The 57,671-nt window shown below is 44.2% G+C and carries 50 protein-coding genes and 2 tRNA genes (2 of these 52 cut by a window edge); 36 read left to right on the forward strand and 16 right to left on the reverse strand.

The window, feature by feature from the left end; translation table 11 throughout:
* A protein-coding gene (locus D1614_RS18095; protein WP_119439389.1) for an AAA family ATPase crosses the window boundary here: on the forward strand, positions 1-1,925 show its 3' portion. 172 nt of this gene lie to the left of the window's left edge; only the last 1,925 of its 2,097 coding nucleotides appear in the window; its start codon lies beyond the left edge, outside the window; it ends in the stop codon at positions 1,923-1,925.
* A 1,068-nt stretch (positions 1,926-2,993) separates the two neighbouring features.
* Here the strand turns inward: D1614_RS18095 and D1614_RS18105 are convergent.
* The 4 genes from D1614_RS18105 to D1614_RS18120 form a co-directional block, all read right to left on the reverse strand.
* Positions 2,994-3,236, reverse strand: a complete 243-nt coding sequence (locus D1614_RS18105) for a cupin domain-containing protein (protein WP_162304556.1) — start codon at positions 3,234-3,236, stop codon at positions 2,994-2,996.
* On the reverse strand, positions 3,187-3,498 hold the full coding sequence (locus tag D1614_RS18110; RefSeq protein ID WP_119439392.1) for a cupin domain-containing protein: 312 nt from the start codon (positions 3,496-3,498) through the stop codon (positions 3,187-3,189). Before D1614_RS18110 ends, D1614_RS18105 begins: the two co-directional genes overlap by 50 nt.
* An 11-nt stretch (positions 3,499-3,509) precedes the next feature.
* A complete protein-coding gene (locus D1614_RS18115) occupies positions 3,510-3,884 on the reverse strand; it encodes a nuclear transport factor 2 family protein (protein WP_194086714.1) in 375 nt (124 codons plus the stop codon).
* 114 nt (positions 3,885-3,998) lie between these two features.
* Entirely contained in the window at positions 3,999-4,577 is a 579-nt protein-coding gene (locus D1614_RS18120) for an NAD(P)H-dependent oxidoreductase (RefSeq protein ID WP_119439465.1), read from the reverse strand.
* A gap of 131 nt (positions 4,578-4,708) precedes the next feature.
* Between D1614_RS18120 and D1614_RS18125 the strand changes: the two genes are divergently transcribed.
* Positions 4,709-5,533 (forward strand): sigma factor-like helix-turn-helix DNA-binding protein, encoded by an 825-nt coding sequence (locus D1614_RS18125; RefSeq protein WP_119439394.1) that lies wholly within the window; start codon positions 4,709-4,711, stop codon positions 5,531-5,533.
* Between the two features lie 144 nt (positions 5,534-5,677).
* Here D1614_RS18125 and D1614_RS18130 read toward each other — a convergent pair whose 3' ends face one another.
* Together D1614_RS18130 and D1614_RS18135 are read right to left on the reverse strand one after the other, a co-directional pair.
* Positions 5,678-5,911, reverse strand: a complete 234-nt coding sequence (locus tag D1614_RS18130; RefSeq protein WP_119439395.1) for a hypothetical protein — start codon at positions 5,909-5,911, stop codon at positions 5,678-5,680.
* Between the two features lie 31 nt (positions 5,912-5,942).
* Positions 5,943-6,296, reverse strand: a complete 354-nt coding sequence (locus tag D1614_RS18135) for an RDD family protein (protein WP_206610070.1) — start codon at positions 6,294-6,296, stop codon at positions 5,943-5,945.
* A gap of 41 nt (positions 6,297-6,337) precedes the next feature.
* Between D1614_RS18135 and D1614_RS18140 the strand changes: the two genes are divergently transcribed.
* The 19 genes from D1614_RS18140 to D1614_RS18240 all read left to right on the forward strand — a co-directional run bounded on the left by D1614_RS18140 (position 6,338) and on the right by D1614_RS18240 (position 24,391).
* Entirely contained in the window at positions 6,338-6,550 is a 213-nt protein-coding gene (locus D1614_RS18140; protein WP_119439397.1) for a hypothetical protein, read from the forward strand.
* 41 nt (positions 6,551-6,591) lie between these two features.
* Positions 6,592-7,422: an AraC family transcriptional regulator gene (locus D1614_RS18145; RefSeq protein ID WP_119439398.1), complete on the forward strand. Its 831-nt coding sequence runs from the start codon at positions 6,592-6,594 to the stop codon at positions 7,420-7,422.
* Positions 7,423-7,685: 263 nt separating this feature from the next.
* Positions 7,686-8,222, forward strand: a complete 537-nt coding sequence (locus D1614_RS18155; protein ID WP_119439466.1) for a YceI family protein — start codon at positions 7,686-7,688, stop codon at positions 8,220-8,222.
* A gap of 12 nt (positions 8,223-8,234) precedes the next feature.
* The gene (gene ygiD / locus D1614_RS18160) at positions 8,235-9,125 is read left to right on the forward strand and encodes a 4,5-DOPA-extradiol-dioxygenase (protein WP_206610071.1); all 891 of its coding nucleotides are present in this window, start codon (positions 8,235-8,237) and stop codon (positions 9,123-9,125) included.
* Positions 9,126-9,292: 167 nt separating this feature from the next.
* A complete protein-coding gene (locus tag D1614_RS18165; protein WP_119439400.1) occupies positions 9,293-9,709 on the forward strand; it encodes a PaaI family thioesterase in 417 nt (138 codons plus the stop codon).
* On the forward strand, positions 9,710-10,840 hold the full coding sequence (locus D1614_RS18170; RefSeq protein ID WP_119439401.1) for a chorismate-binding protein: 1,131 nt from the start codon (positions 9,710-9,712) through the stop codon (positions 10,838-10,840). It abuts the gene before it with no gap.
* A complete protein-coding gene (gene menD, locus D1614_RS18175) occupies positions 10,841-12,505 on the forward strand; it encodes a 2-succinyl-5-enolpyruvyl-6-hydroxy-3-cyclohexene-1-carboxylic-acid synthase (protein WP_119439402.1) in 1,665 nt (554 codons plus the stop codon).
* Between the two features lie 15 nt (positions 12,506-12,520).
* Complete coding sequence (gene menB, locus D1614_RS18180) at positions 12,521-13,342, forward strand: 1,4-dihydroxy-2-naphthoyl-CoA synthase (protein ID WP_119439403.1); 822 nt, start codon at positions 12,521-12,523, stop codon at positions 13,340-13,342.
* A gap of 5 nt (positions 13,343-13,347) precedes the next feature.
* Positions 13,348-14,241 carry a 1,4-dihydroxy-2-naphthoate polyprenyltransferase gene (locus D1614_RS18185; RefSeq protein WP_119439404.1) on the forward strand — a complete coding sequence of 298 codons (894 nt, stop codon included), beginning with the start codon at positions 13,348-13,350 and terminating at the stop codon, positions 14,239-14,241.
* Positions 14,241-15,311 carry an o-succinylbenzoate synthase gene (locus D1614_RS18190; RefSeq protein WP_119439405.1) on the forward strand — a complete coding sequence of 357 codons (1,071 nt, stop codon included), beginning with the start codon at positions 14,241-14,243 and terminating at the stop codon, positions 15,309-15,311. The genes D1614_RS18185 and D1614_RS18190 overlap by 1 nt, the downstream gene beginning before the upstream one ends.
* A gap of 187 nt (positions 15,312-15,498) precedes the next feature.
* Positions 15,499-16,569, forward strand: coding sequence for an AMP-binding protein (locus D1614_RS18195; RefSeq protein ID WP_162304557.1), 1,071 nt, complete (start codon positions 15,499-15,501; stop codon positions 16,567-16,569).
* A 653-nt stretch (positions 16,570-17,222) separates the two neighbouring features.
* Positions 17,223-17,873 carry a 3-keto-disaccharide hydrolase gene (locus tag D1614_RS18200; protein WP_119439407.1) on the forward strand — a complete coding sequence of 217 codons (651 nt, stop codon included), beginning with the start codon at positions 17,223-17,225 and terminating at the stop codon, positions 17,871-17,873.
* A gap of 390 nt (positions 17,874-18,263) precedes the next feature.
* Entirely contained in the window at positions 18,264-19,166 is a 903-nt protein-coding gene (locus D1614_RS18210; RefSeq protein ID WP_119439409.1) for an EamA family transporter, read from the forward strand.
* 130 nt (positions 19,167-19,296) lie between these two features.
* Complete coding sequence (locus D1614_RS18215) at positions 19,297-20,604, forward strand: alpha-L-fucosidase (RefSeq protein WP_119439410.1); 1,308 nt, start codon at positions 19,297-19,299, stop codon at positions 20,602-20,604.
* Between the two features lie 152 nt (positions 20,605-20,756).
* A complete protein-coding gene (locus D1614_RS18220; RefSeq protein WP_119439411.1) occupies positions 20,757-21,359 on the forward strand; it encodes a GFO_1088 family ECF-type sigma factor in 603 nt (200 codons plus the stop codon).
* Between the two features lie 26 nt (positions 21,360-21,385).
* Positions 21,386-21,916 (forward strand): anti-sigma factor family protein, encoded by a 531-nt coding sequence (locus tag D1614_RS18225; protein ID WP_119439412.1) that lies wholly within the window; start codon positions 21,386-21,388, stop codon positions 21,914-21,916.
* A gap of 85 nt (positions 21,917-22,001) precedes the next feature.
* Positions 22,002-22,505: a DUF4252 domain-containing protein gene (locus D1614_RS18230; RefSeq protein ID WP_119439413.1), complete on the forward strand. Its 504-nt coding sequence runs from the start codon at positions 22,002-22,004 to the stop codon at positions 22,503-22,505.
* A gap of 105 nt (positions 22,506-22,610) precedes the next feature.
* Positions 22,611-23,381: a DUF432 domain-containing protein gene (locus D1614_RS18235; protein ID WP_119439414.1), complete on the forward strand. Its 771-nt coding sequence runs from the start codon at positions 22,611-22,613 to the stop codon at positions 23,379-23,381.
* 164 nt (positions 23,382-23,545) lie between these two features.
* Positions 23,546-24,391 carry a mechanosensitive ion channel family protein gene (locus D1614_RS18240; RefSeq protein ID WP_119439415.1) on the forward strand — a complete coding sequence of 282 codons (846 nt, stop codon included), beginning with the start codon at positions 23,546-23,548 and terminating at the stop codon, positions 24,389-24,391.
* 1,538 nt (positions 24,392-25,929) lie between these two features.
* Here the strand turns inward: D1614_RS18240 and D1614_RS18250 are convergent.
* Positions 25,930-28,053: a M3 family metallopeptidase gene (locus D1614_RS18250; RefSeq protein WP_119439417.1), complete on the reverse strand. Its 2,124-nt coding sequence runs from the start codon at positions 28,051-28,053 to the stop codon at positions 25,930-25,932.
* 176 nt (positions 28,054-28,229) lie between these two features.
* Here D1614_RS18250 and pheT point away from each other — a divergent pair, with 176 nt between their 5' ends.
* From pheT to D1614_RS18325, 14 genes are all read left to right on the forward strand, one after another.
* A complete protein-coding gene (gene pheT / locus D1614_RS18255; RefSeq protein ID WP_368077845.1) occupies positions 28,230-30,716 on the forward strand; it encodes a phenylalanine--tRNA ligase subunit beta in 2,487 nt (828 codons plus the stop codon).
* A 29-nt stretch (positions 30,717-30,745) separates the two neighbouring features.
* Positions 30,746-30,976: a hypothetical protein gene (locus D1614_RS18260; RefSeq protein ID WP_119439418.1), complete on the forward strand. Its 231-nt coding sequence runs from the start codon at positions 30,746-30,748 to the stop codon at positions 30,974-30,976.
* Between the two features lie 46 nt (positions 30,977-31,022).
* Positions 31,023-31,343: a type II toxin-antitoxin system PemK/MazF family toxin gene (locus D1614_RS18265; RefSeq protein WP_119439419.1), complete on the forward strand. Its 321-nt coding sequence runs from the start codon at positions 31,023-31,025 to the stop codon at positions 31,341-31,343.
* Positions 31,344-31,345: 2 nt separating this feature from the next.
* Positions 31,346-32,284 (forward strand): DMT family transporter, encoded by a 939-nt coding sequence (locus D1614_RS18270; RefSeq protein WP_119439420.1) that lies wholly within the window; start codon positions 31,346-31,348, stop codon positions 32,282-32,284.
* Positions 32,285-32,587: 303 nt separating this feature from the next.
* Positions 32,588-33,160 carry an RNA polymerase sigma-70 factor gene (locus D1614_RS18275; protein ID WP_162304558.1) on the forward strand — a complete coding sequence of 191 codons (573 nt, stop codon included), beginning with the start codon at positions 32,588-32,590 and terminating at the stop codon, positions 33,158-33,160.
* 138 nt (positions 33,161-33,298) lie between these two features.
* Positions 33,299-34,279 carry a FecR domain-containing protein gene (locus tag D1614_RS18280; RefSeq protein WP_119439422.1) on the forward strand — a complete coding sequence of 327 codons (981 nt, stop codon included), beginning with the start codon at positions 33,299-33,301 and terminating at the stop codon, positions 34,277-34,279.
* 236 nt (positions 34,280-34,515) lie between these two features.
* Positions 34,516-37,842, forward strand: a complete 3,327-nt coding sequence (locus D1614_RS18285; RefSeq protein ID WP_162304559.1) for a TonB-dependent receptor — start codon at positions 34,516-34,518, stop codon at positions 37,840-37,842.
* A gap of 18 nt (positions 37,843-37,860) precedes the next feature.
* Complete coding sequence (locus tag D1614_RS18290; RefSeq protein WP_119439424.1) at positions 37,861-39,468, forward strand: RagB/SusD family nutrient uptake outer membrane protein; 1,608 nt, start codon at positions 37,861-37,863, stop codon at positions 39,466-39,468.
* 244 nt (positions 39,469-39,712) lie between these two features.
* Complete coding sequence (locus D1614_RS18295; RefSeq protein ID WP_162304560.1) at positions 39,713-41,314, forward strand: CBM96 family carbohydrate-binding protein; 1,602 nt, start codon at positions 39,713-39,715, stop codon at positions 41,312-41,314.
* A gap of 141 nt (positions 41,315-41,455) precedes the next feature.
* Complete coding sequence (locus tag D1614_RS18300) at positions 41,456-43,375, forward strand: heparinase II/III domain-containing protein (RefSeq protein ID WP_119439426.1); 1,920 nt, start codon at positions 41,456-41,458, stop codon at positions 43,373-43,375.
* A gap of 12 nt (positions 43,376-43,387) precedes the next feature.
* Positions 43,388-44,620 carry a glycoside hydrolase family 88 protein gene (locus D1614_RS18305; RefSeq protein WP_119439427.1) on the forward strand — a complete coding sequence of 411 codons (1,233 nt, stop codon included), beginning with the start codon at positions 43,388-43,390 and terminating at the stop codon, positions 44,618-44,620.
* Positions 44,607-46,061 carry a sulfatase gene (locus tag D1614_RS18310; protein WP_206610072.1) on the forward strand — a complete coding sequence of 485 codons (1,455 nt, stop codon included), beginning with the start codon at positions 44,607-44,609 and terminating at the stop codon, positions 46,059-46,061. Before D1614_RS18305 ends, D1614_RS18310 begins: the two co-directional genes overlap by 14 nt.
* 9 nt (positions 46,062-46,070) lie before the next feature.
* Complete coding sequence (locus tag D1614_RS18315) at positions 46,071-47,525, forward strand: sulfatase family protein (RefSeq protein ID WP_119439429.1); 1,455 nt, start codon at positions 46,071-46,073, stop codon at positions 47,523-47,525.
* A gap of 557 nt (positions 47,526-48,082) precedes the next feature.
* Positions 48,083-49,093 (forward strand): phosphotriesterase family protein, encoded by a 1,011-nt coding sequence (locus D1614_RS18325; RefSeq protein ID WP_119439431.1) that lies wholly within the window; start codon positions 48,083-48,085, stop codon positions 49,091-49,093.
* A 203-nt stretch (positions 49,094-49,296) separates the two neighbouring features.
* On the opposite strand, the gene D1614_RS18330 is transcribed toward D1614_RS18325, so the two are convergent.
* The 9 genes from D1614_RS18330 to D1614_RS18370 all read right to left on the reverse strand — a co-directional run bounded on the left by D1614_RS18330 (position 49,297) and on the right by D1614_RS18370 (position 57,206).
* Positions 49,297-49,548 carry a GIY-YIG nuclease family protein gene (locus D1614_RS18330; protein WP_119439432.1) on the reverse strand — a complete coding sequence of 84 codons (252 nt, stop codon included), beginning with the start codon at positions 49,546-49,548 and terminating at the stop codon, positions 49,297-49,299.
* A gap of 75 nt (positions 49,549-49,623) precedes the next feature.
* Entirely contained in the window at positions 49,624-49,875 is a 252-nt protein-coding gene (locus D1614_RS18335) for a GIY-YIG nuclease family protein (protein ID WP_119439433.1), read from the reverse strand.
* A gap of 39 nt (positions 49,876-49,914) precedes the next feature.
* Positions 49,915-49,988: transfer RNA gene (locus D1614_RS18340), tRNA-Asp, on the reverse strand.
* Positions 49,989-50,018: 30 nt separating this feature from the next.
* Positions 50,019-50,092: transfer RNA gene (locus D1614_RS18345), tRNA-Asp, on the reverse strand.
* A 140-nt stretch (positions 50,093-50,232) separates the two neighbouring features.
* Complete coding sequence (locus D1614_RS18350) at positions 50,233-51,153, reverse strand: metallophosphoesterase (protein WP_119439434.1); 921 nt, start codon at positions 51,151-51,153, stop codon at positions 50,233-50,235.
* 90 nt (positions 51,154-51,243) lie between these two features.
* Positions 51,244-52,905, reverse strand: coding sequence for a sodium:solute symporter (locus tag D1614_RS18355; RefSeq protein WP_119439435.1), 1,662 nt, complete (start codon positions 52,903-52,905; stop codon positions 51,244-51,246).
* Between the two features lie 244 nt (positions 52,906-53,149).
* A complete protein-coding gene (locus D1614_RS18360; protein ID WP_119439436.1) occupies positions 53,150-54,439 on the reverse strand; it encodes an MFS transporter in 1,290 nt (429 codons plus the stop codon).
* A 404-nt stretch (positions 54,440-54,843) separates the two neighbouring features.
* Positions 54,844-56,133, reverse strand: a complete 1,290-nt coding sequence (locus tag D1614_RS18365; protein WP_119439437.1) for a galactokinase — start codon at positions 56,131-56,133, stop codon at positions 54,844-54,846.
* A gap of 65 nt (positions 56,134-56,198) precedes the next feature.
* Entirely contained in the window at positions 56,199-57,206 is a 1,008-nt protein-coding gene (locus D1614_RS18370) for a GntR family transcriptional regulator (protein WP_119439438.1), read from the reverse strand.
* 162 nt (positions 57,207-57,368) lie between these two features.
* Here D1614_RS18370 and D1614_RS18375 point away from each other — a divergent pair, with 162 nt between their 5' ends.
* On the forward strand, positions 57,369-57,671 hold the start of the coding sequence (locus D1614_RS18375; RefSeq protein ID WP_206610073.1) for an aldose epimerase family protein. It continues 738 nt past the right edge of the window; the window shows 303 of its 1,041 coding nt (coding positions 1-303); the start codon lies at positions 57,369-57,371; the stop codon falls past the right edge of the window.

The following is a 57,671-nucleotide window of genomic DNA, read 5'->3' on the forward strand; positions in this document are numbered from 1 at the left end:
AGTATAGAAATGCTGAGAATGAAATTACTCCACAAATAATTCCATCAGAGGAAATTAATAGTATTTTGATTTTTAATGAGGAATATTTAAATCAGTTTCTATTTAGAGAGGATGAATTGATTTCTAATAGCTATGAAATATTTATTAAAACTCCAGAATATCAGCAGTTAACCGTACAAATTGAACAACTTTTATCTGATATTAAAAGAGTATTCTCAGAAAATGAAGAACTTGAAATGATAATTTCAGATTTTGAAAGTTTATCTAAAAGTTTTACGACAACTCAAACAGGACTATCAAAAACTTCTGCTTTATACAAAGGTCTAAAGGAAGGAAACAAAATTGCTCATGTCCCTGAAGTATTGAAGGGATATTCCAAATTAATAAAAAATAAAGATTGCGTTAGTTGGTTGGAATGGCAGAGTAAAGGAGAGCAATTTCTAGAAATATCAGATGATTGCCCATATTGTACGTCTGCAACAATTGATAAAAAGGAAGCAATTAAATCAGTATCTACATATTATAATAAAACTGTCGTTAAAAACTTTAATGTAATAATTGATGCACTAAAGAATTTAGGTGAATATTTTTCTGCTGATGCAAATGCAACTTTAAAAACAATAACCGAAAAACAAACTGGACTTGACGATTCAGAGATGAATTATATCGTTGTTGTAAAACAACAAATTGATGACTTGTTGACAAAACTTAGGTCTTTAAAAAATATCTCTCCAATTACATTTAGTTCTGACGAAAAGGTAGAACAGAAATTGAAAGATTTGATAATAAATATTGAGTTGTTTGATAGATTAAAAGCAGATAAAACAGTTGAAATTATTAAATCACTAAACCAATCATTAAATACAGTACTTGAAAAAGTTGGCATCTTGCAAGGTGAGGTTAGCAAACAAAAAAATCTTATTAAAAAACTTATTGAAAAACATCAAAAGAGTATAAATTCATTTCTTTCAAATGCTGGCTATAAATACACTGTTGAAATTATTAACAACAATACAAATGATTATAAACTTTTATTAAAGCACATTGATTCTACTGAAACTATTAATGGAGGAAACCAATTTTTAAGCTTTGGTGAAAGGAATGCTTTCTCGTTAGTGCTTTTCATGTATGAAGCATTGCATAAAAAACCTGAATTAATTGTACTTGATGACCCAATATCATCCTTTGATAAAAACAAAAAATATGCGATTATGCATATGCTTTTTAGAGGAAAAAGTGCTGATTGTTTTCTTAATAAAACAGTATTGATGTTGACACATGACCTTGACCCAGTAATTGATACTGTTAAAGTTCTTAAGGAATTTAATAATTTATCAGTTGCCAGTTTTATTTCAACTTCAAATGGTGTGTTAGAAGAAAGAGAAATTAGAAAAAGTAATTTATTATCATTTGCACAAATATGTAAAAAGACATTAGAATCGGACATCCCTGATATTATTAAATTAATTTATTTACGAAGACATTTTGAAATAATTGATGACCTAGGTGATGAATACGAGGTACTCTCTAATCTATTTCATAAAAGAGAAAAAGAAAATTGTAAAGACCAACGAAAAGAAATTGGAAACGATGCAATGAGTGAACTTGATTTCAATAATGGAATTACTAAAATCAAACAGCAGATTCTTCATTTCGACTATGATTCGATGCTGGCAAGTATTAAGGATGTCGTTTATTTAAAAGAAATATATGCAAGAGCATCGAATAACTACACGAAACTAAATATTTTTCGTTTGATTTATGATGCAAATCTAAATCAGTTACCTAATGTTCTTAGAAAATTCATCAATGAGACATATCACATTGAAAATGAACTAATTTGTCAATTAGACCCAAATGATTACAATTTGATTCCTGATTTTATAATTGATGATTGTGATAAATATATTATAGAAAGTAATTAGGACATAATCAAATACAGGCTATAACACGCGGTCATAAGTAATGCCGGACGATGTCCAGCTCGTTCCGATTTGCAATCGGAGCACAACTCACAAAAGTTGATGCGCCAATGCCGATTTACAACCGCACCAAAACAGTCTTCTAAAACAGCGCCACCCACTAAAGCCTTGAAAAAACAACAAACGGTACCTTTCCCCACATTCCTGAATCCGAAGGATTCACAGGTCGATAGACAATCGATGAACAGAAAAAATACGACTCCGGCCGGAGTCGAACCACTGTATGCTTTCCCCAGACTACAAACATGTGATACCTCCGGTATCGAAAACCATTTTGGAAATACGACCGCACTGCCCTCCCCGCTTGCGCCTTCCATAACTATCGGGAAGCAATCGGTAATCCGGAAGGATTGAAACAGGAAGCCAGCAAGTAACCTTTTCGGCCATTAAATTTATATCGCTGCGCTGCAGCTCGGCTGTTTTTCGTATCTCTTTTTTCTATAAATATATTGCTGCGCTGCAGCCACTTTTTTAAGCAACAGCGTTGCGGTAATATGTATAGGAAATTCCAGGCAAGAGATAATAAGCCCCAGCGGGGCGAAACATTCCGGAACACCACTGCTGGAAAGATATACTCCCCGCTCGCGCCTACCATAACTATCGGGAAGCACCCGGTGCACCATCCCTAAGGATGGATAAATACAGTTTTCAATCGTTGGCTGAGGCATGGATTACACCCGGTGCGCAACCCCCAAGAGTTGATGCGCCAATGCAGATTTACAACCACACCAAAACAGTCTTCTAAAACCGCACACCCACTAAAGCCTTGAAAAAACAACAAACGCTACATTTCCCCACAATCCTGAATCCGGAGGATTCACAGGTCGATAGACAATACGATGATCAGAAAAGATACGACTCCGGCAGGAGTCGAACCATTGCATTTCTTTCCTGGCTACAAACATGTGATACCTCCGGTATCGAAAATCATTTTGGAAATCCGACCGCACCAACCGCCACTTGCAATAAAACCGGCACGTTTCTTCCCGTGCAGGCTGTTTTGTTTTCAGGCTATCGAGGCTTTTCCTGAATCATTTCATTCGAATCTACGGGGTAGCTATCGAATTTCTGGTAAAGCTTTAAAAACTCCTGCGGATTAACCGGATTTGAGCCAAGCACCTGTTGCAAGCCTTTGAAAAAACCTTCGCGCTTTTCGGCCGGGTTAAACAGCAACATGACACGGGCCGGCGTGCTTTGCTTATTTTTAAAAGCATGAGGTGTAAAACGGGGAATGTAAACAATCGTTCCGGGCACGGCATCCACTTTTTTTTGTACCTGCCTGCAGGCTTACAATCCCTTCCTCCACAATAAAAGTTTCATCCATAAAACGATGATAATGCAACTTAGCCCCTTCTGCCCCGCCGTCAAGCGTAATCTGGTAAATTCCAAACCGGTCGTTGGTATCTTCGCTGGTTAAGCGCAGCACCACCGACGAATTTCCAAAAGCAATCCATTCTCCTTCATCGGGCAGAATCACCTTTGCTTCGTTCTCCAACTGATCATTTAAATAGTCCATAAGTACTCGCGTTAGGGCTGTTCAATCAATTCTATTTTGGGGAAATTTCCGATCACCTTCCACTCATCCTGCTCTAAAACAAGCGAGATATAGGAATCGAAATTCAGGTACTGATGCGAAAGAAAAACATGCACCATCGCCATATCACCATTCACATCAACCGACAGAAATTCGACAGATCGTTTTATTCCTCCAAATTTGCCTTTTGCCACATGTTCGAGGTACGATGCGCGATTGATTAGGCGCACCCCGGATTCCCCGAAATAACCATTTTGCACATTGCTAAACTTTTCGTGTAAGGCAGTTGCCAGGCGTTCGAGGTCCTGCTCATCAGCCCCCTCGATAAAGTCGTTACACACACGAATAATTTGTTCTTTGTTGTTCATAGATTCTGTTTGTTTTACTTGATTTTGATTGACGAAAGAAAAGGATGCCAACATTGAAACGGCCAGCAAACTCAAGATAATTCTTCGCATAAAGGGTATTTTTAATCGTATCAGTTAATTTGCATGCAGGCCCAGCGTCTCTACTTGCTGAAGCCATTTCGTTCGGCTCTCATGGGTTGAACTTCGTACCGGCGAGAAAATGGTGGTTTTCACCGGAGCGATCCCGCAATAATTCAGAAGCCCCTGTTTCATGGCCCGTATTCCAAAGCTTTGGTAAAAAAGGCTGTAAAACCATTTGGGCGTGTCCATCGTGACCACCAAACGAGCGGTCTTTCCGCGAAGCAGCTTAATCAGTTTCTTCTGCTCCGGATCGTGCTTATAGGCAAAACCCGAAAGAAACACCCGGTCGATAAAGCCTTTTAGCAACGCGGGATAGGCACCCCACCAAATGGGAAAGACAAATACCAGGTGATCGGCCTTTCTGATTTTCTCCTGTGCTTTCAGAATGTCCGGCTCCAATTGTCCGGTATCGGTGCGGCTACCTTTTAAAACCAGGTTGAAATTTAAATCATTGAGGCTTAGCATTTCAATTTTATGACCCGCTTTCCGGGCTCCCTTTTCGTAGCTTTCGGCAATCGATTCCGATAAACTTCCCTCCCGGGGATGCCCGTTAATGACAAGTATCTTCTTCATACATTTTTGTTTAATTTTGAAGTAAGACACGGCAGCCACGTTTTTTGTGACACATTTTTATTTCCGAAGAAAAATGAAGTTTTCAGTCACACTTTTGCCCGTTCATTTGTCTTATATTCTAAAATCGTGGTATGAATAATTATTACAATACTCTGTTTCCTTACGCGTACAATATTCTGGGCTCGGCCGACGAAGCATATGACGCCATACAAGACGTTCTTTTAAAGTACAGCCAAAAGGATTCAGTGCCCGACAATGAGAAAAACTACCTGATACGTGGAGTTATCAATCAATCGATTAACCGGAAAAGAAGCATTCAGAAAACAGAATCTTTGGATGCTTTGCCGCAACCCGTTTCCACCTCCTATTCCGACGTTTCGGTTGAAATAAAAGACCTGGTGTCGTTTTCGCTGCTGATTTTACTGGAGAAACTAACGCCCAAAGAGCGGGCTGTTTTTATTTTAAAAGAAGCTTTTGCCTATTCGCATGATGAAATTTGCGAGGTGCTTTCCATCTCGTCCGACAATGCCCGAAAGCTGCTGAGCCGGGCAAAGGCCAAGCTTAACCAGCGCCATTCAACGCTTAAAAAAGTATCGGGCGAGCAGTTCATAAAGCTGGAAGTATTTACCCAGGCTTTGCAAAGTGGCAACCTCGAACAACTTCACCAGTTGTTTCACAAGGACATTGAATTCAGAGCCGATGGCGGCGACAGCATAAAAGTGGTTCAAAAGTACTTGAAAGGATTGAGGGAAGTGGCTTCGCTCGTGGTCGATGTGTATCAACGCTTCCAGACTTCGTATACCATCCGTTACCGTTTTATCAACCATCAGCCCGCCATTTTGTATTATGATAACACAGTTTTAAAGGTTTGCCAGGTTTTTGAGCTCCATCCCGAAGATCAGACAATCCGATCCATTAATTCCATACTCGATCCGGTTAAGCTCCGAAAGATTTGATTGAAACCAATCTAATAGGGAATAAAGAGGCCCGATGATACACAGCCCCTGCTTCCACCATACCTGTGTTTTTGAATTCTAACAAAGTTGAAGAAAAATACAAATGGAGACACTCCGGCTGAAGAGTCTCCATTTAACCGATTATCATTTATCACAAGGTTTGTAGATGGCACCAGTGGCAAAATCAACGATTGCACCCGGCCAAAACAACAAAATGTCTGCAATAAGAGCACCAACTCTGACATCTCTGGCAGGCTCCCCTGCAGCAGGCTTAGTTTTCTGACAAGTAGAAACCTTACCGCCAAAAACAGTTGCACAACTTGATAGAGATACAGCAAGCATAAAAACAAATAAATACGTTAAAATTTTAGATCTCATAATAATTAATTTTAGTTTTTATGATAAAGCACTATTGCTTTCTGATAAGGCTGGTTTTTGAAGTCCAGTCGTGAAACCCCCGAACAAAGAAAAGATAAGATATTATGTCAATAGGAATAAATCTTGAAACCGTTCTGATAAACAATTTCAAAACTCTGAATTCCGGATTATTACAAACCACCCGAGCTTTTGTAATCATTTTCCCAGGTGTTTGACCCACTAAATATTCAAAAAGAAAATAATAAAGAAAATAAACTACCACAGAAATATAGCGAATATAATATTGATCGACATAGTCTCTTAAAACAAAGACCAGCAGCACCATAACAATCAAATAAACCAGTGTATCAATAATAAAATCTACGAAACGGATCGTTTTGTTCACGATTAGGTTTTCAGTTTTTTCCATTGAATGAAAGTATATAAGTGTCTTTTAAAGGCGACGAAAATAAACAGTTGAATATAGCAAATATTTATCAAAAATATATTTCTCACCTGGAAATGAAATACCCAAATTCACAAGGTTCTAGTGTTGGAATTGAAAGCAATACCGCTGCCTGCATTGGCAGTTATTTAGGCTATACAATGGCGGACAAATTCCTATCTGAACAAAAAACCCCTTTCCGGCTTTTAGGATGATGGATTTCGGTCTATATTTATAACAGGCGAAAACAATAGCGATGAAGGAAACATTTCGAATATTTCAGCTTTTCCCGGAACATGTAAAACGCATACAGTCGTCGGAAAATGAACCGCATGCACACGAATACGAAGAACTGCTGATCGGGGTAAAAGGTCGTTTGGAACATTTCATCGATTTTGAATCTACCCAAATGGATGCGCCTTTTGTCAGCTTTATTACCAAAGGGAAAGTGCACCGCGTGCTGCCTTATTTAAAAGACGGCGAATGTAACATCTGGGCCATTCGTTTTAAAAGCGAGTTCATCCCCGAAACCACTTTCCAGTTGTACGCCTACTACCACAACAACGCCAATATTCCGCTTCCGCCCGACCGTTGTTTCCAACGCATGGAAACCATTTGCGAGCTGATGCAGGAAGAAACACAGCAAGAAAACCCGGACTATTCAATCGTCCGCCATTTGCTGAGCGCGCTGTTTACCATGGTGGAATCGGAACGCAAAAAAATCCATCCCGACCATTCGGTTTTGGCCAACACGCAAAGCTCTACCTTCAAAAACTTCCTTTTGCTGCTCGAAGACAATTTCCGCCGCCCCGAGGGTGTGGAGTTTTATGCCGAGAAGCTGTTTATGAGCAGCCGAAACCTCAACATCATTTGCCAGAACATTCTGCAGCAAAGCGTTTCGGAGATCATTGAAACGCGAAAACTGATTGAAGCCAAGAATCTTTTGCTCACCACCGACAAAACAATCGCGGAAATTGGGTTTGAGCTGGGCTACAACGAGAAATCGTATTTTACCAGCGTATTTAAGCGCAAAGCAGGGCAAACTCCCAGCGATTTCAGAAAAGAAATGGGCAAGCTGATTTCCTGAATTTATAACTCTATTTCCGAAAAGTGATACCCCCTACTTTGGTTAATGTGGCAACTTTGTATCGAAGTTATTTAAGAGAAATTTATGTTTGACAGGAATTGTGTGATTCAATATTTTTTGACTCTCCCTCTTCTCCCTCTCTATGTTTAGAGAGGGACGATCCCGAGCACTCGGGATCAGGATGAGTGTTTTAAAGAACACAGCTGAGTCAACCTTAGACAACTTCATTATAAAAAATGAGTAACAACATTAAAACAAAGGAAATGGAAACAACAAAAACAACCTGGACATTAGATCCATCGCACAGCGAAATTACTTTCAAAGTAAAACACATGATGATCTCGAACGTACGTGGCGAATTCAAATCATTCACGGCAAGCATTGACGGCGAGGATTTTGAAAAATCAACAATCAGTGCGACCATCGACGCCGAATCGGTATTTACCAACGCCAACGATCGTGATGCCCACCTGAAAAGCGCCGATTTTTTCGACGTTGAAAACTACAAGCAACTGACATTTGCGGGCACCAATCTTAAAAAAGTGGATGACGACGAGTACAAACTCACCGGATTGCTGACCATCAAAAACGTAAGCAAAGAAGTAACGTTTGACGTGGAGTTTGGCGGCATCAACAAAGACCCCTGGGGAAACGAAAAAGCAGGTTTTTCACTGTCAGGAAAAATTAACCGCAAAGACTGGGGATTAAACTGGAATGCCGCTTTGGAAGCCGGTGGAGTGCTGGTGAGCGAAGAAGTAAAAATCCAGGCCGAAGTTCAGTTTGTAAAACAAACACCGTAAACTACAGGAAGCATGGAACGGAAACAATTTCTGAAAACATTGTCCTTACTTCCGCTAACAGGAGCAGCTATGAATTTAAGTGAACTTACCGGAATAGCATCGTCCTTTGAAAACACGGAGGCCATGCCTCTGCTGTTTCTGGGACATGGCAGCCCCATGAACGCCATTGAAGAGAACGAGTTTACCAAAGGTTTCCGCGCCATCAGCACGCGTTTTGAAAAACCCAAAGCCATTTTATGTATTTCGGCACACTGGGAAACCCGCGGAACTTTTGTTACGGCCATGGAGCAGCCGCCAACGATCCACGACTTTGGAGGATTTCCCAAAGCCTTGTTCGACGTGCAGTACCCAGCACCGGGAAGTCCGGAACTGGCGGAGATGACCAAGGAATTGATCCAATCGACCGAAGTGGGCCTCACCGAAAAATGGGGACTCGATCACGGAGCCTGGAGCGTGATCAAACACCTCTACCCCGATGCCGATGTTCCGGTAATCGAGATGAGCATCGACTACTCCAAAGGCCCGGAATTTCATTACCAGCTCGGAAAAGAACTGGCCACATTGCGCCGTAAGGGAGTGTTAATCATCGGAAGCGGCAACCTGGTACACAACCTGCGAATGGTGGCCTGGGACAAGCTCGAAACGCCCGGATTTGCATTTGACTGGGCACAGGAAGCCCGTTCGAAAATGAATACGTGGATCACGGAAGGAGACCATCAGCCGCTGATCAGCTACCAGAAACAGGGAAAAGCTTTTGAGCTGGCAATCCCCACGCCAGATCACTTTCTGCCCTTGCTTTACGTGCTTGGCCTGAAGGAAGCCAAAGACGAAATATCGCTTTTCAACGACAAAGCCGTTGGCGGCTCGCTGACCATGACTTCGGTGTATATCAGCCCGGCATAACCGACATTAATTACCTTTTTTGTGTTGCAATAGAAAAACCAAGGTGCATTTCAGCGATTTAGTACCGGAACAACAGAACACTTTCCCCGAACAAGAAGCCTGTTAATATTCAGTTTTTCAATTTCAGGGTTTTGCTATATTTGACGATTAATTTTGACAGGCGGCTGATGACGATTGAAGAGATAAACAAGCTTTGCCAAAATACCCTCATCGGGCATTTGGACATTGAATTTCTGAGTTACGGAGAAGATTTTGTGGAAGCCCGCATGCTGGTGGATCAGAAAAAATGGCAACCGGCGGGCCTGCTGCACGGAGGTGCATCGCTGGCATTGGCAGAAACAGTTGCCAGTGGCGGGTCGATGTTATTGGTGGATCCGACTCATTTTAACGTACTTGGACTACAGGTAAGCGGAAATCACATTTCGACCATTAGTGAAGGATTTGTGCTTGCCCGTGCCGAAATCGTTCATCGTGGAAACAAAACGCATGTCTGGGATGTAAAAATTACCTCCAGTGAAGGAAAACTTATTTCGGTGGCGCGTGTTACCAATATGATCATCGAAAAAAAACAGAAGAGGGATTGAATGGAGCAGGTTATTAAAAAAGCATATTCGGTTTTCGATGCTTTAAAAACAGCTTTACAAAAAAAACTCACCTTTGCCATTTACCGCTTACCGGGTGAAGAGGACGTATCGCTGGTGGTACAAAAAGACCACCACTTACAACAAGTAGACAACTTAACGGGCATTCCGGCGAAAGGCGGTTTTCTGATTGCTCCTTTTGACAAGGATAACGGGCAGAAAACCTATCTTATAAGGCCTGATTTTGTGGTTCGGAACAGCCTCGACAAGGATACTTTCAACAGCATTGAAGCTTTATCGCCGAGCGGATTGAACGGGATGGAACACATTCCTCCGGCCGAAACCTCGCACGACGAATACATCAATCTGCTCAACGATACGATCGGTGCCATTCAAGGCGGCGAATACGATAAAGTGGTATTATCGCACGTGAAGATCCATCCCGGCGAATATTTCCCCGAGCTGAAAAAGATCTTTCATATTTTGTGTGCCACTTATCCCAATGCCTTTGTTTATTTGTTCCGCATACAGGGCCATTGCTGGGTGGGAGCTACGCCCGAGCCCTTGCTTTGCTCGCGCGACAACGAGCTCTACACGGTTTCGCTGGCAGGCACCCGTCCGTATTCGGCTGAAAATGCCGATATCGCCAACTGGAACAAAAAAGAGCGAATGGAGCAGGAATACGTAACGCGTTATGTGGAAGATGTGCTGAAACGGCACAACATTCAGCAATACCGGAAAAGCGGTCCTTATACCAAACGCGCGGGGCGTTTGCTGCATTTGCGCACCGACTTTACAATCCCGATGGAAGAAGTAGGTAAAAAGATTCCGTCGCTGATCGAGTCGCTTCATCCGACTTCCGCCGTGTGTGGAATGCCAATGAAAAAATCGCTTCAGTTTATCAAATCGAAGGAAAAGCACCACCGCGAATATTACGCCGGCTATCTTGGCCCGGTAGGTATTGATAAGGAACTCCGGCTTTTTGTTAACCTGCGTTGCATGAAGGTATTGGAGGGCCAGCTTGCCTTGTATGTGGGAGGTGGCATCACAGCCGATTCGGTGGCCGAAGATGAATGGGAAGAAACCGAGATCAAGGCAGATACTCTTTTGTCCATTCTTCATCAGATTCAGTAAATGATCCACCGTCATCAGCATATTACCGATTTAAGCGCGCTTTGCCAAAAAGCCGGAATCGAGCAGATCATTATTTCGCCCGGATCCCGCAACGCGCCGCTTACCAATGCCTTTTTTGCCACTTTTGGCAAAGGCTGCCACAGCATTGTGGATGAACGAAGTGCGGCCTATGTGGGGCTGGGCATGGCGCGTAACCGGCAAAAACCGGTGGTTATTATTTCGACGTCCGGGACGGCCGTTTTGAACTACAGTCCGGCCATTGCAGAAGCCTATTACCAGCGCATTCCATTGATTGTCGTTACTGCCGACCGGCCTTCGAAATGGATCGACCAGCAGGACAATCAAACGATTCGCCAGCAGGAGGTGTACCGGAATTTCATTGTGAAAAGCCTGTCGCTTCCCGAAGAATACACGGCTGAAACGCTGCTGCAAACCTACCGGGATATTGCTGAAACCATTGAATTGGCAAAAGCAAAGAATGGCCCGGTTCATATCAACGTTCCGCTCGACGAACCGTTGTACGGCGAACTTCCGGCACCATCTGAAACGCTCTTCAATGCATTTGAAAATTCAGAAGAATCAGGACAAATTCCTGCTGAATTAAAAGAACAGTGGGAAAAAGCGGAAAGCATTCTTTTGATCCACGGACAAGATTTTCCAAATAAGAAGTTACAGCAAGCCTTTAGCGCACTGGAAAGCGATAAACGAGTGGTGGTCGTTGCTGAAAATATATCCAACCTTTCCGGCGAATCCATTATCGATCAGCCCGAGCTGATGATCTGGCACAGCGACAAAGAAAACCTGCCTGCTCCCAACCTGTTGATTTATGCCGGTGGACAAGTAGTTTCCAAACAGCTGAAAGTACTGATCCGGAAATGGAAGATCAAAAATACCTGGCGCGTTGGTGTCGATCTGTTTGAGATGGACACTTTTACGCAGCAAAATCAGTTTGCCAGAATAAGCACTGCCAATGCTTATGCCCAACTAGCAGAAAATATACAAACTGGAACAATCAGTTCATTCAAACAAAGCTGGCTGAATTCCTATAAAAATGCAGGAAAAGAAGCCGTAAAGATCAGCGCGGGACTTTCGTTTTCCGATCCGGCAGCATTACAGATCCTTTTAAGCAACCTTCCGGAAGAAACGATTCTGGAATTTGGGAACAGCAGCGTGATTCGTTATTCGCAGCTTTTGCCGGGAGTAAAAAATCATATTCAATACGCCAACCGCGGTGTTTCGGGCATTGATGGTTGTCTTTCATCGGCTGTAGGAACCGCGTTGACAAGCCGGCAAACGACACTCGCCATTCTGGGGGACCTTAGTTTTGTGTACGACAGCAACGCACTCTGGAACCGCGAATTAACGGGCAACCTGAAGATCGTTGTTTTTAATAACGAGGGCGGCGGTTTGTTTGGATTGATCCCAGGACCTTCGTCGCAGCCAGCTTTTAACGACTTTTTTGTCGCACATCATCCCGTTCAGCTACAAAAATTGGCAGAAGCATTTCATTTGAACTATTTTTGTGCTGATGATCCGGATTCATTAAACAAGCAGTTAAAACCCTTCTTTGAAGTTTCGGAAAGACCTGCGCTGCTTGAAATAAAAACGGATCAGGAAATAAACAAAGAGGCTTTCTTTCGCCTTATTGGAAAAAATAACAGCTAAAAACATTACACAGATATGACAACAAGAAATTGGGAAACCATCAAAGAGTTTGAGGAAATTAAGTTTGAATACTGGGAAGGCATTGGTAAAATTACCATTAACCGTCCGCGTTACCGCAATGCTTTCACCCCCGACACAACGCGTGAAATGTGTGAAGCAATGGTGATTTGCCGTGAAAACCCGGACATTTCGGTGGTGGTTTTCACCGGCGAAGGCGACAAAGCTTTTTGCAGTGGCGGCGACCAGAACGTAAAAAGTACAGCCGGTTACATCGGGAAAGACGGTGTTCCGCGTTTGAACGTCCTCGACCTTCAGAAACTGATTCGTTCCATTCCCAAGCCGGTAATCGCCATGGTGAACGGTTACGCGATTGGCGGCGGCCACGTACTGCATGTGGTTTGCGACCTATCAATTGCGTCTGAAAATGCCATTTTCGGGCAAACCGGTCCTAAAGTGGGTAGCTTCGATGCCGGTTTCGGATCGTCGTACCTCGCTCGTGTGGTAGGTCAGAAAAAAGCCCGCGAAATCTGGTTCCTTTGCGAACAGTATTCGGCACAGGAAGCCCTTGAAATGGGCCTCGTAAATAAAGTTGTACCATTCGAGGAACTGGAAAACGAAACCGTTCGCTGGGCGCAAAGAATGATGATGCACAGTCCGCTGGCACTTCGCATGATCAAAGCCGGGTTGAATGCCGAACTCGATGGTCAGGCAGGGATTCAGGAGTTGGCCGGAAACGCCACCATGTTGTACTACATGACAGAAGAAGCTCAGGAGGGAAAAAAAGCATTCCTGGAAAAACGCAAACCCGATTTTTCGAAATATCCTAAAATGCCGTAACATCCGTGAAATTACGTGTCTGGATCAGTGCATTTCGTTTACGAACCCTCCCGCTGGCGCTTTCGTGCTCGGTAATGGGGAGTTTGCTGGCTTTGTCGCAGGATAAATTCAGGTGGATCATATTTTTGCTGACGGTGTCAACCACGCTGTTTTTGCAAATTTTATCGAACCTGGCCAACGACTACGGCGACACTGTTAGCGGGGTCGACAACGAAAACCGACTGGGGCCGCAGCGGGTAACACAATCAGGCAAGGTCAGCCGAAAGGAAATGCGCATTGCCATCGGCGTTTTTGCCTTTCTTTCGCTGGTTTCCGGTTCGCTGTTGATTTTCCTTGGGCTGCAAAACATCACGCAAATCATACTTTTTTACGTGTTTGGGATCGCTTCCATTATTGCCGCCATCAAGTATACCATCGGGAAAAATCCATACGGATACGCCGGCTTTGGCGATATCTTCGTATTCATCTTTTTTGGATTGATTGGCGTGGCCGGAACTTATTACCTGCACACGCACGAGTTTTCTGCCTGGATTTTACTGCCAGCCTCGACGATCGGTCTGCTTAGTTCGGGGGTTTTAAACCTGAACAACATGCGCGACATCAAAAACGATTCAGAGAGTGGAAAACATACGCTGGTGGTTCGCCTGGGACAAAAACGAGCTAAAGCTTACCACTTTACGTTGGTTGTTGTGGCTATTTTACTGAGCGTAGCGTACACGGTGCATTTTTACAACTCGGCTACTCAGTGGGTTTACCTGCTTACACTTCCGCTTTTTGCCTGGAACCTGGCAGTTGTAGCCCGGAACTCAGAGCCGCAGGCGCTCAACAGCGAGCTTAAAAAGTTATCGCTGAGTACCTTTCTTTTCTCCATCGTTTTCGGACTTGCAATGGTGTTGTAATGCTCAAAGCTGAACTCAGATACAAAGAATTTATTTACCGGCGACCGGCAACTACTTCGCGTGGCACTTACACGCAAAAAAATGTCTGGTTCATTTTGTTGTTTGACGAAGACCATCCGCAGGTAAAAGGAATCGGTGAGTGTTCCCTATTCCCGGGCTTAAGTATCGATGATCGTGAAGATTTTGAGCCAACGCTGAAAGAAGTGGTAGCTTCCATCAACCGGGGAACGTTTGATTTTGCCACTCCCCTTCTGGAGTTTCCATCCATCCAATTTGCATTGGAAACAGCACAAAAAGATTTGCAGGCTAACGGTACAAAACTGCTTTTCCCATCGGCATTTACACGCGGTGAAGATTTTATTCGCATAAACGGACTCATCTGGATGGGCGACCGCCACGATATGGAAAAGCAGATCGACCAGAAACTTTCGCAGGGATTTAGCTGTGTGAAAATGAAAATCGGAGCGATCGGTTTCGAAGATGAATTCGAGGTACTAACCCAACTTCGCAAACGATATCCGGCCACAGATCTCGAAATCAGGCTTGATGCCAACGGAGCCTTTTCACCGGCAGAAGCACCGGAGAAATTAAAGCGTCTGTCTGAGTTAACCGTCCACAGTATTGAACAACCCATCCGGCAGAGACAGGCCGAAGAAATGGCAAAGCTCTGTGCCAAATCACCCATCCCGATTGCATTGGATGAAGAGCTGTTGGGTATTTTTTCGATGAAAGAAAAAGAACAGTTATTGGATGAAATTCGCCCGCAATACATTATACTTAAACCAGGATTACTGGGTGGTACAAAGCTGAGTAAAGAATGGATCAAAGCTGCCGACCAGCGAAGTATAGGTTGGTGGATCACTTCTGCGCTGGAAACCAACATCGGGCTGAACGCCATTGCACAGTGGACCTACACCCTGCAAAAAGATATGCCGCACGGATTAAGTACCGGCGCCTTGTTTGAAAACAACATCGAATCGCCGCTAACTTTGCAGGGAGAAAGGCTTTTCTATTCTCCGGAGCGGCAATGGAGGTTAGAAGGACTGAGGGAAGATGGATTGAAGGACTGAGGGAAGATGGATTGAAGGATTGAAGGACTGAAGGACTGATTTCGATTTTAAGAATACTGTGCTTGGTTGGATCAAATGCAGGAATGCATAAATGATTTAATAAAAGAACTTCGTGGTTCTCTGTGCCTTCTCAGTGCTCTCTGTGGTAAAAAGGTTGTGAAGTGAAGGATTGAAAAATAAGCTGAAATTGAAAGAAGAAATTAAAATAACAATTGATGGTCGGCAGCTGGTTGGCGAAGAGCTAGAGCAATACTGTCATTCTCAGCTGCAAGACGCTACGGTTCAGGAATGGGAAAAGAAAATCTATTCCTTCATCCTCGACTGGATCAGCGATACTCCTTTCATTGTTCAAACATCTTCCGGAACAACCGGACAGAAAAAAGAATTTCATCTTTCCAAAGAAACAATGGTCGCGTCCGCCCGGAAAACCTGTGATATTCTGGGGATCACATCTGAACAGACCGGGTTGCTTTGCTTACCTCTTGACTACATCGCCGGGAAAATGATGATTGTTCGCGCTTTTGTTAGCGGCATGAACCTGCTGATTGCCGATCCCAAAGGGACTCCCGACTTGAGTTCGTATGAAAAGATCGGATTCTCCGCCCTGGTTCCCCTGCAGGTTTTTAATCTGCTAAATGCCGGAGATTCACTCAAAAAAATAGAGCGGCTTATCATTGGCGGTGGCGAAATAAACACCGAACAGGAAAAGCAACTAAGTCAATTGCCCAATGCCATTTATGCGACCTATGGAATGGCAGAAACCTGTTCGCATGTGGCCTTGCGAAGGGTAAACGGTCCGGATAAAAGCAAGCTATTTAGGGCTATTCCGGGAGTTCATTTTGAAGTGGATGAAAGAGATTGCCTGGTGATTCGTGCTGACTATCTGGAAAATCCGATCGTGACCAACGACCTTGTTGAGTTTATCAACACCCACACTTTCCGCTGGCTGGGCCGCTTTGACAACCTCATCAATTCGGGAGGGGTTAAAATTGTACCGGAAGAATTGGAAGCGCTCCTTTCAAAAACAACCGGTTTAAGCGGTGCTTTTATTGGGATTCCCGATACCAAACTGGGATCGAAGCTGGTACTGGTGCTGGAGCAGAAGCAAAACATGGCTGAGCCATCCGCTATTTTGGAAGAACTGAAAGGAAAACTTCCCAAACATCACCTGCCAAAAGAAATTTTCTATGTGAAAGAATTGCCGCGCAACGCATCTTTCAAACTCGACCGGAATAAGATCAGAAGTCTGCTTGGATAATAAAACTCTTGATTTTATCAGCCCTTAAACAACTTCACCTTTCCGGTAGTAATATGATACGTTCCTTCGCGTAATTTTTTCACCCTTAAATATCGTATCCCCTCTTCCAAAAGGTACTCTGAATCATTTTTCCGTCGAACAGCCATCTCAGCAAAATCGCCTAAGTAAAGAACAGACAATCTTGTATATTAAAAAGTTAATCGGGGAACCAGTAATTCTTTATCAACATGATGACAAAAATAGCAACGCCAGCCGGCCTCGGCCGGTGAGCCGAAAAATCAGTAAGGACGGCGTTAAGAATCGTCCTTGTTTGAGCGAGGAACGAGCGAGTTTGGACGATTTAGCCGTTCGAACGCCAATTTTTCGTGTGAAGCGGGCGCAGCCTTGAACTTTTTTGCTTCGTTTTTTGGTTCAAGCCAAAAAATGAAGTGGGGTTTGGGCAAAGCACTTGTGTTCGTTGCATTGAAATATTGAGTGAATGATTATTCTCTGACATTCTCAGGAAAATACAACCCAAGCAAGTCGAGCATAAGAATAAAAGCAATTTCCGTCAAACACCCCCTTCATTTGCCACCTAAGTAAATTCCGTTTATATTTGAACATCCCGCTATTGGCGGTACAGTTTTATCCATTAACTATTAAACCAACAAAGTATGCAAACCAAAAGTATTGTAGTATTATTTGTACTCGGCCTGCTCTGCAGTTGCCAGCCCAAATGGCAAGCCCTGTTCAACGACGATCTTTCAAATGCCCTGGATGTTAACGGCGTATGGTCTGTTCAGGAAGGTATTCTTACTGCATCGGAAGACGCATGTTTATTCACAAACGCGGAATATGAAAATTTTGTGGTCGATCTCGAATTTAAAAATGAAACCGGAACAAACAGCGGGGTGATCGTATATTGTACCGACCGAGAAAACTGGATTCCCAATTCGGTGGAAGTACAAATCAGCGACGACCAGCACTTTAAAGACCAAGGCTGGAACCCAACTTTTATGTGTGGCGGAATATTCGGGCACCTGGCGCCAAGCTCCTCATTGGTAAAACAACCCGGAGAATGGAACCATATGAACATCCGGTGCGAAGGGCAACAGATCACGGTTACCCTGAATGGGGAAGTTTCTGCTGATATGGACATGGCGCTTTGGACCAGCGGCACCAAAAATCCTGACGGAACAGACATCCCGTCGTGGCTGCCTAAACCATTTGCTGAACTCCCGACCAAAGGCTACATCGGCTTCCAGGGAAAACACGGAGAGGCAAACATCTATTTCAGAAACATTAAAATTTCTCCGATAAAATAACTGGAAGAGGAATAATATTTATACGAGAAAGCTGGAAGCCGGGGCGTATTTCGTTCCGGCTTCTTCTTTCAAAACATTGAACTCCTGAGCATTTAACACTCTTCTGATTTACTTAGTGTATGACAAATTTCCTTCACTGCGAAATCTCTGTGGTCCTCTGTGTTTTTTTCTCTGTGGTACTCTGTGGTTTCCTTGATCTTTAACCGCAGAGAACACGAAGTCTTTCACAGAGGTTTGCAGAGTTTTTTTATTTCTTTTATTCTGAAACAAAAAGGAAATCTCTCGTACACCCGATTCCCTTCTTATATAAAGATTAAGCTTTCCTTTCAATTGCCAACCTAAGTAAAGTGTTCGCGCCAACTTAGATAGCTTTGCGCCAAAATTCAGCATATGTGGGTTGCGCTTGCATTAATTTCAGCGGTATTACTGGGCTTGTACGACGTACTCAAAAAGCTTTCGTTAAACGGAAACGCTGTTTTACCGGTGCTGTTTCTGTCCACCATTACAGCTGCTGTAACCGTTGCCCCCTTTGTTGTTGGATCGGTTTTCTTTCCCGATCTTTTTCAATCCATCCAGATGTATGTTCCGCCCGTAAGTGCACACGAGCATCTGTTGATCTTTATAAAATCGGTGATCGTGGTTGGCAGCTGGATTTTTGCTTTCCACGCCATGAAAAACCTGCCCATTACCATTATCTCTCCCATTCGTGCCACCGGCCCGATCTGGACATTGATCGGCGCCATCCTAATTTTTCACGAACACCTCAACCTGCTTCAATGGACGGGCGTTGCCATTACCCTCGTTTTCTTTTACCTGCTTTCTACGGCAGGAAAACTGGAAGGCATCAATTTCAAACGAAACGTCTGGGTATTTTGCATCATAGCCGCAACACTTTTGGGCGCTGCCAGCGGTTTATTCGACAAGTACCTCCTCCGCCGCATCGACCGGCTGGCGGTTCAGGCCTGGTTTTCGTTTTACCAGGTGGTGGTGATGTTGCCCGCAATTGCCCTGTTTCGCTGGCGCAACCCCCAACAGGAACGGCCGCCTTTTGAATGGCGCTGGAGCATTCCGCTGATTGCGATTTTCCTGCTTTTTGCCGACTACATGTATTTCTACGCGCTCAGTATCCCCGATTCGATGATCTCCATTGTTTCAGCCTTGCGGCGCGGCGGTGTTTTGGTTGCTTTTTCAGTGGGAGCCATTCTTTTCAGGGAACACAACATCAAACGCAAAGGGATTTACCTGCTCGGAATACTTTTGGGAATTCTGATCATCAGTTACGGGTCGCGTTAATTTCACCCAACAAAAACGATCACAGTTTCCAGTACCTGTGCTGATGCTGTCCTTGCCACGAAACATATTTTCCGGCAATGCATTAATTTGTATTTTGCGATCAATAATTTTCACAAAAACAAATTATCACATGAAGAACTTAACCAGCCTACTCCTGATTATTCTGCTTTCAGGAAGCAGTTTATTTGCCCAATCTGCCTATCAACCCACAGCGAAAAATATTGAAAACCGTGAGTGGTTTCAGGATGCTAAATTCGGCTTATTTATTCATTGGGGCGTTTACTCCATACTCGGAGACGGAGAATGGGTAATGAACCAGCAAAAAATTCCGATCCGCCAGTACCAAAAGCTTCCGGCCTTTTTTAATCCGACCGAATTTAATCCGGCCGAATGGGTGGCAATGGTCAAAAAAGCCGGGATGAAATACATTACCATTACCAGCAAACACCACGACGGTTTTGCGATGTATGATTCCAAGGTCAGTAATTATGACATTATGGACAGTACACCTTATAAAAAAGATGTGTTGAAAATGCTGAAGGAAGAATGTGACAAACAGGGAGTGAAGCTTTTCTTTTATTATTCGCAACTCGACTGGCATCACCCCGATTATTTTCCTCTTGGCAGAACCGGCCAGGAGTATACCGGCAGACCCGAAAATGGAAACTGGAAAAGCTACATCGACTACATGAACACACAACTTTCTGAACTGCTGACCAACTACGGCGAAGTGGGCGGAATTTGGTTCGATGGCATGTGGGACAAGAAAGATGAAAACTGGCACCTGGACGAAACTTACTCGCTGATTCACAAACTGCAACCCGGTACTTTGATTGGCAGTAACCACCACCTGGATCCAATTTCCGGCGAAGATTTCCAGATGTTTGAACGCGATCTTCCCGGAGAAAACACCATGGGCTTTAACCAAACCGGAACCATTTCGGAACTTCCGCTGGAAATGTGCGAAACCATGAACGGCTCGTGGGGATTTAACCTGCAGGATCAGAAATACAAATCATCTCAGAAGCTGATCCAGACCATGGTAAAGGCAGCGGGTTACGGAGCCAATTTCCTGTTAAACACCGGCCCGATGCCCAACGGAAAAATTCAACCCGAAAACATTGACACCCTGATGGTGATGGGCCAGTGGCTTGAAAAATACGGCGAAACCATTTACGGCACGCGCAAAGGCCCGATTCGCCCGCAGGAATGGGGAGCCACCACGGTTGACAAAGACGGCAATGTGTATATCCACGTGCTGGAAATGCAGGACGAAGAACTTTTAATCCCTTCGTTGCCGGGTAAAATTAAATCGGCAGTTTATTTTGACGGCGGCGAAAAAGTGCAGTTCAAGAAAACAGAGGATGGCATATTACTTACAATCCCGAAGGAAAAAAGAGACAAAATTGACACCATACTGGTTTTGAAGTTAAGCTGATTTTCAGCAAAACATATAGCATACATAGGCGATAAATCCGGGCAATGTCCCGGATTTTTTATTCTCCCCTCTTTCAACTTTACAAAAAACATCTTTCTTTCAAAAAATTCTTTATTCCGATGTAATGCTTTTCGGGAGCCGACGTCTTAACTTTGAAAACAACAAACAAGAAGCAGAAAAGCAAACAAAAAAGCATGGTTGCCCGAGATTTTAAAACGAGTGTACTACCGGTAAGCAAAAAACTGCTGCGCTTTGCCACCCACTTCCTGAAAGACGAGGATCTGGCACGCGACGTTGTTCAGGACGTGTTCCTGAAGCTGTGGCAGAAAAGGGAAACACTCGCTGAAATCGAAAACATGGAGGCCTTTGCCATGCGAATGACACGCAACCACTGCATCGATACAATAAGAGCCAACCGGGTTGTACCGATCGATGCAGACACTGACCGGAAGCTGAAAGAAGAAACGGTCGATGTTCATTCAAAAGTTGAATTAAGCGAATCAGCCGGACAAATCCGGAGGCTGATCGACCGGCTGCCCGACCTGCAGCGCAGCGTAATGCACATGCGCGACATTGAGCAACTGAGTTACGACGAAATTGCTGATATTACCGGATTACAGGTGAATGCGATCAGGGTGAACCTGTCGCGGGCCCGAAAAAAAGTACGGGATGAATTTTTAAAAATGAATGACAATGAAACGAGCATATATACAACCAACGCAAAGGGAGGAAAAAACCATGCGAGTTACATATGATGCCGATGAAATAAACAATTAATCACATGAAAACCGAAGAAGTAAAAATTTTATTGCAACGTTACTTTGACGGCGAAAGCACCGATGCCGACGAAAGAATGCTGGAAGCCTATTTCCAGTCGGGAGAGGTAGCCGCCGAAGTAGCTGAATATGCCGAGTTCTTTGGAGGAATTTATGAGTTGGCCAACTTAGCCGACGACCCGACCATTGAAGAAGATGTAATGGATTACATACTGGAGAACGAGCACCGCGAAAAGACCCGGTACCGTTCGATGTGGAAGGTGGTAACCGGGATTGCGGCTTCTGTGATCATTGTTTTGGGAGGATTCCTGCTTTACCAGGAGCAACAGAAATCCTTTAAAGATACGTTCCAGGATCCGGACGAAGCCTACGCCTACGCCACCAAAACGTTGGAGTTTGTTTCAGGGAAATACAGCAAAGGCTTGGCCCAGCTATCCAATTTCGACATGTTGCACAAAGCTTCAGACCCGATAAAAAAAGGAACAGAGCCCGTAGTGGAATTCTACGACGAGTTAAACAAAATAGAAAAGCATTAACAAATAAAACATACCTGCCAACCGGTAGCTAGCAACCGGCAGGCGGAGATATAAAAGAGTAATAACAAGTAAAAAATAAAACGTCATGAAAAAGTTAATATTAGTATTGGCATTGATACTGCCACTCGCAGTGTTCGCACAAAAAGACCCGGTTGACAAGTTGTTTTCCAAATACGCCAACCAAAAGGGATTTACCACGGTTAACATTTCCGGAAAACTACTGGGCTTTGCCGCTCAGATCGATACCGGCGATGAAACCACCAAGGATCTGCTATCCGGTTTGAAAGGCATCCGTGTGCTTTCGGTAGAAGACGATGAACTCAACAAGAAAATAGATTTCTACAAGGAACTGGAGGCCGACGGTTTCTTCAAAAACAACGATTTTGAAGTGCTGATGGAAGTAACCGAAGAAAATGAAGTTGTCCGCTTCCTGGCACGCGACGCCGGCAACGGAAAAATCTCCGATCTGCTGCTCGTGGTTGGTGGCGACGACAATGCCCTGATCAGCATCAGCGGAATCATTGATCCGGAAAACATCGGCAAAATCACCAAAGCCGTAAACATCGATGTGGGCGACAAGTTTGAATAGCCTTTTTCAGCAAATAATTAAGAATCCGGGAACTATCCCGGATTTTTTTTGCCCTGTAGTCTTCTGTTTTCAAAATTTTGTACATTTAGTTTTCAATTCATATTCATGGAAAAAGAAACGATCTTTCGAAAACAAAGCATACAACCCGGGGACACAGCACTGCTACCCTGTAACAATTTTCTGATAGGCGCAAAACGGGAAAAAGAAGGCTGGTTTTTACGCGTATTTGAAGAAAACACCGACCCGGCCACCATTCAAAAGGAAGAAATCAGCTCCGGGGAATATTTTCAGTCGGGAAAATCGAACAGCCTTGTGATCAGTCCGGCACTTCCATCAAAACCGCTGGTTTTTAAAGGCAATAAAATGATGATTTCGCCCCACCAGCGAATGACTTTCTTTATTAAAATCCCGCTGGTGCTGCAAGTCTATTTCTCGAAAGTGCAGGCCGAAAACCTGTTAAAGGAAATCCCGTCGGCCCGTTTATCCGACACCTGGTTTGGAGAGCCCGACAGCGGCGTTCCGGCCTACTCGATTGGCAACGAATACTTTCTTTCTTTTTCTGACATGAAAGTTTCGGAATACGAAGCCATCTGCCCGATCAGTATTTTCAACGACTGGAATCAAACGCTGGAAGCACAACGCCTGATCATAAAAACAGATAACCTGCCCCTTTACAAAAACAACAACCAGCTGGTAACAGGCGTGGTAAAACTCGAATACAAAGGCCAGGACAGCATAAGTTCGGTGGCCTACGGAACCTCGAAACAATTTCACGGAGAAAACCCCGAAACGGTGGCCAAACCGCGAACAAACGACTTAAAAGGTTTGTTAAAGGCAAACTTTCACTTTATCAGAAATATTTACAGATTTGAATAATGAAACGAGCATAAGAAGGTAACTATTTTCATGGGTGGCATGCAAAGGCCCCTTGAATATTCTGCTGACAAAAGAGAGCGAGTTACATGGCCGGCAGCACCTTAACAAAATACCACCACTCGTCAATCATTGAAAATACTTCACAAAAAAATAATTAGATACGAATGAACTTTGACTGGTCAAAATACTTTAACGCAGAAAACCTCGAAAACCTGATTGTTGCACTGATAATTATTGCCATTGGCACGGTAATCATCTATGCTATCCAGTCGCTTGTGAAACGGCTGCTTCCCAAATCCATGTCGAAACAACGGCAAATGATCGTTACCCGCCTGATCAATTATACGGGCTATATAATTCTGGCCTTTGTTGTTATTGCTGAAATGAACATCAACCTGACACCGTTTTTCGGAGCTGCCGGAATTATCGGAATTGTGCTTGGTGTAGCCTCGCAAACCAGCATTGGTAACATTGTCAGCGGCTTTTTCCTGGTATCTGAAAAATCATTCGAGATTGGCGATGTGGTCAGAATCGGTGACAAATCGGGCGTGGTTTACAGCATCGACCTCTTGTCCATAAAAATCAGAACATTCGACGGCCTGTTGTTACGCATACCCAACCAAACCGTGATCAGTTCAGAAGTGATTAACGTGACCAAATTCCCCATCCGAAGGCTCGATTTTAACATTGGCGTTGCTTACAAAGAAGACCTGAGAAGAGTAAGAGAATTGCTGGAACAAATTGCAAGGCAAAACCCACTGTGTCTCGACGAACCCGAGCCGCTGATCGTTTTCAAAGAGTTTGGCGCCAGCAGCATCAATATACACCTGGGGGTTTGGTTTGAAAAAGCCAATTACCAGGCGGTTAAAAATTCCGTTTTTCTGGACGTTAAAGAAACATTTGACCGCGAAGGCATTGAAATCCCCTTCCCGCATGTTACGCTTTACACCGGCGAAGTTACCAAACCTTTCCCCATTGTAAAAAAGGAAGATACGGAAGCGAAAGGATAAAGAAAGTTGCGGTTCCCTGAATCACGAAAGTGGAATGAAAAGCTAAAGCTGCACCCTGAAACGAAAAATGCTTGAATGCATAAATGCTTTAATGCTGGAATAAGCCACGAGTTTTCCATTTAGTGAATATTTACTTCTACAGATGTCATCGCTGTTTACTCTTAGTGAATGCTTATTTCTTCGGATGTTATCGTAGTCTCCTCTTAGTGAATGCTTATTTCCTCAGATGTCATCGTTGTTTCCTTTTAGTGAATGCTTACTTCTTCGGATGTCATCGTTGTTTCCTTTTAGTGAATGCTTATTTCCTCAGGTGTCATCGCTGTTTCCTTTTAGTGAATGCTTACTTCTTCGGATGTCATCGTTGTTTCCTCTTAGTGAATACTTACTTCTTCAGATGTCATCGTTGTTTCCATTTAGTGAATGCTTACTTCCTCAGATGTCATCGTTGTTTCCATTTAGCGAATGCTTACTTCTTCGGATATTCATACCGGCTGTAAAATTCGGTGATACAGTGCTGCTATATTTTGCTCGAAGCTAGTAGTTCAGTGTTCAATGTTCAGAGTTCAGAGTTGAGCTCTTCGCCCTTCGCTCCATGCTCCATGCCCTTTGCAATTTGACAATTTAGCCCAGCTCACAGCACTTCCCATTTGTCCCCATTCAGGGGGACGAGGAATTCCGGAGGCTTCGACGACGGAATGACGGAGGGGGTGCAACAGTCGCAGTTTGCAGGGATTGAAGGACTGAGTGTTGCAGTCGCAGTTTACAGTCTCAGTATTCAGTTAAAGTATAGTACGTGGGAAAAACTCGAAGCTCGAAGCTCACAGCTCGCAGCTCGTTTTGCAATTTGACAATTTCCTTCGAAAGAGTTGGCTTCGCACGCTCGCCATGACATCAAAGCGGAGGTGTTCGGGCAGCGGACAGCAGCTGACAATTTTAAGTTACGACACCCTATGTCCGCTGCCAAACGAAAACAAAACCGGACGTCATTGCGATTCGTCCGGCAGCCGACGGACGGAGAAGCAATCTGAAGGGTTTTGCGGTACTGCCGTATTGCTGTGATGCTGTATCTTGCTCGAAGCTCGCAGCTTGTTGTTCAGAGTTCAATGTTCAGAGTTGAGCTCTTCGCCCTTCGCTCCATGCTCCATGCCCTTTGCAATTTGACAATTTAGCCCAGCTCACAGCACTTCCCATTTGTCCCCATTTAGGGGGACGAGGAATTCCGGAGGCTTCGACGACGGAATGACGGAGGGGGTGCAACAGTCGCAGTTTGCAGGGATTGAAGGACTGAGTGTTGCAGTCGCAGTTTACAGTCTCAGTATTCAGTTAAAGTATAGTACGTGGGAAAAACTCGAAGCTCGCAGCTCGTTTTGCAATTTAACCGTTTTACAATTTAGCAATAGCCAGAAGTCCGGTGTTGCCGTGTTGCCGTCCTGCTGTAGTCTACTTGCGACTTGAAGCTCGTAGCTCACAGCTTTTCAAAAAAAAACGTCGTGCCCGGAAAGGACACGACGTTTTGATATCGTTTTTTGAAACAACGGCTACAAGAGTCCGCGTTTACGCAAAAGTGGTTCTTTCGAAGGATCCTGTCCGCGGAACGTACGGTACACATCCATACCATCGTATGCACCGCTGGTTTCAAGCAGCGTGCGGAATTTGGCCGCATATTCCTTGTTGAAAATATCACCGCTTTGTTTGAATGCATCGTAAGCATCGGTGTCGAGCACCGCCGCCCAGATGTACACATAGTAACCGGCCGAATAACCATCGCCCGAGAAAATATGCGAGAAATAGGTGCTGCGGTAGCGCGGAACAAACTCCGGAATCAAACCGATGGCGTCCATCGCGTCTTTTTCAAACTGATTTACATCCGCAATATCCGTATTTTCAGTAGTATGGTAATCCATATCGAGCAGGGCAGCAGCCACGTATTCGCCTGTTACAAAGCCCTGGTTAAAAGTACCGGCTTTCACCAGTTTGTTCAGCAATGCATCCGGAATGGTTTCTCCCGTTTGGTAGTGCTTGGCGTATACTTTGATCACTTCCGGATCGGCCGCCCAGTTTTCCATGATCTGCGAAGGCAATTCAACAAAATCGCGCGGAACGCTTCCAATGGTGCGGTCGTATTTGCCGTCCACAAACATAAAATGCAGGGCATGTCCGAATTCGTGGAAGAAAGTCTCCACTTCGTCAAAACTCAGCAAAGCCGGTGCATCACCTGCCGGGCGTGTAAAGTTCATTACAATTTCGCCAATGTAAGGCATGCGTTTGCCGTCGCGGTAAGTAACATCGCGGAAACCGGTTGACCACGCTCCCACTTTCTTTCCGTCACGCGGATGAAAATCCATGTACAACACAGCCAGGTGCGAACCATCGGCTTCCAGCACTTCGTATGCTTCAGCTTCTTTATGATAGGTCGGAATATCGTCGCGTTTTACAAATTTCAATCCGTACAGGTTTTCCACTACATAGAAAATTCCTTCTTTAACGGTTTCGAGGCTGAAATAAGGTTTCAGTTCAGCTTCGTCCAGGTCGTATTTTTCTTTGCGCAGTTTTTCGCCATAGTACCACCAATCCCACGATTCGATTTTGATGTTAGCTCCCTCGCGGTCGGCAATCGCCTGCATGGCTTTTACATCTTCCTGGGCCATTTTCAGCGAAGGCTCCCAAAGTTCCATCAGGAAATTCGTGATGTTTTCGGGTGTTTTCGCCATGTTTACATCAGCCTTGTAAGCCGCAAAATTGGTAAAGCCCATCAGTTTGGCTTTCTGGTCGCGCAGCTTTACAATTTTTTTGATGATCTCTTTGTTATCGCTTTCATTGTCGTTGTTACCACGCATAAAATAACCGCGGTACAGTTTTTCGCGCAGCTCACGTTTTTCAGAAAATTGAAGGAAAGGTGTCCAGCTTGGTTTGGCCATCGTGAAAACCCATTTACCTGTTTCGCCAGCTTTTTCAGCTTCAGCCGCAGCACCTGCAATTACATCTTCCGGCAAACCGGCCAGGTCTTCTTCCTTGTCAATAACAAGTTTGAAATTCTTGTTGGTTTCGTTCAAAAGGTTTTCACCAAACTGAAGATACAACATCGACAATTCGCCATTGATGCCTTTTAGCACTTCCTGGTTTTCGGGCGAAAGGTTGGCACCGTTGCGCTCAAAATCCTGGTAATATTTTTCAGTCACACGAATTTGCTGGTCATCCAGTCCCAGTTCATTCCGGCGGTCGTAAATCGATTTGATTTTTTTGAACAGCTCGGGATTCATCGAAATCTCATCACGGTTTTTCGACAACATCGGCGAAATTTCGCGGGCGGCTGCCTGCATTTCGTCGTTGGTATTGGCGCTGCTAAGCGGGTAAAACACCCCGGTAACTTTGTTCAGCAAGCTACCCGATTTATCCAGGGCCAGGATCGTGTTTTCAAAAGTCGGTTCGTCGGTATTGGCTACCAATGCTTCAATTTCGGCTTTTTGTTCCTCGATACCTGCCACTACAGCGGGCACATAATGTTCTTCTTTGATCGCTTCAAACGGCGGAACCCCAAAAGGCGTGTTCCACTCGGTAAAAAATGGATTTTCCATGTCAGTTTTACTTTCTGTTTTTTGGTTTTGGCACGAAACAACCGCCAAACCGGCTAAAACAACAATTAAGAGCAGTTTTTTTCTCATACAACTTCAGTTTTATTTTGAAAGCCGAAGATAGAAATTAATCAAACAACCACTAATGACAGAATTCAAGGTTTCCTGCATTCATTTGGAAATCATTTGATGAAGGTTTAAGAAATAAAGGGCAAAGCACACTTTCAAAGACACAACTTTCCCATCATCGGATAAAATCCTTACTTTTGTCGCGTTTAAAAAACGACAAAAAAACATTCAAAATGAATATATCGTATTCCTGGCTAAAAGATTACATCAAACTGGAGCAAACACCACAGGAAATTTGTGACATTCTGACCCAAACCGGGTTGGAAGTAGGCAGTGTGGAAGAAGTGGAAACCGTAAAAGGGGGTTTGCAGGGACTCGTTATTGGCGAAGTGCTGACCTGTGAGAAACACCCGAATTCGGACCACCTGAGCCTTACCACCGTTAACGTGGGCACCGGCGAGGTACTTCCGATTGTTTGCGGCGCGCCGAACGTTGCCGCCGGACAAAAAGTAGTGGTGGCTACCGTGGGTACCACTCTGTATGACGGCGACCAGGAGTTTACGATCAAAAAATCAAAAATCAGGGGCGAAACGTCCATGGGGATGATCTGTGCCGAAGACGAAATCGGCCTGGGTACCAGCCACGACGGGATTATGATTCTTGATCCCTCGGCAAAAGTGGGAACGGCTGCCAAAGATTATTTTAACGTGGAGTCGGACTATGTAATTGAAGTAGACCTGACGCCCAACCGGATTGATGGTGGCTCGCACATTGGTGTGGCCCGCGACCTCGCTGCATTTTTAAGCAAAACACAAGAGATTCAATACACCAAACCTTCGGTGGAAGAATTCAAGGTCGATAATCACGACCTGGAAATTCCGGTGGAAGTGCGCAACCCGGAAGCTTGTCCGCGTTACGCCGGTGTTACCATAAAGGGAGTGGAAATTAAGCCGTCGCCCGAATGGTTGCAGAACCGTTTGAAAATGATTGGCCTCTCTCCCATCAACAACGTAGTTGACATTACCAACTACGTGCTTTTTGAAGCCGGGCAGCCGCTGCACGCTTTCGATGCAGATGAAATTACCGGTGGAAAAGTGATTGTGCAGACTTTGCCGCAGGGCACCAAATTCACCACGCTCGACGAAGCAGAACGCGAACTGAATGAAAACGACCTGATGATTTGCAACGCCGATGGCGGAATGTGTATCGGGGGTGTTTTCGGCGGTATCCAATCGGGTGTAAAAGAAAGCACACGCAATATTTTTCTGGAAAGCGCTTATTTCGATCCGGTTTATATCCGGAAAACAGCCCGTCGTCACGGTTTAAACACCGACGCATCGTTCCGTTTCGAACGTGGTGTGGATCCCAACAATACCATTTACGCGCTGAAACGTGCGGCCATGTTGATCAAGGAAATTGCAGGTGGCACGATCTCTTCTGAAATTGTGGATGTTTATCCGCAACCGATCGAGGACTTCAAAGTGGATATCACGTACGCCAACGTCACCCGACTGATTGGGAAAGACCTGGGCGCTGATACCATCAAAAAGATACTGACTTCGCTGGAAATGAAAATCACTGCCGAAAATGAAAACGGGCTTTCGTTGCTGGTTCCGCCTTACCGTGTGGATGTGAAACGCGAAGCAGACGTGGTTGAGGACATCCTGCGAATTTACGGCTACAACAATATTGAAATACCTACCCAGGTAAATGCCTCGCTGCAAACGGCGGAGAAACCAAGTCCTGACGGTGTTAAAAACCTGGTTTCGGAAATGCTGACAGCACGTGGCTTTAACGAAATCTGGTCGAACTCGCTAACCAAGGCATCTTATTATGCCGATCTGAGAGATTTCAACGCTGAGAAAACCGTGATGATTCTGAATCCGCTGAGTGCCGATCTGAACGGAATGCGGCAGACCTTGCTGTTTGGAGGCCTCGAAGCAATTGCCTACAACGCCAACCGCCAGAATAAAAACCTGCGCTTCTACGAATTTGGCAACTGTTATTTTTACAAGGGAACACAGCTAAAAGACCAGCCGGCCAACAACTACTGGGAAGAAAACCACCTGGGAATGTTTGTTACCGGAAATAAGGAAGCCGAAAACTGGACAGGCAAAGAACAAACCACCTCGTTTTACGAGCTGAAAACCTATGCTGAAAACATTTTGAAACGGCTGGGCTTGCTAAACCGCAACCTGGATGTAAAAGATGCGGAAAGCGAGCTTTTCTCGGATGGCTTGACCTACAGTTACAACAATAAAACAGTACTGGAATTGGGTGTTGTAGCCCGTCCGTTCCTGAAGAAATTTGACATTGACCAACCGGTTTACTATGCCGATTTTAACTGGGACAATGTGTTCAGTGCGCATAAAAAACACACCGTTCTGTTTGAGGAGTTATCCAAATTCCCGGCTGTTCGTCGCGACCTGGCTTTGCTGATCGACAAATCGGTGAAGTTCGACCAGATCAAACAAATGGCTGAGAAAACCGAACGCCAGTTGTTACAACAGGTCGATTTGTTTGATGTGTACGAAGGTAAAGGCGTGCCCGAAGGAAAGAAATCCTACGCGGTTAGCTTCATCCTGCGCGACAACAACAAAACATTGAACGACAAGCTGATCGATAAAACCATGCAGCGTTTGATCGCCGCATTCGGCCGTGAGTTGGGAGCCTCGTTGCGTTAATCACAAATTGGTGTTACCTTTGTTTCAGAATGAAAAACAGAGATTTTATCATAAAAAATACGATTCAGAAACTGAACCGTTTGCCGGATGAAAAACTTCCGGAAGTGGAAAATTTTATCGATTTTCTTCTGGCTAAAATGGATGATGCGCTGCTAACTGAAGGAATCCAAGAATTAACTTCGGAGTCAAAAGCATTTAAGTATTTAGAACACGAAGAGAACCTGTACTCTGTTGAAGATCTGAAAGAAAAATACAAATGATGGCCCGACCCCGGGAATAGTGAACATTCTGTAAACATAAAGCAACATGCAAAAGGGTGACATAGTATTAATGCCTTTCCCGTTTTCGGATTTAACCGGAAAAAAACTACGACCGGCATTAATACTATGTTCCTCTCCGCTCGATATCACGGTTTGTTTCATTGCCACTCAATTTCAGTGGAGAGAAAAGCACGATATTGAAATAGCTCCCTCCCCCGCTAATGGCATAAAAAAAACTTCCTTAACCAGGGCCAGTAAATTTGCCACCATCGACAAAGATCTTGTCATTGGAAAATTGGGCGAGCTGGAATCGAATTACGTCCGACAGCTAAATCAAAACCTAATGGAGATTCTCCAGCTATCCTGATCATGCAAAACCACACCAAAGGAATTATCTACGCGTCGATCACCGCCTTTTTCTGGGGGTTTCTGGCCATCGCATTAAAGGTTGCTGTTCGCAAGGTAGATCCGCCAACCATTGTTTGGTTCCGTTTTGTAATTGCATTTATTATGCTTGCGGCCTGGTTGATGATCAAAAACCGGTCATCGTTCCGGATTCTGGTGAAACCGCCCGTCCTGTTGATTGTGGCGGCCATTGCCTTGTCGTGGAACTACATGGGTTACATGCTCGGTATCCACCATACCACTCCGAGCAACGCGCAGCTTTTTATTCAAAGTGGCCCGCTTATCCTGGCTACGGCGGGTTTTGTTCTGTTCCGGGAAAAAGTCAGCAGAAACCAGATCATCGGATTTGCCATTGCTTTGGCAGGATTTTCGTTTTTTTACCACGATCAGCTAAGCGCTTTTTTCGACAGCCGCGGAGATTATCAAATCGGGATCCTTTTAACTGTTTCAGGCGCTGTGGCGTGGTCGGTTTATGCCATTCTGCAAAAGAAGCTGGTAGTCAATCATCCGGTGGATGCACTCAACCTGTTTTTGTTCGGTTTTCCCGCCATTGCTTACCTTCCTTTTGTTGATTTTCACTCGCTGATGCACCTGCACTGGTCGTGGTGGCTGCTGCTGGTATTTTTAGGAATGAATACCTTTATTGCCTATACCTGTGTGGCCAATGCACTCAAGTACACCGAAGCCAACAAAGTAAGCATTATACTGATTCTGAACCCGATGATTACGTTTATAACCATGGGCATTTTAACGGAGCTAAATGTATCGTGGATTCAACCCGAGCGTTTTTCTCCGCTCACTGCCGCAGGTGTTATACTTGTTTTCACCGGCGCCATTCTGGTAGTTCGGAAAGCGGGTAATAAAAGAGCGACCCAACAAACCCGTGGAGTTCAAGCAAAGTAAGAGTTTTTCAGAAGCAACGATTCTACGCAGAACCAGTGTTGTGCCGTGTTCTTCCCGCTTAAAATGAAGCATATGAGTAACACTACCAGCACAAACTTTGCAAAATATTTTACGAAAAAATCAATCCATATTAATAAGTTTCAAAAACGGGGTTTCATCATTAAATTTTTAGAACTAGCTTTGCAGCAAGAATATTCATTTCGGTATACAATTTCAAAGGACAGTTTAAAAGCTTTTTTTAAGAGGTAAACCGGAATACCTAACGAACCAAAGTTGCCTGAAAGTAATTCAAATATTCAGTCATTGGAGTTCCTGTTGTTCAAAGCAGGAAATGCCCAGGTGTTTGAGAAAATTTTCAAAACCAATTACAACAAAGTCACGGGTTTTTGCAACCAGTTTATCTTTGATCTGGACAAATCAAAAAGCATTGCCCAGGAGTCGTTTCTGAAACTTTGGATAAACCGGGAAAAAGTGGAAACCGCAAACGGCATTTATTCTTTTCTGTATACTGCTGCCCGGACAGAGTGCCTGAATTACCTGCGCCACAAAAACATTGAAGGGAAATACCACCAAAAGAGCATCGAAGAAAAGGAATACCTTCTTTCACACGATATTTTAGAATCCTTTCAGTTGAATGAAATGGAATTTTCGGAATTGGAAGAAGCCATAAAAAAAGCCATTGAAGAACTGCCCGAAAGATGCAGGGAAGTATTTATAAAAAGCCGCTTCGAAGGGAAGAAAAACAGGGAAATATCGGAGGAATTGGGCATCGCCCTTAAATCGGTTGAAACCAATATGACACGGGCCCTGAAGTTTCTGCGAAAAAGCCTTTCGGAATACCTGACAATCCTGATCGCGTTGTTACTTAATTTGTAAGAACCACCCCAGCGCTCCTTCTTTAAATCACTAAAAACCAATGCATTTGAAAATAACAGCAAAAAATATTGAAAAAAATAATCAATCAATACGGGGTATACGCCGGGTTGAGTGTACAATAAATAACAGACCAGCAATATGGATTACAATACCATCATAAAATACTTACAGGGACTTGCTTCGGCCGACGAAAAGCAGCAGTTTTTTGCCTGGCTGGAAGAAGATCCGGCCAACAAAAAAGAATTTGCCGAATTAAAAAAGATATGGGCACTTACCGAGAAAGGCAAAGAGGATGAAAACTCGGCTTATTTACAGTTTCGGCAAAACGAAAACAGGAAGAACAGACGCACCGGATTGTTTAAGGTATTTAAACAGGCAGCTGCCGTTATCCTGCTGGTTGGACTGGGAGCCGTTTCTGCTCAGTTGCTGAAAAACACCGAAAAGGAACAGGAAATATATGTCGCCAGCTACAGTGTGAAAGCGCCGCTTGGGCAAATGACCAACCTTGAACTGCCCGATGGCACCATGGTGGTGTTAAACTCGGGAAGTACCATTAGCTACAAAAGCAATTTTAGCTACGGAAACCGCGAAGTTACTCTGGCAGGCGAGGCATTTTTTGATGTACAGAAAGACAAGGACTACCCTTTTGTGGTGAAAGCACCGCTTCTGGATATAAAGGTATACGGAACCTCGTTTAACATTGAAGCCTACCCCAGCGATGAAAGCTTTAGCGCCACTTTGGTGGAAGGCAGCGTGAGTATTTTAAATAAGCACGGCGACGAGCTAAGCATGTTAAAACCCGGAGAAAACGCCAGTATGAACCAGCTGGATAAACAGCTGGTGATAAAAGAGGTAAATACCGAAATATACACCTCGTGGAAAAAAGGACTGATTACTTTCAGAAGCGAAAAGCTGGAGGACATTGCCAAAAGACTTGAGCGCTGGTACAATGTGGAAATTGTGATTCGTGACGAAAAGCTAAAACAGGAGCGCTACTTTGGAACCATATTGAAAAACAAACCCATCGACCAGATATTGGAAGTATTTAAACTGACCACTTCGCTGGAATACGAAATTATCCCCCGGGCCAACCAACCAACATTGATTTACTGGAACTAAAAACAATATTTGATTAAACCGAAAATACCTGCTTATGAAAAGAACGAATACGTCCTAAAAGAAACAGACCGAAAATACTGGCTATATTTTCAGTCTGCTCAAAAAGGTTTGTGCGCCAACACAAACCAATCATGATAAACAATGCTATCGCAAGCAAATCATTTACCAAAAACAAATTTATGAAAAAAAGTAACATTGCCACGAAAAGGCAAGGGCAAATTAAACTATTGAGGATTATGAAGATAACGGCGATTCTTCTTTTTGTTTTCACTTTCCAATCCTTTGCGAGTTCTTATGCACAATCTACCAAGTTAAACCTGTCGATGGAGGGAATAACTTTTGAAGAATTCATTGAAGAAGTGGAATCAAAAACTGAGTTCTTTTTCATGCTACGTTATGACGAAGACATTCTGGACAAGAAAATAGATGTAATATGCAAGGATGCACAAATTTCGGATATCCTTGACGACATACTGAAAAATACCGGGTACAGCTACAGCATTATCGACAAATACATTGCTATTTCAAGAAAACAAGCTGACCTTAAAGGCCTGCAGCAATCAAGAATATCGGGTACAGTAACCGATAACGAAGGCCTGCCACTTCCCGGTGTTACCGTGTTAATCAAAGGGACAACAACCGGTACTATTTCTGACTTTGAAGGAAAATACGTACTTGCAGACGTGCCTGCAGAAGCAGTTTTAGTGTTCTCGTTTGTGGGCATGAAAACCCAGGAGATTGTACACGGTAATCAAACTACAATTGATGTGAAATTGCTGGAAGATGCCATCGGTTTGGAAGAGGTAGTAGCCATTGGTTACGGTACTCAAAAGAAAGTAAACCTTACCGGTGCTATTTCCAATGTAACCGCAAAAGAACTGGACGCCCGTCCGATTACCAACATGTCGGGTGCACTTTCAGGCTTGGCAACGGGTGTTTACGTATCACAAGGCGACGGCCAGCCGGGTAAAGACGGTGCTACCATACGCATTCGTGGTGTAGGAACATTGAACGATTCCAACCCGCTTGTTTTGATTGACGGAATCGAATCATCGATGGGCGACATCAATCCCAACGACGTTGAAAGTATTTCGGTATTGAAAGATGCCGCTTCATCAGCCATTTACGGTTCGAGAGCAGCAAACGGGGTTATCCTCATCACATCAAAAAAAGGCCAGGTGGGCCACTTAAAAGTTACCTACAGCGGTTATTACGGAGTTCAGTCGGTGACCAAGAAAAAAGACTACGTAACAGACTTTGCGACCTACATGGAACTGGGGAATGAAGCATATGCCAATGTTGGCATGGCGCCTCTGTTTGCCCAATCGGAAATCGACCTGTGGAGAAGCTCACCCGATCCGGTTTTAACACCCAATGTTGACTGGGTGGACGTTTGGTTTGGCGATCCTGCTGCTTTGCAGTCGCATCACCTTGGTTTTTCGGGAGGAACAGAAAAAACACGTTATAACTTTTCGTTGGGTTACCTCGATCAGAAAGGTATTACACCCGACACATGGGCCAAACGCTACAATTTCCGTATGAACTGGGAAGGTTCAATTTTCGACAACCTGAAAGTGGGAACCAACATGTCGGGTTCGTGGAAAGACCTGGAAGACCTTGACTGGGCCGAGATTTTCCATCAAATGCCGGGTATTCCATACGAACGCAACGAAGACGGACGCTATGGTTACGCGCAGGCATTGGGAGCCGGAACGGTAAACAACCCAAGGGCCCAGTGGGAAAGCCGCAATGATTACGAACGTCAGATTCGTTACCTGGGAAAATTTTATGCAAACTGGGAAATTCTGGAAGGCCTAACATTTTCTGAGAACATAGCGATTAACTACAACAACCTGTCAAACCGTACTTTCCAGGGCGAGGTTGAATTGTGGAACTTTAGCGAAAACATGGTAATGCGGAAACTGGGAAATCCGGAAACAGCCAACAACAGCAACAACGAAAACTTTACGGTTACCAACTACAGTACCCTGAATTATACCAATACCTTTAGAGAAAACCACAACCTGAATGTACTGGCGGGTTTTAGTTACGAAGACTACCGCCTTGACAAGTTTGGCGCAAGCATCCAGGAATTTCATAACAACGAATTGCAGGTGCTGGACGCAGGTCTGGAAAATCCGCAGGTAAGCGGTACGGCCAGTGAATGGACACTGATGTCGTGGTTCGGTCGTTTGAATTATGATTTCAAAGGCAAATACTTATTTGAAGCCAACATTCGTTACGACGGATCATCACGCTTCAGACAAGGTAATAAATGGGGAGCTTTTCCTTCATTCTCTGCCGGCTGGCGTATTTCGGAAGAAGATTTTATGAACGACATTAGCTGGTTAGACAACCTGAAACTTCGTGCTTCGTGGGGAAAACTGGGGAACCAGAATATTATGCTGGGTGGTAATCCGAATTATTATCCTTACCAAACAGTTTACTCGCTCGGGCAAAACTATACCATGGGTGGTAGTGTAACCTCTGGTATTGCATCCACTGCAGTTGTAAATTCGGACATTGTATGGGAAAGCACAACCACAACCAACATTGGTGTTGATGCTACCCTGTTTGGGAAATTGAGTGTAACAGCCGAATACTACAGCCGCTTAACCGATGGAATTCTGATCGGTATGCAGATACCCAAAACAATGGGTAACAAAACCAATCCAGTGGTAAACCTGGCCGAAGTGAAAAACTACGGATGGGAATTAAGCGCCAATTATCAGGACAAGCTGGGGGATTTGAATTACTCGCTTGGTTTTAACATCAGTAACGTAAACAACGAAGTAACCAAATACCAGGGCGAAGTACGTTCAGGAGGTAACTTTGTAACCTGGGAAGGACACCCTTACCAGTCGATGTACGGTTATGTTTCTGAAGGCATCATCCGCACGCAGGAAGAACTGGATGCATTAAATGCCAAAGCCAAAGAATTATCGGGTAACGACAAAGCTTACTTCATTACCAACAAAACACGTCCCGGCGACTTAAAATACAAAGACCTGGATGGCAACGGAGTAATCGACAGCAACGACCGCGAAATTATCGGGAACACCATTCCAAAATACACCTATGGTATTTCGCTGGGATTGACATACAAAGGTTTGGATTTCAATGCGCTTCTTCAGGGAGTTGCCGGCCGCGATTCGTACCTCGAAGGCGTTGGGATATTCCCGATGGGTATTAACGGCGACCGCGGACAAATTCCATCCGAATGGCTTACCGATCGCTACATCCCGGAAGATCAATCAACCTGGCAAACAGCTACCTTGCCACGTATCGTAAACATTGGCAGCCACCAGGATAACTACAGGTTCTCAACTTTCTGGAAACAGGACGCTTCGTTCCTGCGTGTAAAATCGGTACAACTGGGATACACCGTTCCGAATACAAAGGCAGTTGGTGTCGACAGGATTCGCCTGTATGTAAGCGGCGAAAACCTGTTCACATTCACCAAATTCGATGGCTACGATCCTGAAAGAGGTGCAACAGCAACCGGTATTACACAATATCCGCTGCAGAAAACAATTTCACTGGGAACACAAATTACATTTTAACAAAGGGAGGAAAGAACTATGAAGATCAAGATATCACTATTGGCAGTTTTAGTAATGCTATTGGCGGCATGCGAAAATGTGCTTGACAAACAACCCCTGGACAAAATTTCTGAAGCTACTTTCTGGCTCTCGCCTGCCGATGCCGAAGCCGGGATACAAGCCTGTTACGATGCGCTGCAATGCGTTGGAACAAGCAAAAACCTGAGTTATGAACTTTGGGGAATGATGGATTGCTTTACGCCGTTGGCTCATGCACGCGACGGCGGAAGATTTCAGATTGCCAGTGGCACCTTCGACCCCAGTAATGCGGTTGTGGCCGAGGTATGGGCGTCAGCCTACAGGGGTGTTGTGCGTTGCAACGATTTTCTGATGCACATCGACGATATTCCGTTTGCCGATAACGAGGCAGGACGTAAAAGCAGGATGAAGGGTGAAGCTTCTTTTATGCGGGCTTTATACTACTACCAATTGACCTTGATTTTTGGAGACGTTCCGCTTATCCTCGAGATACAGAACGTTTCGGAAGCAATGGTTGAACGCACACCGCAGGCCCAGGTAATTCAGGCCATTTACGATGATTTGGATGTAGCCATCAACTCACTTCCTGAAAGCTATTCGGGAAGCGACATTGCCCGTGCATCCAAAGGTGCTGCCCTTACGCTGAAAACAAAAGTTCAGTTGCTCGAAGAAGATTTTGCCGGTGCTGCTATCAGTGCGAAAGCCGTTATCGACAGCGATGTTTACACCTTGCAGCCCAGTTTCCCCGATGTGTTTAACATGCAGAATGAAAACAACTCGGAAGTGATTTTCGACATCCAGTTTATTTCGTTTGTACAAGACGGTAACTGTTTTGATAAAATGTATGCCACCCGTGCACACTCATCGTGGGGATGGACCTGGATTCACCCTTCGCTGTGGTTGGTGGATAAATTCGAGCGCATCGATGAAAATCCGCAATACACCATTGAAGATGCCCGTATTCAGCCCGAGGTTTACAACTATTTCGAAGGCCGCGACCCACGTCTGGACTGGACAATTATTCGTCCGGGAGCCCATACTATCGGTGAAGGCAATGTTGACATGCTTTACCCATACGGAGTTACAGGATACACACACAGCCGCACGGGTATGACCGTTCGCAAAACCATTATCGAAGGCGATGGAGGTATTGCTTACGACTCACCCAACAACTGGATACTTTTCCGTTTGGCGGATGTATTGCTGATGTATGCCGAAGCAAAAACAGAAACACTTAGCGGAACCATTACCGATGCTTCGGTTTACGATGCCATCAACGAGGTTCGTTCAAGAGCATCCGACAAGCTTCCGTTATACGAAGTTGGCTCACTTACCAAAGAAGAGATGATTGAAAACATACGCAACGAAAGCATTCGTGAGCTGGCAATGGAAGGCTGGTTGTACGCCCGTTTCAAACGTTGGGACTGGCTGAAGCTAAACGATGGCTTTAAGTTGATGGGAATGAAAACCAACGGTGACATCTGTACTTTTGCCGATTCACCGATCCTTACCTGCCAGTATTTCGATTACCACAAATGGTGGCCTATCCCACAGCAGGAAAGAGAAATCAATCCGAATCTGACACAAAACCCGGGTTATCCGGAATAGTCTGGTTAAATAAGGCGTTATTCGAAAGGCTTCCGGTTGGAAGCCTTTCGTTAACTTTCCTATTCTGTGCTCCAATAGCATCGCCTGATTTGGAATATAAAACAGGCTCCTCTATTCCTGAAAACGGAATTACTCCTTCAGAGAAATAAGATGAAACATGTCAGCAGACTCGGAAACGATTGTGCTACGGACAAACTCTTCTGAAAACGATCAGCTTACCTCATCAATTACCAAATTTAAACAAATGAAGCATTGCGTTTTATTCGCCTTTTTACTGGCGGGCATTTTAACATCGGCACAGGTACCTCCCGGAGACTGGTCGTTAATCTGGCAGGACGAATTTAACGGAACCACTGTTGACGCGACCAAATGGGCTTCGCGCGGAGAAGGATACCGCACAACACGAAACCACGATGGGCATACCATTTACTGGCGTTATGAAGACGACAACGTTTCCCAAACAGATGGAAAACTGGTTTTAACCAACACCCGCGTAACAACAAACACTGACACGGTGCTTGCGGCAGCTGTTACTTCGGTTAATCTGTTCGAAAGAAAGTACGGCTATTACGAAGCATCGATAAAGACAGCGCCCACTGCCGACGGTTGCCATACCGCATTTTGGCTGCAAAGCAAAACAATGGGCAATGTTGGCAATGGCGGAAGCGACGGCGCTGAAATCGACATTCTGGAGTCGGCCTACATTACCGACAAATACAACATTGCTTTACACTGGGACGGATATGGTGCAGATCACAAAAGCTGGGCACAAAGCGCCCCTGCTTCGGTACATGATGGAAATTACCACACCTATGGCCTTGAATGGGGCCCCGGTTATTATAAATTCTATTTCGACGGCGTTCTTAAATCGACTTATTCCGGCGAAGGTGTTTCCGATGCACTGGAATATATAATTTTATCAACCGGTGCCAGCTGGGGTGATGGGAACGCCCATACCGGCACTTTCCCCAATGCAGCTTACGTAGATTATGTGCGGGTGTATGAAGGAGTTGGCCTATCAGACAACAACACGGACACCATTCCTGCAATCAGACCTTTGGACGACAGCTATGTATACGGCGCAGATAGTGGCACCGCCAAAACGCATGGAAGCGAAACAAAGATCACAGTAAAAGAAGGGCTTACAACTCCGTATGTCCGTCGGGCTTATTTTAAGTTTGGCTTGAGTACTGTTAGCGGCGATATTAAGTCAGCCAAACTGCAACTAAAAGTTCAAAGCTCCAATACTGAAGCCGAATCGCTTGCGTTCGATTTAAAATACGTAAGCAACGACTCGTGGACAGAAGAATCCCTGACATGGGATAATCAGCCGTCAACCGGGGCAGTGATCGCCAGTGCACAAGGTGTAGCTTCCGGCCAACCAATGGAATGGGACGTTACCGCTCAGCTGAAAAACGATTTGGCTGACGGAGCCATTTCCCTGCAGTTAAACTCGTCGACCGCCGGCGGGGCAAGTTTAACTTTTTACAGCAAAGAAGAGAGCAACACGCAAGATCAGCCTAAATTGCTGATTGAATATGATGATTCGGAAGTAACATCCATTCCTTTGATTCCGGGAGATAACACCATCCGTGATATTTATTTTTACCCCAATCCGGTAAAAGATATATTATATATAAACTATCATTCAGTGGAAAACTCGGAAATAAAAATTGACATTCTGGATGCATCAGGAAAACAAAAGAAAAGGTGGATTTCAAATGTACATCCGGGTGAAAACCAACTGGAAATGAACCTGGAAAGTCGCTTTGCTTCCGGCTGCTATTTTCTTCGCATAAATGATGGAAAAAAGATGACAACTCAAAAAATGATGATTCAGCAATGATAAGCGGCAATCTTCACCGCAACAACCGGTGGCTCTAAAAACCTGTTGCTGAGATGAACGCGGTCCCTGATATCCCTGACAGGGCATTTATTACCCGATTATGCATAAATTTATAAACCAATCAAAAACAAATAAACCACAATGAGATACTATCTTCTGCTATTGTTACTTGTGCTATCATTCAACGGATTTGGATGGCAGGAACGCAACCTGCTTCAGAAAAAGGCAGATGTGGCACAGTTAAAATCCGCCCTGATCAACCATCAGAAATGGGTCAGCTACCCGGCCTACAACGACCGACAGGGATGGGATAAACTAACACTGGGCGTTAAAGAAGAAATCATTGAGCGGGGCGAACAGGCCCTCACCCACGAATGGGAAGTTGTATCGGCCACCGACTACCTGGAATTTGAGCGAAGCGGATCGCGCGATATTATGCAAAACCCCTTTGGTAGGAATAATTCAGCACTGGCTGATTTGGTACTGGCCGAACTGGCCGAAGGAAAAGGACGTTTTCTGGACCAGATCTCCAACGGAATATGGCTCAGCTGCGAAATGACCTCGTGGGCACTGTCGGCCCATGTTTCGCGTGAGCAGGCTGAAAACACTTCCCTACCCTCCTATAAAGAAAACATTATTGACCTGACTGCCGGCGACATGGGATCGTTTTTTGCCTGGACCTATTATTTTCTGAAAGATGAACTGGCCAAAGTTCAGCCGCTGATTCCCGAACGTCTTCGGGAAAATCTTCAGACGCGTATTCTCGATCCGTTTATGAACCGCAGCTTTTGGTGGATGGCCACCAACGCAACACCTGAAACCATGGTCAACAACTGGAACCCGTGGTGTAACTTTAATGTTCTGACCTGTTTTTTGCTACTGGAAAACGATCCGGATAAACTGGCGCAAGCTGTTTACCGAACCATGGAATCGGTAGATAAATTTATTAATTATACGCATGAAGACGGCGCCTGCGAAGAAGGCCCCTCATACTGGGGACATGCAGCCGGTAAAATGTACGACTACCTGGCTTTACTCAGCCAGGCAACCAATGGCAAGGTCTCTGTTTTTGATCAGCCGATGATCAAAAATATGGGGGAATACATTGCCAAATCGTACGTTGGAAGCGGCTGGGTCGTAAACTTTGCCGATGCTTCGGCTCGCGGAGGTGGACAACCGGGATTGATTTTTCGCTACGGGAAAGCTGTGGAAAGCACCGAAATGCAGCAGTTTGCAGCTTATTTATTTGAACGCGACGGGGGAAAAAACGTCTACCAGTCTGGCCGCGACATGTACCGGACACTGGAAAATCTTTTGTCCAACAACGAATTGTCGGAAACAAGTCCCGCTGTTCCGCAGGAGCCGTTTACCTGGTACCCGGAAACCGAATTCTGCTACATGCGAAATGCCTCGGGATTCTTTTTGGCTGCGAAAGGCGGCTACAACAACGAAAGTCACAACCATAACGACATGGGGACGTTTTCGCTGTATGTGGACAATACTCCCATGATTATTGATATTGGTGTAGGAACCTATACCCGCCAGACTTTTAGCAGCGAACGATATTCGATCTGGACCATGCAAAGCAACTACCACAACCTGCCAATGATCAACGGCGAGGCGCAGGCTTTTGGTGCCCGGTATCGTTCAAAAAATACAGAGGTAAACGAAAGCAAATCCAGCTTTTCAGTTGATTTGGCAAACGCCTATCCCGACGAAGCAAAAATTAACACGTGGAGAAGAACTTACCGTCTTCAAGATGACAAATTACTGCTTGAAGATAAATTCTCGCTTTCAGAAATTAAGGGTGCCAATCAGCTCAATTTTATGACGTGGGGATTGCCCAAAACAGAAAAGCCTGGAATTATTACCATTGAAAAAGAGGGCAAAAGCATTCAGCTAAAATACGACCCGCAACAATTCGAAGCCGGGGTTGAAACGGTTGAAGTGACTGATCCACGGCTAACAAAAGTATGGGGCAATCAGGTTTATCGCTTATCTTTGAACGCCCGCCAACAAAAACTGAGAGATAACTATAAAATTACGATACAGAAACGCTAATACTATTTAACGATGAGACAATTACTAGGGATGATTTGTGTGCTTGCCATTCTATCAGCTTGCACTACAAAAACGAAGGAAAAAGATCAGTTTGATACGATGGCTTTCATTGCTGAAAAGTTCGACAATACTTTACAGGCAGAAAGTGATTCAACAAAAATACCCCGAACCATTGATGAAAACGGCAACCTGAAAACGGTAGGAATCTATAACTGGACCAGTGGCTTTTTTGCCGGAAACCTTTGGTACATGTACGAACTAACCAAGGATGACAAATGGAAAACCGAGGCGGTTAAATGGACCCAAGCCCTGGATCCCATTCAGTACTGGAGCGGAAACCACGATGTTGGTTTTATGATGTACTGCAGCTATGGGAACGGGATGAAGTTTGCCGGGCTCGATTACAAAGATATCCTGGTACAAACCGCCGAATCGCTGAGCAAGCGTTACAGCGAAAAAACACTGGCCATCGAATCGTGGGATTACCGCAAAGCCTGGGACGGAAAAACAGAGTGGTTTTACCCGGTGATCATCGACAACATGATGAACCTGGAACTGTTGTTTGAAGCCAGTATTTTAAGCGGCAACAACAGGTACCGGGACATTGCGGTGCAGCACGCTGAAACCACCATGAAAAACCATTACCGCGACGATTATTCATGCTACCATGTGGTAGATTACGATACCATCACCGGCGCTGTTTTGGACAAGGCAACCTGCCAGGGTTTCACCGATGCATCGGCCTGGGCACGCGGACAGGCCTGGGGATTGTACGGCTATGTGTTGTGCTACCGGTACACAAAAGACAAGAAATTTCTGGATTTTGCTGAAAACATTGCCGCATATATGCTTCACCATAAGAATTTGCCCGAAGACTTAATTCCTTACTGGGATTACAATGTGGCAGACGAAGGCTTTGTTCCCGAGTGGGAATACAACGCGGCTGATTATCCGGAGATACCGCGCGATGCTTCGGCTGCAGCAGTAACGGCTTCGGCCTTGTACGAGCTTTCAATCTATGCCCCGGGAAAAGGCTATTCAGAAAAAGCCGACAAGATGGTTGCATCGCTTCTAAGCCCCGACTACCTGTCGGTTCACGGCAAGAACAAGTATTTCATCCTCAACCATAGCGTGGGCAGTATTCCGCACGGCGTTGAGATTGATGTGCCGCTGGTGTATGCCGATTATTACCTGCTGGAAGCCATGTACCGCAAAGAAAAACTGGAAAAGGGTGAAAAGTTTTAGTCTGATCCAAATCAAAAAAATCGTCTGCTTTTTCGGCTTACTGCTTTTTGCACTTTTGGTAAAGGCACAAGACGAGGCGCGCCCCAATATTCTGTTTATTGCGGTGGACGATTTACGCCCCGAATTAGGATGTTACGGAGCTTCACACATTAAATCGCCCCATATTGACCAGCTCGCCACTGAAGGCATGGTTTTTAACCGCTCTTACTGTAATGTTCCGGTGTGCGGTGCATCCCGGGCCAGTTTGTTATCCGGCATCAGGCCAGACCGGCAACGGTTTTTAAACTTCAGTTGCTGGCAGGATAAAGATGTGCCCGGTGTGGTTAGCTTGCCCATGTATTTTAAAAACAATGGTTACCGCACCCTTTCGTTAGGAAAGATTTACCATCACCGCGAAGATGGGAAAGGAAGCTGGTCGGAGCACCCCTGGTATCCAAGCGGAGACTGGGAAGGATGGCAGGCCTACATTACAGAGGAAGCCCAAAAACAGATCGAACCGAGAAAAGGTGGAGTTGGCATCAACGGTGTTTCTTTTGAAGCCCCTGAGGGACCGGATCACATCTATCCCGACGGAGTGATAGCGCAACAGGCCATAAAAAAACTGAATGACTTAAAAACCAGTCAACAGCCTTTCTTTCTTGCGCTTGGTTTTCTAAAGCCTCACCTGCCTTTTAATGCTCCCAAAAAATACTGGGATATGTATGATTTTGAAAAAATCCAACTTCCGGATAACATGCGTAAGCCCAAAGATGCTCCTGATGAATGCATGCATCCGTTTGGCGAACTCAGGAACTATACCGATGTCCCCGATAAAGGGCCAATGGATAAGGAGTTTATGCGAAAACTTATTCACGGATATTATGCCTGCGTAAGTTATACCGATGCGCAGATTGGCAAAGTTTTAAATGAACTGGAACGACTGGGACTGGCAGAAAATACGGTTGTGATTTTATGGGGTGACCACGGGTGGCACCTGGGAGAACACGATCTATGGTGCAAGCACTGTAATTTCGAAAAAGTATTACACACTCCTTTGATTCTGAAAGCCCCGGGAAAAGGGAACGGCCAACGCACCGAAGCCCTGGTAGAGTATGTTGATATTTATCCTACGTTGTGTGAGCTCGCCGGCCTCGAAAAACCCTTTCATTTGCAGGGAAGAAGCATGGTCCCGCTGCTTGATAACCCGGAATTGCCGTGGAAAGAAGAGGTATATTCCCGTTGGATTGACGGCGAAACCGTTATCACGCAAACCCACACTTATACCGAATGGTTCAGAAAGGGAGAAGAGAAAGGATACACGCGGATGCTTTATAACCTTGTTGCTGATCCTGAAGAAACCGTAAACATTTCCGAAAAACAAGAAAACAAGGAGCTGGTAACGGAGTTGCAGGATAAACTATACCGGCACATGAAAAAAAGAAACAAACTCGTAATCAAATAGAGACAAAAAATGAAAACGATACAGATATACCTGATCTTGCTTGTCATGGCTTTATCTTCCTGCTCGATGCAGAAAAGCAAGGAAAAGGAAGAAACAAAACCCAACCTGCTGTTTATTTTTGCGGATCAATACCGGCGGCCTGCACTGGGATTTTTGAATGAAGACCCCGTGCTTACACCCAACATCGACAAACTGGCTTCTGAAGGAGTATTTTTCAGCCGGGCAGTGGCTAACCACCCGCTTTGCAGCCCGTATCGCGGGATGTTGATGACGGGGCAATATCCGCTCTCAAACGGCGTAATTGCCAATTGTAATTCGGCCCGTACAGCCTACGGAAACTTTCTAAAACCCGAACAGGAATGCTTTTCGGATGTACTCGCTGAAAACGGTTACAGTGCAGCGTATTTGGGGAAATGGCATCTCGACGGGCCCGAACCAACAGCTCCGGGCGAAGAAGTTATCTGGGATGCCTGGTGCCCGCCGGAAAACCGCCATGGTTTTTCATTTTGGTACGCTTACGGCACCCACAACCGGCACAACGATCCTTATTACTGGACGACGAATGCCGGGAAAGATGAGAAAACGACAATCAACAAATGGTCGCCGGAACACGAAGCTGACATCCTGATCAGCTACCTCGAGAACAACCACAATCAACGAGAAAAAGAGGCCCCCTTTGCCATGTTTTGGTCCATAAATCCGCCTCACACACCGTTTAAAGAAGTTCCGCAAAAATACCGGGATCATTACAAAGGCGAGGATTACCATTCGTTGTTAAACCGTGAAAATGTAAAATTTACTTATCCCGCTGATTTAAAACGGGGCGACAAAGGCGTAGAAAGAAGCATCGACCAGGCACCCGACTATTTTGCCTGTATCAATGGGGTGGACGACCAAATTGGCCGCGTTATTGAAGCCCTCAAAGAATCGGGTCTGTATGAAAACACCATCATCGTTTTTTCTGCCGACCACGGAGAAATGCTGGGCAGCCAGGGATTAATGCACAAAAATGTGTGGTTCCGCGAAGCTTACGAGATTCCGTTCATCGTTCACTTCCCCAAAAAGATTGGCGCAAAAACGGAAGACCTCCTGATCAATGTTCCCGATTTTATGCCAACCCTGCTGGGTTTAATGGGGCTGGAAGATAAAATCCCTTCGTCGGTGGAAGGACAGGATTATTCAAAAGTACTTTTTAACGAAGCGGTTAACCGCCCCGACAAACAGTTGTATTTTGGCTCAGAACCTTCCGATCCGTCTTCGGGCGCCAGAGGCTTCCGGAACAACGAATACACCTTTGCCGCGGTGAAAGATAAAAACGGCGAGAAATACTATTACCTGTATCACGATGCAGTTGATCCTTTTCAAATGAAGAATATCTGGGGACAGGACGAAAGCCTTGATCAAAAAATGGAACAGGAACTGGCAGCCTTGTTAAAGTCGATGAATGATCCGTGGATCAACTAAAATTTCTGATACCGAATTTTGATCACCAAAACGAAAACGTAGCAATATAAAAAGGGTGTCCACAAAGCAAGTTTCACGCAAAGAGCGCCAGAGTTTACGCAAAAGAACGCAGAAATAGAAAATGATAGCGAGCATTTTGCGACCTTTGCGCTTCTTATGTTACTTTGCGAGAACCTGATTTCACTAGCTTTTTGGACATCCTCTTTTTGTTCAAAGCCATCTAAAAAGCCAAGGTTTCCGTATAAATCGAACCTGTACAAACAAGAAAAGATTGACGCCAGATTGAAAAGTAGATTGATGTAGACTAGTTCAATCTCATCAATCCATTCAATCATTTCAATCTAAAACCAGTTGAAATGCTTGGCCCAAAAATACACGAGTATTATTGATAATATACTAAAGTAAAATCCCCCTTCCCCTTCAAAGTACAAATACGAATCTACTTATTCTTCCCCTACACCAAAGGTGGTTTGACAGGTAAAAATTCAACCAAAGACGAGTCGGCGCTTAAACCCTGATCAACTTATTTTGTTTACCTTGGAACAAAACTTTTGCAGATGATCAGAGCTTCTTACTACATTCTTATTGTACTTTTTATCTCCCTCATTTCCTGTCGCCCGGAACCACCGGATATTATGACCGTAAAAGGGACTGAATCGATAAAGAAGATGGGTAAAACCTTGCCACACGAGCATATCCTGGTTGATTTTATTGGCGCTGACAGTACCGGATACCACCGGTGGAATCGTGCTGAGGTGGTAAAAAAGGTACTTCCTTACCTGATCGAGATCCGCGACATGGGTTTTCATACTTTTATGGAATGTACTCCCGCTTACCTGGGGCGCGACCCAGAGCTCCTGAAAATTTTATCGGATAGCACGGGTATTAATTTTGTTACCAATACAGGACTTTACTCTGCTTATGACGGGAAGTTTATTCCGAAAGAACTTAAGCAAAAAACCGCAAAGGAACTGGCAGACATTTGGATCGACGAAGCCCAAAACGGGATAGAAGGAACAGGAATATACCCCGGCTTTATCAAAATTTCGGTGGAAGGAAGCTCTTTAAATGCTCTGAACCGAAAAGTTGTGGAAGCCGCCTGTATCACTCACCGCGAAACGGGGTTGCCGATCATGTCGCACACCGGGCCTGCAGAACCGGCTTTCGAACAACTCGAAATTTTAAAAGAATACGGCATCAGCCCCAAAGCCTTTATATGGACCCATGCCAACGGAGAAAAAGACTGGAATAAACTGTTGTTGGCAGCCCGTCAGGGAGCTTTTATTGCCTTCGATCAATACACATCCAATGAAACCCAAAAATTCGTTGATTTTATTTTCTTTATGAAAAAGCACGGCCAGCTGCCGCAAGTTCTGGTTTCGCACGATGCCGGCTGGTATTCGCCGGGAGAACCCGACGGTGGCAAATTCATATCTTACACCGGTATTCAGGATTACCTGATTCCGGCTCTCGAAGCAGAAGGATTTGCACAATTCGATGTTCACCAATTACTGATCCGAAACCCAGGAAGGGCTTTTGCCATCTACAAACGCCTGGAAAAGGAGTGATTTGCACATAAAAGTTAGGTTAGATTACAAAATATCTGTAACGCGGTGAAACCTCACTTCCTTGTTTCAATTTCACCCGATTTTTGATGTAGCACCTCGCTTTGCAATATGTATACAAAATAGGCCATCTGAAACAATAAAAAAAGCTCTTTTTTGAACTGCTTTTTGGGGTGCGGATCCCGAGCACTCGGGAAACCCGCGACCTATCGATTGCTTTTTATTAATCGCTCATAAAACGTTCGATTGCGTTGTTGCTTTAGAAATTTCTCGCGTTTCATCGCTTCCGATTTGCTTGCATAACTTTCGCTGTAAACAAGCTTCCAGGGCATTTTTCGCGAGGTGTATTTTGATTTTCCCGAGTTGTGGTATTCCAAACGGATCTCAAGATTCGAAGTAAATCCGATGTAATAACTTTCGTCCTGATCGCTTTGCAATATGTAAACGAAATAGGTCATCTGAAATAAAAAAAGCAGCTCTTTCTTGAGCTGCTTTTTGCGGTGCGAATCCCGAGCACTCGGGAAACCCGCGACCTATCGATTGCTTTTTATTAATCCCTCGTAAAACGTACGATTGCGTTGTTGCTTTAGAAATTTCTCGCGTTTCATCGCTTCCGATTTGCTTGCATAACTTTCGCTGTAAACAAGCTTCCAGGGCATTTTTCGCGAGGTGTATCTTGATTTTCCCGAACTATGGTATTCCAAACGGATCTCAAGATTCGAAGTAAAACCGATGTAATAACTTCCGTCTTGATCACTTTGCAATATGTAAACGAAATACGTCATCTGAAACAAAAAAAGCAGCTCTTTTTGAACTGCTTTTTGCGGTGCGGACGGGACTCGAACCCGCGACCCCCGGCGTGACAGGCCGATATTCTAACCAACTGAACTACCGCACCAAATGTTATGTAAAAATTTGACTAAAAATGCGGTGCGGACGGGACTCGAACCCGCGACCCCCGGCGTGACAGGCCGATATTCTAACCAACTGAACTACCGCACCATTTTTAATCATATTCTTTAAAGAACTACCCTTGTCAAAGGTGTTGCAAATATATACTTTCTTTTTTTTCCGGCAATACAAAATAATATTTTTTTGAAATTTTTCACAACAAACTGAAAAACAACGAATTACAACAAGATTCACTTCACTTGCACAATATTTCCCACATCCAGTTGCCTTTCACCACTCCAACGATAGGCCGTTAGTACACCACTACCCGTAACGCAGGAGTCTACACAGCAGATATTAGGCTTTACAACAATTGGGCCTCGTCCCCTGCAATAATGCCCAAAGAACACAATGGGCGCATCATTCGGATATGGCTCATTTTCAGGAATTATCTGCAAAGGAACGGTATAATCAGGCAAGGTATATTTGCTTTCAAACGACAGGTTACGAAAGCTCATTCCCGCTGTTTCTTCCCACCAACGCATCCTGAATGAACGTGGAGCCACCCCTTTGTTATTTACCACGTGTAAATCGGAAGGCATTTTTAACAAAATTCCTTTTGTGAGCAACCAAACGCTTTTTGTGATGTCATCGTCGGCTTTTTTATGAATGGTACGGAAGGTTTTCTTTTTGATCCTCCCCTCTTCATACACTGATGCTGCTATTGCCACAGCCTCATCCGACCAGCAGGCATGAACAATTCTGATGTCACCAAAGTCGAGAAATAATGGCAAAGTACGCATCCAGTTTAAATTGTCTTTCCACTCCGCCTCCCTGGGCGAAGAAAACTCTTTAATGGTTTTGATCAAAGCAGGGTAATACCTGTTGGGCCGTTTAACCAGTAATGAATCCTGTTTATCAGTGAGGTGATAAATAATCGCATTGATCTCGTGGTTTCCAAGAATAGCAAATGCATTTCCACTTTCAACCATCGATCGTATAATCTTAATGGTTTTGCGAATTTCGGTACCACGATTGATAAAATCGCCTACAAAAATGGCTTTCCTGCCGGGATGAGAGAAACTGCCGTTTGTTTTTTCGTACCCCATTTTCTGCAACAACTTTTTGAGTAAAGTTGCCTGTCCGTGAACATCTCCGATAATATCGTACATATTACTTCAGTATAGAAAGGCGAATTTAAAAAAAAGTAGCTGTCTGCCTCTAGCAAACAGCTACTTTCGCAGAATATTTCCCCTTAGTTTCTACCAGAAATAAGCATAGAAAATAAGGATGATACAAATAATAACAACCGAATTTATTACATCCCAGTGATTATAAGAACTTCTTGTTTCGGCTCGTTGCGCTGCCGTTGCCGATCCCATAGTAAGTCCGACAATGGAATGAGGATCCTTGGGTTTGGTAAAATAACTGATAATAACCATTGAAATAATTACCAAAAAGAACAGGTAAATTTCGTAATGAAGCCAATTGTGCGACAAGATCATTTTATAAATAAACGATGTTTCTTCAATCGATCCGGAGAAGATATTCAGTCCCAATCGAAGCATTCCGAGCGTAAACCCGATAATCAATCCCCACAAGCCTGCTGCCGGCGTTGTCTTTTTAGAGAGTATCCCGAGCAGGAAAACTGCCGCAATCCCCGGTGCCAGCAAGGACTGAACATCCTGCAGGTATTCATACAACACTTTCCCGATTCCTTTCATCACCGGAATCCAAAGAATTCCAAGCATTACAATAACAACTGTAGCAATTCGCCCCACCAGCACATAATGTTTTTCGGATGCTTCGGGTTTGTACTTTTTATAAAAATCGATCGTAAATAACATCGCCGATGAATTAAACAAGGAAGCCAACGAACTCATTAAAGCGGCCAAAATTCCCCCGATAACAATCCCTTTGAATCCAATTGGAAGCAATTCTGTTACCAGGGTTGAGAATGCTGCATCGTTCGACGACAGGGTTATCAAACCTTTTTGATTTAATGCATAGGCAATCATGCCTGGTATCAGGAAAATAAAAACAGGCGTAAGTTTCAGATAAGCACCAAAAATGGCACCACGCCGGGCTTGTTTCATGTCGCGGCCTGACAGTACACGCTGTACAATAAACTGGTCGGTACACCAGTACCAGAAGCCAATAATTGCGGATCCCAGTATGACTCCCGTCCACGGAAAATCCGGATCGTTGTGCGAACGCATCAGGCTGGTCATTTCATCGCCGTGAACGGTTACATTGGCACGGGTAATCTCCATCAATTCATTCCACCCTCCTACTTTGATAAGCCCCAGAACCAGGATAGCAATGGAACCGATCAACAAAATCGGGGTTTGAAGTACCGATGTATAAAGCACGGCTTTCATTCCACCAAATGTGGTATACAGTCCGGTTAACACCACAAGTCCGATGGCACTTATCCAAAAGAAATCAATGTTATAGCCAAAGAAAGTGACATAGTCGATGTTAAAGACATCTTTAAAAACCACACCACCAGCATAAACTGTTACAGCAACTTTAGTGAGCACATAACTCACAATGGATATAATGGAAAGAAAAGATCTTGCCTGCGGATTATAACGTCGTTCCAGGAACTCGGGCATGGTAAATACTTTGCTTCGGGCATAAAACGGGACAAACAACCAGCCGAGCATCAAAATCATCCAGCCATGCATTTCCCAATGGGCCATTGCCAGGCCACTTTCGGCACCGGCACCGGCCAGGCCAACCAAGTGTTCAGACCCAATGTTTGAAGCAAAAATTGAAGCGCCAATCGCAATCCACGTAGCATCCCTACCAGCCAGAAAATAGTCGGAGGTATCTTTTTCCTTTTGCAGAAGAACCCATACAATAATACCGATCAGCCCCAGAAAAAAAAGGCCCAGAATAATCCAGTCAAGAGTGCTCATACTTTCACGTTTATGGTTTGAATTTAGTTTTATTAAGCGTGAAAATAACTTTTATTTTTCAAAACAAAACATCGTTTTCATAAATAATCATCACCCTAAAACGGTAATTTTCACTCTTTTAAAAACGGTACAAACGGCTAGCTTCGGAAATAAAAAAAGCCATTCTGTCGTACGACAAAATGGCTCATCGGATAATTCCGAATTGATCGAACTAATCTTTTACAAGATCAGTTTTTATATTTTCTTAGATAACTAAGTCGTCAGCTCTGCGGTGAACTTTACTTCCGATTAGTGCATAATACAGTAAGTAAGCCAGACCAATAAAGATTACCCAGTAACTTGGGATATAACCAGCAATGTCCGCTACTTTACCCTGGATAGCAGGAAGGATTCCTCCACCACAAACCAGTACCATAAAAATACCGGAAGCAGCAGCAGTATATCTACCCAAACCTTCAACAGCCAGGTTAAAAATACTTCCCCACATAATAGAAGTAGAAAGACCTACCAAAACAATAAACATTGCATTGATCGGAACTTCAGCCAATCCGAAAGAAAGAGCACCTGCTGCCGATCTTTGGAAAAGAGGCAATGAAACTTCAACTGAGGTGGGCGCCAATATAGCACCAAGGATGAAAATCAGACCTATGGAAGAAGTCACACCCAACATGAGTTTACTTGACACTTTGCTACCAACCGAAGCACCAACCAAACGACCGGCCAACATTAGCAGCCAGTATGTACCGGCAACAAAACCAGCGGTTGTCTTCCCTACCGGGCTGTCAGAAAGCCACAGGTTTAAAACACCTGGAGTACCAACTTCAACACCAACGTATACAAAAATGGCAACGGCTCCTAAAACGAAATGGCGGAATTTCAATGCACCGCTCATTAAATCACCCAATTTTTCAGTTGCTTGTTCTGCATGAGGTTCAGGAATACGTACGGCCATTAATACAAAGAAGATAACTGCAAAAACTCCCATTGCACTGTACATCAGCGGGAATACGTCAGTAATCTGAGCTTTGGTAGCTTCACCAATAAGGATACCTACAAAAGTAGGAGTGAAAGTAGCCATCACAGAGTTGAATGATCCACCCACCTGAATAAGCTGGTTGCCTTTGTTACCGCCACCGCCTAATGTATTCAACATTGGGTTTACAACAATATTCAATAAACACATTGAAAAACCTGCTACGAAAGCACCCAACAGATACACAGTGAAAGCAGAAGACTGGCTGGCATACCCTGAAAGATACTGAATACCAATACCAATAAAACCTACTGCAATAGCGATCAGCGCAGTTTTCTTATAACCAACACGTTGCAACAAGATACCACCGGGAATCCCCATTACGGCATAGGCAATAAAGTTTGCCATGTTTCCTAATAATCCCTGAAAGTTGGTCGCGCCAAACTGGTCTTTTAATACAATACCCATTGGCGCTGCCAAATTCGTTACGAATGCGATCATACCGAAAAGCAGGATCATCATAAAAATCGGCAATGCAAAATTTTGCTTTTTAGTCTCCATAATAAATGAAATTGATTTAAGTAGTTATAGATTCTTATTATTTACTTGAAATTTTAGTTTGAAAATATCCAGGAGAATAAACCAACGCAGCATAGCAACAAAACACCTTCACTTTTGTCAGGAAACACATTGGGTAAGGTTGGTTTTGTAATTCGAAAGTCATGTAAAATATGCTTTAGTCAATTTAGGTTGAAAAACAAGCTTGGCAATCCCCAAAAGGAACCAAAATCATCTTTCGCCCCCAAAGTTAAAATAACATTCGAATCATCGTACTTTTCGACTGTTTTTTTTCACGTCGTTGTAGCACTGCTATTGACTTTTAACCACCCTCTGCGTTTTCGAATGTAGTGAAATCCTCTTCTTAACTACACCGGTAATTCTCCTTCAGTTTTCAATGAAACATCTTAAAGATCAAGTTTTACCGATCCTTTAGAACGAATAAACAGCTTGTGACAAGCACCTTCTCCGTAAACATGTTCCAGTGTTTTTACATATTCATCCAGTTTATCTTGCGGAACAAATGCCTGAATAGTACCTCCAAAACCACCTCCGTGAACACGCCACGCTCCCGATCCTTTAAGAATCATTTCGCTTAAAGCCAATGCCAGGGAAACTACCTGCTCATCTTTATGTACCACGTCAAAAATATTCTGATTGTACATGTAAGAACTATAACCCGATTCAACCACCATTTTCAGGAACGACTGAAAATCATTGTTTTCGAGTGCTGCAACCTGATCTACCACGCGCTGGTTATCACCTTGAAAATGGTAAGCACGCAAAAGAGCACGGTCGCCTGTTTTCTTGCGGATCTCAGGCATCTTTTCAACAATCTGTTCCAGCGTAACTTCTCTCAACACTTTGGCTCCCAGCTCTGCTGCCACCGATTTCATTTCGGTTGGAAGCGAAGCATATTCAGCCTGCGAAGCCGGATCGTCGTGGCCGCCGCCCACATCGGTAATTACCAGAGCAAATCCGGTTGAAACAAAATCAAAATCAACTTCTTTTACGATTGGGTTGGCCGGATATTCAAAATCGATGGTAATTAAACCACCTACCGAACATGCGGTTTGGTCCATCAAACCACAAGGTTTTCCGAAGTAATTATTTTCTGACCACTGGCCGATAATTGCATTCTCCACTGCCGACATTTTCCCGTCGTTGAACAGTTCGTTGATAATGGCACCAATTAAAACTTCGAACGAAGCCGATGAACTAAGCCCGGAACCTTTGGGAACACGGCCTTCAATACAAGCGTCGAAACCGCCGATTGCGTAACCGTTCTCCTTCATTTTGGCACAAATACCTTTTACCAATGCGCCCGAAGTATAGAATTTTGATTCGTCGATGCTTAAATCAGACAGATCGACCTGGAACTCGGGATAACCTGCCGATTTGATACGGATGGTATCACTTCCGTTTGCAGCAGCTACTGCAATGTTATCAAGGTTTACCGCTCCGGCCAAAACCCGCCCGTAGTTGTGGTCGGTATGGTTACCACCAATTTCGGTACGACCGGGCGAACTAAACAAAGTCAGATCATCCGTCCCGTAAGTTTTAACAAATTCATTCATCAAAGCCTCATATCTGTCGGCTTGTCCTTTCAATACCTTGGAATCGATTCCGTACAGTTCCTGGAATACAGGATTATTTCCACCGTTGATCTTTTCCAATAATGTGCTAATGTTTGCCATAATTTTTTTGTTAATTATCCTTATTGATTTTCTTTTTCTCTCTATTTAAATCTCTATCCTCCAACTTATAAACTATGCCTGACTATCAGTTTCGCGGGATTACGAATCTGTCCGGTTCTTTTCGTCAGTACCATCTGCGCCAGGGTCTTCCCCATTTCATTAAAATCAGTAGAGATGGTAGTAATTCCTCCTGCCACCACCTCTTTCAGCGTAGTATCGTTAAACGAAACAATCCCAAACCGTTTTCCGAGTTTATATTTATATTTCTTGGCCATTTTTACCATTTCCACTACGTCGCGGTCCGAAATCAGAAAATAAGCTTCGTACATGGATGGATTTACACCCGTCAACGATTTAATTACTTCGTGTTCGATATTCCGCTCGTTGCAGTATTTCACAAAGCCGGCAACGCGCTCCACCGGTTCTTTTCCTCCCGGATTCACAAAGATCAGCTTCCGGTACTTTTTCAGTAAAGTACTACCCTCCACCATGGCATCGTACAAATCCTGTTCAAAATCCTGGTAAACCACCGGGTAATTTTTCAGGTCCTTTTTTAAGCGGTCAAGAATGTAAACCTTGTCAGCCGGAAGTTTTGAAATAAGATGACTTATGTTGTCGAAAGTAGCCGGCATAATAATATAGGAAGTATAATTTCCTACACACTCAGCGATCAGGTTTTTAAAAACCTTGTAATTAAAATGATGAAAATAAACCTCTACGGTGGCCCGTCCTTTCAACGTATTAAACAAGGAATTGTACAGGTCTTCTTTAAATGCATTTAATTCATCAAAAAGAACAAATACCTTTTCTTCAATCTGCACCTCGGTGGTAGCTACGTAATACCCCTTCCCCGGCTGACTACGGATAATCCCTTTGGCCTTTAATTCGTTAAAAGCGACCAAAACCGTATCGCGGCTCAAGTTAAAGTCGGCACATATTTCATTGATTGAGGGAACTTTATCTCCCTTTTTGATTAAACGTCTTTCGATGGCCTGGTATATAGAATCAATAATTTGCCTGTATTTGGGCCTTGACGAACGGGAATCGATTCGAATAATACGTTTGCTAGCCATTGGTTATAATTATGAAATGCAAAAATAGAAGTTTTTCTGTATAAAAACATGCTTTAAAACACTACCAGTACCTACCAGTTAAAAAGCTTTTTTTGCAAATTTGTCAATTAACATTTCTATCAATACAAAACGAATATATTTATTCCGGTTAAAACCTTATAAATGATGAAGATTACAACAACTAAATTTGGGAACCTGAAAGATGGAACCGAAGTGCTTCTTTTTACACTTGAGAACAATTCAATTACCATTAAAATAACCAACTACGGCGGCATAATTACCTCCATTGACATGCCCAACAGAAACGGCAGTATCGAAAATATTGTTTGCGGATTCGACGATCTTGAAACATATTTAAGTGATGAATATTTGAGCAGCTACCCATATTTTGGAGCCATTATTGGAAGATGCGGCAACCGAATTGCAAACGGGCATCTCGAAATTGAAGGGACGACCTATGACCTG

It is taken from the genome of Maribellus luteus (genome assembly GCF_003576475.1).
Lineage (GTDB): Bacteria > Bacteroidota > Bacteroidia > Bacteroidales > Prolixibacteraceae > Draconibacterium > Draconibacterium luteum.

What these genes read in the sequence shown, in the direction of transcription:
- D1614_RS18110 (WP_119439392.1), bottom strand. Translation starts at nt 3,498, where the DNA reads ATGGACTATTTAAATGATCAGTTGGAGAACGAAGCAAAGGTGATTCTG.
- D1614_RS18115 (WP_194086714.1), bottom strand. Translation starts at nt 3,884, where the DNA reads ATGAACAACAAAGAACAAATTATTCGTGTGTGTAACGACTTTATCGAG.
- D1614_RS18120 (WP_119439465.1), bottom strand. Translation starts at nt 4,577, where the DNA reads ATGAAGAAGATACTTGTCATTAACGGGCATCCCCGGGAGGGAAGTTTA.
- D1614_RS18125 (WP_119439394.1), top strand. Translation starts at nt 4,709, where the DNA reads ATGAATAATTATTACAATACTCTGTTTCCTTACGCGTACAATATTCTG.
- D1614_RS18130 (WP_119439395.1), bottom strand. Translation starts at nt 5,911, where the DNA reads ATGAGATCTAAAATTTTAACGTATTTATTTGTTTTTATGCTTGCTGTA.
- D1614_RS18145 (WP_119439398.1), top strand. Translation starts at nt 6,592, where the DNA reads ATGAAGGAAACATTTCGAATATTTCAGCTTTTCCCGGAACATGTAAAA.
- D1614_RS18155 (WP_119439466.1), top strand. Translation starts at nt 7,686, where the DNA reads ATGGAAACAACAAAAACAACCTGGACATTAGATCCATCGCACAGCGAA.
- ygiD (WP_206610071.1), top strand. Translation starts at nt 8,235, where the DNA reads ATGGAACGGAAACAATTTCTGAAAACATTGTCCTTACTTCCGCTAACA.
- D1614_RS18165 (WP_119439400.1), top strand. Translation starts at nt 9,293, where the DNA reads ATGACGATTGAAGAGATAAACAAGCTTTGCCAAAATACCCTCATCGGG.
- D1614_RS18170 (WP_119439401.1), top strand. Translation starts at nt 9,710, where the DNA reads ATGGAGCAGGTTATTAAAAAAGCATATTCGGTTTTCGATGCTTTAAAA.
- menD (WP_119439402.1), top strand. Translation starts at nt 10,841, where the DNA reads ATGATCCACCGTCATCAGCATATTACCGATTTAAGCGCGCTTTGCCAA.
- menB (WP_119439403.1), top strand. Translation starts at nt 12,521, where the DNA reads ATGACAACAAGAAATTGGGAAACCATCAAAGAGTTTGAGGAAATTAAG.
- D1614_RS18190 (WP_119439405.1), top strand. Translation starts at nt 14,241, where the DNA reads ATGCTCAAAGCTGAACTCAGATACAAAGAATTTATTTACCGGCGACCG.
- D1614_RS18200 (WP_119439407.1), top strand. Translation starts at nt 17,223, where the DNA reads ATGCAAACCAAAAGTATTGTAGTATTATTTGTACTCGGCCTGCTCTGC.
- D1614_RS18210 (WP_119439409.1), top strand. Translation starts at nt 18,264, where the DNA reads ATGTGGGTTGCGCTTGCATTAATTTCAGCGGTATTACTGGGCTTGTAC.
- D1614_RS18215 (WP_119439410.1), top strand. Translation starts at nt 19,297, where the DNA reads ATGAAGAACTTAACCAGCCTACTCCTGATTATTCTGCTTTCAGGAAGC.
- D1614_RS18225 (WP_119439412.1), top strand. Translation starts at nt 21,386, where the DNA reads ATGAAAACCGAAGAAGTAAAAATTTTATTGCAACGTTACTTTGACGGC.
- D1614_RS18230 (WP_119439413.1), top strand. Translation starts at nt 22,002, where the DNA reads ATGAAAAAGTTAATATTAGTATTGGCATTGATACTGCCACTCGCAGTG.
- D1614_RS18235 (WP_119439414.1), top strand. Translation starts at nt 22,611, where the DNA reads ATGGAAAAAGAAACGATCTTTCGAAAACAAAGCATACAACCCGGGGAC.
- D1614_RS18240 (WP_119439415.1), top strand. Translation starts at nt 23,546, where the DNA reads ATGAACTTTGACTGGTCAAAATACTTTAACGCAGAAAACCTCGAAAAC.
- D1614_RS18250 (WP_119439417.1), bottom strand. Translation starts at nt 28,053, where the DNA reads ATGAGAAAAAAACTGCTCTTAATTGTTGTTTTAGCCGGTTTGGCGGTT.
- D1614_RS18260 (WP_119439418.1), top strand. Translation starts at nt 30,746, where the DNA reads ATGAAAAACAGAGATTTTATCATAAAAAATACGATTCAGAAACTGAAC.
- D1614_RS18265 (WP_119439419.1), top strand. Translation starts at nt 31,023, where the DNA reads ATGCAAAAGGGTGACATAGTATTAATGCCTTTCCCGTTTTCGGATTTA.
- D1614_RS18270 (WP_119439420.1), top strand. Translation starts at nt 31,346, where the DNA reads ATGCAAAACCACACCAAAGGAATTATCTACGCGTCGATCACCGCCTTT.
- D1614_RS18280 (WP_119439422.1), top strand. Translation starts at nt 33,299, where the DNA reads ATGGATTACAATACCATCATAAAATACTTACAGGGACTTGCTTCGGCC.
- D1614_RS18285 (WP_162304559.1), top strand. Translation starts at nt 34,516, where the DNA reads ATGAAGATAACGGCGATTCTTCTTTTTGTTTTCACTTTCCAATCCTTT.
- D1614_RS18290 (WP_119439424.1), top strand. Translation starts at nt 37,861, where the DNA reads ATGAAGATCAAGATATCACTATTGGCAGTTTTAGTAATGCTATTGGCG.
- D1614_RS18295 (WP_162304560.1), top strand. Translation starts at nt 39,713, where the DNA reads ATGAAGCATTGCGTTTTATTCGCCTTTTTACTGGCGGGCATTTTAACA.
- D1614_RS18300 (WP_119439426.1), top strand. Translation starts at nt 41,456, where the DNA reads ATGAGATACTATCTTCTGCTATTGTTACTTGTGCTATCATTCAACGGA.
- D1614_RS18305 (WP_119439427.1), top strand. Translation starts at nt 43,388, where the DNA reads ATGAGACAATTACTAGGGATGATTTGTGTGCTTGCCATTCTATCAGCT.
- D1614_RS18315 (WP_119439429.1), top strand. Translation starts at nt 46,071, where the DNA reads ATGAAAACGATACAGATATACCTGATCTTGCTTGTCATGGCTTTATCT.
- D1614_RS18325 (WP_119439431.1), top strand. Translation starts at nt 48,083, where the DNA reads ATGATCAGAGCTTCTTACTACATTCTTATTGTACTTTTTATCTCCCTC.
- D1614_RS18330 (WP_119439432.1), bottom strand. Translation starts at nt 49,548, where the DNA reads ATGACCTATTTCGTTTACATATTGCAAAGCGATCAGGACGAAAGTTAT.
- D1614_RS18335 (WP_119439433.1), bottom strand. Translation starts at nt 49,875, where the DNA reads ATGACGTATTTCGTTTACATATTGCAAAGTGATCAAGACGGAAGTTAT.
- D1614_RS18350 (WP_119439434.1), bottom strand. Translation starts at nt 51,153, where the DNA reads ATGTACGATATTATCGGAGATGTTCACGGACAGGCAACTTTACTCAAA.
- D1614_RS18355 (WP_119439435.1), bottom strand. Translation starts at nt 52,905, where the DNA reads ATGAGCACTCTTGACTGGATTATTCTGGGCCTTTTTTTTCTGGGGCTG.
- D1614_RS18360 (WP_119439436.1), bottom strand. Translation starts at nt 54,439, where the DNA reads ATGGAGACTAAAAAGCAAAATTTTGCATTGCCGATTTTTATGATGATC.
- D1614_RS18365 (WP_119439437.1), bottom strand. Translation starts at nt 56,133, where the DNA reads ATGGCAAACATTAGCACATTATTGGAAAAGATCAACGGTGGAAATAAT.
- D1614_RS18370 (WP_119439438.1), bottom strand. Translation starts at nt 57,206, where the DNA reads ATGGCTAGCAAACGTATTATTCGAATCGATTCCCGTTCGTCAAGGCCC.